Source organism: Niastella soli, from assembly GCF_017742245.1.
In the GTDB taxonomy this organism is placed as follows: domain Bacteria; phylum Bacteroidota; class Bacteroidia; order Chitinophagales; family Chitinophagaceae; genus Niastella; species Niastella soli.
Genome location: NZ_JAGHKO010000004.1, coordinates 1,268,771 through 1,326,441 on the forward strand (window position 1 = coordinate 1,268,771; position 57,671 = coordinate 1,326,441).

The window sequence follows — 57,671 nt, forward strand, 5'->3', positions numbered from 1 at the left end:
GCGGTAATCTCCTGGGGTATCAGATGCCTGCTCTCATTATTCCGCAAAGCCTGATGCAGTTCGCGGGCAATCGTGAGTATGGTCCTGTCTGAAGGGGCAATGCCTGGCTCAGGGGTATGGACCATCATATAACTCAACTGCTCGGGCCTGAAACCTGCTTCGCGGATATCTTCACAAACCAGGATAAACTCATACGTAGCACCAGCATTCAAAAAAGGATTACCAAACAGTAGTGAAAGATGAAGCAACCTGTTTACAGGCAATTTCAGGTATCTGGCCAGCGCCCCGTACCTGAAGATCGCCGAGATATTGCTTAAAGACAATACATCCGGCATTGCCAGATAGGACCTGATCTGCGAGATCTCACTGGCGGTCATCTGCAGGGCGGCCATAATACCTGGCAGATGCGCAGTAATGGTCGTTGTGGCAGCCAGGAAATTACCATTGACATCCGGTGCAAATACAGGATCAATGGCCAGAATGTTAGGGGTCAGAAATACTTTTTTATACAGGGATTGCTCACCATGGATAGAAATGTCGGCCCAAAACGCAAGCAGCCGTTCAATGGGTATTAACGTGTGCCCGGATAATTTCCTGATCCAGGAAAGCTGTTGAATGGTATTAGCTGTTATATCATACCGGGTGCTGTTTACAGGCGATAACCCTACAATGGCCATATCGGTTTGTGGTATCGTCCAGTTGAGCTTTCGCCATAACCTGATAAAGCGTTGCAGCGTATCATATTCAGGCGTGGTAAGAGGAGTGCCATCCAGGTGCTGCAATACTGCTTTACTTACATCATTTGCCTTTGCTACCTGATAAAGGTCGGCCCCCGGGCCACCCTGGTCATAATAATAGTCGTCGTTATTTCCGGGTGTTGTTCCGCCCAGTTCCAGCACGATCATCTTACCCACTTTTTCAAAGTCCTGTAATACCCAGTTACGCACAGCCGTTTTATCGGCCGGCAATTCAAAAGCATTCTGCAACAAGGTGATCACCTGCGCATATTTTACCGCCGGATCGGTTGCCGTACCAGCCAGTGACAACAGGTACCGGTAGCTGTACGGTATGCGGTTCATCATCGCCATCGAGGCTCCTACAGGCCGGGCTATATTTACGCTTTTAGTTTCAAGAATAGCGTACAGGTCTTTAAAAGAAATACCGGTGCGTGGTAAGAAACTGTTCTTTACCATCTTTAACCCTGATAACATCTCTGCCTCGGTATTGAAACCATAATATTTCCAAACAGGTTTTACGCCTATCAATGCCTGGTATTCGTCTGTGGTAAGTACCCTGCCCTTTTGGGCATCATAATATTCTTTCTTGTAAAAATCCTCTTTGGTTAAACAAATATGCTCTTCCTTGGAGATCAGGAGCATTTCAGCAAACTTCGCCCGGCTCATGGCATTGGCCTCATTTACCGGTTTTGATGGTACATCAAAAGCGTCCATGATGTCGTACCGGTTAGTGCCCATTTTTCGCAACAACATACGAATGGCATCGAGCGGCTGATTATACGGCAGGCTAAAGGGATAAACGGCATCGTTTACCGCTTTATATGCGTTATAATTTATGTGCTGCGGAACAGCCAGTAATTCTTCATTCGATTCATCGACCACATCAAAAACATCCAGCTGAACGTTGCCCTCTGCCTGGTAACCGGGCAAATGAACGATAAAGCTTTCCATGATCTCATTCACCAGATCGATGTATGGCAATGCGGTGTTGGCATTTTCACAGGTAAGCTGAAGATTGCCAATATCGGGACGGCGTTTCAACAATTCATTCAGCGGCGTTCCGTCGCCGGCTGTACGCAGATATTGCAACAGTTCAACGAGGTAGGCAGATGCACTATATACGGAACGGCATTCATCGCATTCACAAAGATCGGCATTCCCAAACAGCGCTTCCCAGTTCAACTGCAGATTGTTCTGTTCAGCCATCTCTTTTACCATGACGATGGCCTCTTCCCTGCCAGTTTTACCATCGATAGCGGCAACAGAAGTACCGGTTATGCTGTCCCGCAAGGCAGCCAGCATAAACTCATTGCGGGTATTGATATTGGCTGCCTGCTCATATACCTGCGCAGCCTCTTCTTTTCCGCCTAATTGTTCTGCATACTTTTGAATAAAATCTTCTTGGGACTGCGTCACTACTTTATGCGCCGAGGTAAGGTCGGATTCCATCATTTTAGGTAATAAGGCAGGGCTGTTGCTCATTGAACTGATCCGTTGAATATTTTTTAACGTACCCATTACGGCAGTACGCTGCATAGGATCAACCTTTGCCAGACTGGCTTTATTTTCCTTTGACGCCGCATATACCGAGGTGTTGCGGATATTGAAATCGGGGTGCCCTTCAAAAAACGATAAAACGCCCTGTTGAATAGCTTTATCCTTTATGGGCAATTCATTATTCTTTACCATGCGCGCAACTACGGCTGATGGTTCTTTGTGGTACAACTGCTTCTCAATATGGCTGGCGTACCAGGCTGCTTTTTCTTCCTGCGTTTCTCCGGGGACTTCTTCAGGCAGGGTATCGATTTGTAGGAGCGAATGAATTTTTTTTCGGTCATAAGAAAGGGCCATTTCACGAATGCTGCTCAGTTTCTTTTGCAGGGAAGTGACCAGTTTGTCGTTGTCATCGGTAATTTCAGCCAGCTGGTATACCAGTTCCATTTTCTTCAGCTCTTGATCTGAAATCCCTTTTTCCAGCAGGCTGGTGCGTGTTTGCGCCCAGTCGTTTTCATGCGCCGCATAAATATCTAAAAACACATCCTGCTTTTCTTTGGCAAGGGTATCCGATAATAGCTTACTTCTTTTATCCCTTTTTTTATGGGTGTTCATATTAAGGTTTGTTAATGATAATTAAATATTTGTTAGTTAAATAAATACAGTGGATTGTTATAAACTGAACAGGCAGTGGGAGGAATGAAATGTATAACGTTAGGCATAAGGTTAATTGGGGTTTAATACAACGAATGTACAGTTGCAAGGGAGCCCAAATTGTGGAAGCAACACGAAATGACATTTTTTGTAACCGAACTGTCCAAAAATGTGCACGTATTGTAGCGATGATTAATTGCCCGTTAGTGTTATAGAAAGGAGAAACGAAGGGGAAGTTGGTACTAATTACTTTTCTATTAATGCCTTATCTGATTATCTTGTCTTGATCAACACAAAAAAAGCGTCCCGGTTGAACCGGGACGCTTTATAAAACACTATATGATTATTGACTGATGCTAATTTTTACTTAACCTTGTTCACCTGAGTTTGTTCTACATAAGAGTGGCTTCTATTGATTGAATACACTTCTGTAGTGTTACCATTTTTAGATCTTACAATTACATTCAGCGCAGTATCACCAAAGTCTTCTGTTTTCAACATGAACTTCTTTGAAATACCAGCACCTTTAAATTTATTGGTGAACAGGATGTTACCATATTCATCGCGGAAGGTTACCGTATACTCATCTTCTACTTTGTTTGCCAGGTTCAATTCGAACACTGGTTGATTTTCCATGTTACCAATGAATTTCAATTCTGTCTTTGGATCGTCTTTGCCTTCATCATTTGCCATTGCAGGTGCAGTAAAGGCTAATGTTAAAGCAAGAGCAGCGATAGTCAGTTTTCCAAAGTTTTTCGAATCGATTTTCATAATTGTATGTTTTAAAGTTTGTTTCGTTGTTTGATGATGCAAACATACAGCGCGTTTTACCCCCCTGGAAATCAACTCAGGCTCGTTTTTAGGATGCTAAAACCCCATACAAAATGTTAAAACCCGCTATGGAAGCGGGTTTCACAAAAAATGGCACATGATGCCCAAGGTTTAAAATGGGTAAAAAGTTTTGAGAATATCAATTATGTCGGCAACATAACGAACGACTGTTATTATTTCCCTTCTACCCAATACCCGGTTTATCAATAAATTCAATTTCCATTATTTTCCGTTCAAAATCATTGGCCGGGATCAACGCCCGTGACTTGATCCGCGCTTTGTAAGTATAAATTGTGCTAACGCTGTAGTCCAGGACCTTGGCTATGGCTTCATTTTCTGTTATCCCCAGCCGCATAAGGGCGAATATTCTGACCGTAGCGTTCAACGTTTCGCCGGACTTTGGCCAGATCTGGTCTTCTTCGTTTAAGAGTGCATTAAAAGAGGTAATGAAATTAGGGAACATGGTTAAAAAAATACTGTCAAGCATTTTGTACAGGCTTCCTTTTTCTTTGTCGATATGAAGGTCCTTTAAAAGCTGTTGAACCTCATTATATTTTCCCAGCTTAATATAGTGTTGGATCTCGCGTTTTATGGTATCCAGCATTTCAATATATGAAGAACAGGTTTTAAAAAACAACCCGATCAATTCTTCCTTTATTTTGGAAGACTCCCAAAGCTTATCATTTACCCTTTCCAGCTCTTTGTTTTTTTCCCTAATCATCCCTTCGCTGGTTTTGATCCGTAATATTTGCTTCCGGTAAATAACCAGTAGAAAGAACAAGATGATAGCAACGATCAAAAAGGTCAGGAAGCCTATAAGCAGCTTATCTTTTTGATGTTGTTTTTCATCGACCAGTTTAGCCGAGATCAATGGCAACATGGATTCAATTTGTAAAGCCCGGTTCCTGGTGCCATAAAAAACGGCGTTGCGATCAGCTTCCTGCATAAAGGCAAAAGCATCGTTTGTTTGATTCATTTTAAACAGTTCCTGCCCTAATAAAAAAATGGCCAGTGTTTCTTTGGTGGAGGAGCGAATATCATTGATCGCACCAAGAATAATGAAAAACAGCCGGTCTTCACCAGTAAAAGCAAAACTGAGCCTGGTAGCAACCATCGCCAGGTTATGCGCTGGCATTGGGCGCCGGGTAATTAAATGATAGAAAAAATCAGGCGTTAAATTTTTGCGCTTCACTGAATCCGGAAGGAAGGCCATGTTGATGGTCTGTTCAAAATCGCCTGGCGGAGAAAGACTGTCGGCCAGTTTAAAATCTTTGTCAGCCTGCCTGTAGTAACCCGCTGAAAAAAAAGCATCGTTATCATATTCGCCAATACCACCGTTCAATCTTGCCCGTAACACAAGGAAATCAGATTTAAGGGCATTAGTTAACCCGGCAGTATCAATTTTTTGAATAACCTCAAAGGCTTCTTTATATAACCCGGAATTCAGCAGAATACTTCCTAGCATGATGGTACTCCTGATCAGGTCTTCCTTTTGCTGAAATCCTTTAGCAAGCGCGATCAGCTTTCTCGCATAAACAAAAGCTGAGTCGAATTTATAGGAACGGTACTCTTCAAAGAGCTTTGAGCAAAGATCAAATTGCTTATCAAAACCGGCACCATTTGCATTACGTAACGCCAATCGGAGTTCCCCCATCCTTTTTTCTTTCTCCTGATCGTACTGGCTTTGATCTTTCAACTCTGATCTCAACACCTTTAAAAGACTATCTGATCTCATGCTTTGCGAATACCCCATGGACCACGCCATCAATAAAAGCAACACAAATAATTTTTTATTCATATAGCGCCTCATAGCCATTAAATGTATGGTATTTAGCAGGTAGATCAGGCAGGAACAGGCCAGTTATCATTTAGATTTTTTGCTCCCAATCGATAATTAAATAACTGTAAATCAGATGAATATTTTTACAGGCTGCTTGATTTTCTTCGCGGAGGCGCCATTACAGCTCATTTCGTCTGATTAGTAATTTACTTTGAAGCGCCACTTAAAACCTCAGGCCGGAACCGGCCAGCAACGCCATTTCTTCGTTTATATCTATTAATCTGATTGCTTATGTCTAGAAAAAAATTGCAATTATTAAGTTGTTTCCTCTTGTTTTTTATCCTGGTTTATCCTGCTGTTTCTCAAAACAGGATACTAACCGGGAAAGTAATTGATTCCACCACCTCCACCCCTGTACCCGGCGTAACTGTCAGGGTTAGTGGTACTCAAGCGGGGACAAGTACCGATGTAAACGGCTCGTTTAAGGTAACCGTGCCAGCCACCGGCGGGACTCTTATTTTTTCTTCTGTCAACTATGCCATGCAAACAGTTCCTTTTACGGATGAAAGCGACCTGTTGATCCGTTTGGTGCCATCAGCGCAGGAACTCAAAGGTGTAGAGGTGGTGAGTGTGGGTTACGGCACCCTGAACAAAAAAGAAGTATCGAGTGCTATAACACATATAGGCGCCAGAGAGTTGAAAACTATTGCAGGCAACAATCCTTTAATGGCCTTACAGGGCAAGGTAGCCGGTCTAACCATTTCCAATACGGCCACGGCCGATCCTAACTCCTCACCGAGTATTCAGTTGCGCGGGGTATCGTCGCGCAGCGCCGGTCTGGGGCCACTATATGTTGTGAACGGCGTTCCAGGTGGAAATATCGACAATATCAATCAAAACGATATTGAATCTATTGACGTACTTAAAGGCGGCGCAGCCTCGGCCATTTATGGCACGCGTGGTAGTAATGGCGTTATTATTATAACTACCAAAAAAGGTACCGGTGAATCAAAACTGGTATACAACGGTTATGTTACAATGGATAAATTAACGATGGTACCCGATGTACTCACCGCCAGTGAGTTTCGTGAATACCGGGTCCATGCGAACCCACCCCATGGAATTGACTATGGAGCCAGTACCGATTGGGTGAAAGCAGTTACCCGCCCGGAAGCATATGCTCAAAAACACACCCTGCAGATCTCCGGCGGTAATGCGAATGATAACTATTTTGCCTCAGCCGACTACCGGAATGCGAACGGTATAGACCTGCGCGCCTACAAAAAGGAATATGGCGGCCGGGTGAACCTGAACCACACCTCCAAAAGCAATGTGTATTCCGTTTCCCTCGAAGTGGCGCCCCGGTACATGCATACCAGCAACTCCGACCAGGGGAACTTTAACAATGCCATTACGCTTAATCCCACCCAGCCTGTTTATGACAGCTCTGGCTATCACTATCTTAATACCGGCTTTTTTTCGAACAACCCGGTTGAAAATGCCCGGCTTATTAAAAGCGAGGCCGAGATAAAGGAGCTGGATATGCGAGGCGCCCTAAAAGTGAATCTCCTGAAAAACCTGTATTCCACCCTTACCATCTCAAACATCAAATCCTCCTACAAGAACCTGAATTTCCGCCCTTCAACCCTTACCACTATTGTACATGCGGGGCAAACAACCAAAACCAACTATGCCTCGCAGGAACAGATAGATAATGACCAGCGCAACCTTGAATGGACAGTTAATTATGCACTCAATTTCAGGCAAAACCACTTTAAGGTCCTGGGCGGCTATTCGTATAGCTATTTTAATTACCAGCAGTTCAACGCCAACAATTACGATTTTCCCTTTAATACGTTCTTATGGAACAACCTTGGTTCAGGTACCTGGAATGGCGGCGGACAGGGCAACGGTCAGGGAGCGGTGTCTTCCACCCAGAATGATTCCCGCCTGGCAGCTTTCTATGGCAGGATAAATTATGACTACGATAATAAATACATACTTACTGCTAGCCTCCGGCATGAAGGCTCTTCAAAATTCGGAACAGACAACAAATGGGGTAACTTCCCCGCATTGTCTGTTGCATGGCGCATTTCAGAGGAAGGCTTTTTTAAAGATAAACTTAGTTGGTTGAACGACCTGAAGCTGAGAGCCGATTACGGCATAACAGGTAACCAGGATTTTGACAGCTACAAGTCACTGCTTCTATATGGAGGTTACGGTTATTTCCCTTTCAATGGTACAACCTACCAGGTATATGGCCCCTCACAAAACATTAATCCCGACCTGAGTTGGGAAAAAGCAGTCAACTTTAATGCAGGCATTGATTTTGAGGTATTAAACAATCGCTTATCGGGTTCATTGAACTATTATGTACGCACCAACAAAGATCTGCTGGGTAATTATAATGTACCGCTTCCACCTAACCCGCAGTCACAAACGTTCACAAATGTAGGCACGATGAAGAACTCCGGTTTTGAGGTGCAACTAAACGCAGCCATCATACAGCGGAGATCATTTACTTACAATGTGTCGTTCACAACCGCTTATAACAATAACAAATTTGTTTCCTTTTCCAACAAGGTATACCAGGGCGCCCCTTACCAGGACCTGGCAGGCTTGCCTGCGCCCGGCAGCCCCGGCACCATCCAGCGTTTGCAGGAAGGGCACCGCATCGGCGATTTTTATATGTTACAATCGGCGGGCGTGGATAGAAATGGCGCGTTGCTCGTTTATAAAAAGGACGGAACAGTGGTACCAGCCAACCAATCGAATGCAGACGACAAACAATTTGTGGGTAATGGTCTTCCAAAATTTACCGGATCGCTTGGAAATATATTTAGCTATAAGAACTGGGACCTTAACATTTTTCTAAGGGGAAACTTTAGCTATAAGTTGTTCAACATGCAGGCTTTTTATATAGGTACGCCAGCAACACAAACGGATGCGAATACCCTACGATCGGCCTATGATCCGAAAAACAAGTATTCACAGCTTACCAATTCCGCTACCACCTCGCTTGCTTCTGATTATTTCCTTGAAACAGGTTCATTTGTTAAGATCGACAATGTAACGCTGGGTTATAGTTGTACGGTTAAGTCTAAATACCTGAATGCCGTGAGGATCTATGCGGCAACAAGCAATCTGCATACTTTTTCCCATTTCAAGGGCGGAGACCCCGACCTGTACCCGGTTAACGGCTTAACCCCCGGCGTACAGGGAAACCTGAACTTTTACCCCGCTACTATCCAGGTATTGGCAGGCGTGCAGATAACATTATAAACAATTAACCGGTCAGTAATGAAAAACTGTTATAAAAAATATATAGTATTTACCGCATTCACCATTGCGATGAGTGTCGGCGGCTGCACAAAATTAGATGAGCATGTTTATGATAAAGTGGATGTATCACAGTTCCTCACCAGACGCGACGATGTGATCAGGGACTTTTTACGGCCATTTGAACATGCCTATTGGAGCATCCAGGGAAATGATATTTTTGCAGCCAATGAAAATTGTACCGATGAATTAGGCACCTTTAACCGCCAGGGCGATTGGCAGGATGGCAACTATTACCAGCGTATGCACAATCACACCTGGACTATCCAGGATAATTTCACAAGCGGCGCCTGGACCGCTTTTTACCAGGGTATTGTATTAGCTACAAACTCCCTGCAGGACATGGAAAGTATAACGGACCCGGCTAAACTAAACGTTTCGCAAATTGAGCTGGCCGACTTTAAAGCCGAGCTCAGGACACTCAGGGCCTGGTTCTATTTAAGAGCATTTGACTTTTACCGGAACATTGAAATTATAACAGATGTAAAACATACCACTTCGGGCAATATGCAATCGCCTCCGCAGGAAACCTTTAACTATATAGAATCGGAACTGAAAGCTGCGATATCAGACCTGCCTAAACGCGAAACGCTGGGTGATAAGGGCATTGGCCGGTGGACACAGGCAGGAGCAGCCGCATTACTGGCTCGCCTGTATCTTAATGCAAAAGTTTATATTGGCCAGGAAAAGTTCACCGATTGTGCTACGGTCTGTCAGGATATCATAAATGGTAAATACGGTACTTATAAACTGGATACCCGCTGGGACGCGCCGTTTGACTATACCAATAATACGGTCAATTCAGAAACGATCTATGGCTTCCCATGCAGTCTTTCCCGTACGCACTGGCAATACGACGGCGGCATGTTCTTCTGGGCAATGACCTATGATGCCGCGCCACTGTATTGCGGCTTTACAGATTTTAATCAGGCCAACCCCAGGTATGCGCTTCAGCCTGGCAGAGATGTAGATAGTAATGAATACAGCTTTAAGCTGGGTAAGCCTTTTATAAAATTCCAGCATTATCCAGACGATTATCGCCTGAAACTGTACAAAAATCTGGGTGGTAGCAAACGGGAAGGCATGTTCCTGTTCGGTTACCTGCCCTACCAGCATGTGGTGAACGGGAATACAGTAACTGACACGGTCAGGGGCAATAAAGGCAATTACCCACTCTTCATTCGCGATCAGGTGGGCTGGTTCCTGGATGCAAAACCCGGACAGCGGATCTCAGATAAAGAATCCAACATGAACCATGCCGACCATAACTCAGGTATATTCTTCCTTAAATATCCTTTATATCCCACTCCCGATCCTAATCGTATTACATCTGCTTATGCAGAAGTACGTTTGTCTGAGATCTATTATTCGCTCGCGGAATGTAAATACCGGGCAGGAGACAAGCCTACTGCTGCCATGCTGCTGAACGCCGTACGCCAGCGCAATTATCCCGCGGGTTCCCCAAGCCTGTATGCTGCTGATGGCAGCAAGTTGAACGACCAGGAAATGCTGGATGAATGGGGACGCGAATTTTTTGGCGAGAACCGCCGTCGTACTGATCTCATCCGTTGGGGAGTATTTAACACTGGTATATGGTGGGATAAACAACCTGACGCCGATGAGCATACGGCCATATTCCCCATAGGCCGGAACATCATGGGTGCTAATCCGCAGTTTACCCAAAACCCCGGTTATTGATCTATTTATCACCTATTCTGCAACCCTGGCATATAAAAAAAGAGGGAAACTGTACTATTCCGTTTTCCTCTTTTTTTATACTGATCCACAATACATTGTTTACATACCTCGTTGTCACCTCTTAACGGCCTTTTTTTCTAACAATTATAGTATTACTTTGGCGACGGCGCAAGACTACGCTTCTAAAAAGGACAATTTTATAGAATGAAGAATATACTCCTAACCCTTTTTATTGCAATTTCAATCAACTCTTTCGGACAAGAGTGGACCGACCTTAAGGTGGATTCAGTGCTGACGCTAAAGCTGCCTGACAACTACCATATTTATGACACCCTTGGGATAAAGGTATTTACTGGTATACTCGAAAATGCAGTGGTCTCCGTTTCCATAGGCGAAAATGTTAAGACTGTTAAAGATGAAAAGTTGCTGTTGGTGTGGTACAACAGTTTCAAAGAGTCGAGTGTTAAAGCAAACCACGGGCAATTGATTAAAGACCAGATTATAGAAGCCGGTGGACTTAAAATGATTCGATTTTCGTTTCATATGGAAAAAGATGGAGAAAAGAAAGTCAAACACAGCATAGTTGCCGTTGTCAATAATAAATTTTATACTATTAGTTTTACCGAAGCAGAATCGCCGTCCGGGGAAATGGAAAAGACCCGGGAAAAGTTTTTCTCTTCCATGAAATTTCCTCCCGGCCTTGGGCTGAACAATCAACTTAGTGCAAAAGACCGAGATGAAATGGCCTACAACCAGGGAGAACTGCTTGGAAAAATTACTGTTGGGTTGCTAATAGGATTGGCGGTTTGGTTTTCAACAAGACGTAAGAAGAAAGATAGACCAACCTCTGCAGTAAGATGAAATACGCTTACGCATGATATAGCCAGCGGCGAAAAGAAAACTAAAGGCCACTTCAGATTCGCTTTTGAAGTGGCCTTGTTTTATAAAGCCATTACCTGCATTTAAAGATTGACCGTTGTTTTATTTCCGGGGCTACCTACTTTACCAAAAACGCATCCAATGCCCGGGTGGGCCGGCCATCCTCTCCCCAGGCGCTTAATGGGTATTTACTCCAGCTTCTTGCCCCTTCTGGTTCCCAATAAATAACACCAAGGCCTTTTTTACCAGGTACTGCTTTGACCTTCTTTTGCACAGCAACCAACATCTCATACGTGTTATCAGGCCTGGTATCCTCCCCTCCTATTTCCACTACCATAACTTCCTTACCATGGCGGGGTGTACTCAACCCTGACGATCGTTTTCTCCGCGCCTGGCGGCGAGAGTATGGCCATTACACTTGCTACCAACAATGCTTTTAGCAAAAAAGAATATGTAGTAAGACCTGTCTCAAAACCAGGTATTGACAATGCACAAATGATGTATCACTCAAAGGACCAAAAGATCTTTGAAGCTGCCGGAAAAACAGGGACCGGAACGGTTAGCATTACAAAACTGACAAACGATACCGTGACGGGCATATTTTCAGGTAAGTTTAAACAACAGGGGAAACCCGAAAATACGCTTGTAATAAAGGGCGGGCATTTTACTGCAACGTTGACTGGTGCTGAACCAGATAATAATTAATGTGCACGGGAACCGGACACAGCTGGTCGAACGAAAATTCTTTAAATCAGACATTTTTACCAACCCTGCCGAACAATCAACCAATTTCCAATGTTACTTCCTGGTTAATTTTGATCTAACATTCCTTTCATGCTATTATAAAAGGAATGGGGACAATTTATTACAGCAACTGCTATGATATTAAAACTTATTGGGAGTATAATATTAAATACACCTTGGTTATCCGTGTTCGTGCTTTCTTCATATAGATTAAATTATTTGTATGAAGAGCGCTAGTCCCGTTTACCTGCATTCAATTAAGGACATGAATGATCTTACCGGTCATACATGGCACATGGAAGGTTTGCGGGTTTTGATAAAAAAGCCTGAGCATGCCAAGCCGCCCTTTACTCATCCATTTCGTACTGATTCCTATTGGGTATTGCTGGTCATGGATGATTCTTTAACTATCCAATTGAACGGAGAAGAACATGTTGTAAAAGAAAATGATCTGTTGATCATTCCACCGCATATGGTGCGTCAGTCAGACGGAACCAATAATTGTAAAGCAGCCTGCGTGGCATTTACGCCAGACTTTCTGTTAGATTCAGGTCTTTCACAAAGACATATTGATCTATTTGAATTCCTTTTAAATAGTCGCAGCACGCATCTCCACCTGGATCCCGACGATGCGTCCCGGTTCATGACCCTGATCGCCCTGTTGCAGGAAAAGAACTTCTCCCGGGACCAACATCCATTTTCCGCCGAAGTAGTACGTCATTTCTTTAATGTGTTCCAGTTTGAACTGGCCGGGCTTTATCACAAATATTCAAATCAGAAAAAAACAGTACACGATCACAAAGAGGAGATCCTATGGAGGTTCCTTGGTTTGTTATCGAAACATATAAAAACAGAGCGCAGTTTACTGTTCTATGCTAACAGGTTGTACGTAACGCCAAAGTATCTCACACAAACGGTAAAGAAACTCACCGGCAAAACAGCAGGAAAATATATTGACGATCTGGTAATTGTAGAAGCCAAAAATTTATTGCGCGACCCATCTTTGAGCATTGCACAGGTAGCAGACCTGCTTTATTTCAGCGACCAGTTCTTCTTCAGCAAATTCTTTAAACGTTATACCGGAATTACCCCCTCTAACTATCGAAAAAGCGTTTAGATAGATTATTACGTTTTCCTTTTAGACATAGCCCATACCGGTTTATGCGGGCAGCTATGCATACATACTATCATTCATTATAGCAGCGCAATACAACCCTGATCTGCCTTTTGTTCAGAGGTGTAAAACATTTTTTAATTCAACAGGCGATAACACAGATAGAGGAATTTTAGACATATTCCGGAGACTTTCTGACATTGCGCTTATGTTGTTCTCGTTCCAACTTTGCACCCGTAGAATGGATCATATAAAGTTTGGAAAGTTATTTAATGCGAAATATACTACAGCAAAAGATTGCACTGTTCAAAGAGGCAGATCAGATCAAGGCACAAGGTCTATATCCTTATTTCCGCGTGATTGAATCAGGACAGGAAACGGAGGTAACGCTAAACGGCAAGCGAGTCTTAATGTTTGGCTCCAACTCCTACCTCGGTCTTACAAACCACCCAAGGATAGCAGCAGCAGCCAGCAAAGCTATTGACAAGTACGGCAGCGGTTGTGCAGGGTCCCGGTTTTTAAATGGCACCCTTGACTTACATATAGAACTGGAAAGAAGACTGGCAGCTTATACCGGCAAAGAAGACGCTATTCTTTTCAGTACAGGTTTCCAGGCTAACCTGGGCGTGCTCTCTGCACTGGCAGGCCGTGCAGATGTACTGCTGCTGGATGAGTATGACCATGCGTCGATCATTGATGGCAGCAGACTTTCGTTCTCCCGGGTGATCAAGTACCGACATAACGATATGCAGGACCTTCAAAACAAATTGAAGATGCTCCCTGCAACCGGGTTAAAGCTGATCGTTACTGACGGCATTTTCAGTATGGAAGGTGATATCGCCAACCTGCCTGCCATTACAGCCCTTGCAGACGAGTATGGTGCCGCCGTTATGGTAGACGATGCACATGCGTTAGGCGTCATTGGCGCGAATGGCGCCGGTACCGCCTCCCATTTCAACCTCACCAATGAAACCGACCTGATCATGGGCACTTTCAGCAAATCACTTGCTTCGCTGGGCGGTTTTGTGGCAGGCGACAGAGAGGTGATCGATTATCTGAAACACAAAGCCAGGGCGCTTATCTTCAGCGCCAGCATGACGCCCGCTTCAACCGCCAGTGTAATAGCAGCCCTGGATATTATTGAAGAAGAACCGCAACGCATAAACAAACTGTGGGATAACACCAATCATATGTTGTTGTTGCTGCAGGAACAGGGTTTCGATACCGGCGACACACAAAGTCCTATAATTCCGGTACGGATCGGTGACAATCATAAGACCTTTTTGTTTACCAAAGCCCTGCAGGACAAAGGCGTTTTTGTAAATCCCGTGGTATCTCCCGCCGTTCCATCAGAATCATCATTGATCAGACTTTCACTCATGGCCACGCATTCTTTCAGCCAGATTGAAGAAGCGGTAGAAAAAATGAAAGAAACAGCCCTGATGCTGGGCATTGAACTTAAACTGAAAAAAGAAAGCGCATGACCGGTATTGTATCCGTTTATACCCCGAAGCAGTTAAAAGCTTTCATTGATTTTCCTCATGATCTGTATGAAGGCGACAACAATTACGTACCAGAATTATTTATTGCACAGCGGGACCTTTTAACGCCGGGTAAACACCCCTTCCATGAACATTCGAAAGTGCAGTTATTCCTTTATTATAAGGATAATGTTATCAAAGGAAGGATCGCGGCCATCCTGAACAACAATCATAACCTTTTTAATAATACCACCGACGGGTTCTTTGGTTTTTTCGAGTGCATCAACGATCTGAAGGTAGCCTATATTTTATTTGAGACGGCAGAACAATGGTTGCGGGAACAGGGCGCCACTACGATCATTGGCCCGGTGAATCCATCAACGAATGAACCTTGTGGGATGCTGGTCGATGGGTTTAACGATCCACCGCTTGCCATGATGACGTATAATAAACCTTATTATATTTCTTTGATGGAGGCAGTAGCCCTTAAGAAAAAGGTAGACCTGCTGGCATATAACATTAACACAGCGGAAGTAGGCGACCGGCCATTATTGCTGCAAGAACGTTTGCTGAGCAGGCTGCAGCAGAAAAACATTACCATCCGGGCGGTTAGCAAGAAAGATCTGGCACATGAAGCCAGGAATGTACGCGAAGTATACAATGCCGCCTGGGACAAGAACCTGGGATTTGTACCTATGACAGATAAGGAGTTCAGCTACCTGGCCAATGACCTTAAGATGGTGCTGGACGAACAGCTTTGCCTGATAGCCGAACACAATGGCAAACAGATAGGATTTGCCCTGGCTATTCCAGATATTAACCAGGTCCTGATCAAAGTGCGGCGGGGAAGGCTGCTGCCTACCGGCATCTTCAAGTTGTTGTTCAATATGAAAAAGGTCAACCGTATTCGCGTGCTGGCGCTGGGCGTAAATAAAGAATACCGGAAACTGGGTATTGAAGCCTGCTTTTATGCGGCCATTATAAAACGTGCAGGCGAACGTAACATGAAGGGTGCGGAAGCATCCTGGATCCTGGAACACAATGAAATGATGAACAAAGGAATTGAAAGCATCAACGGAAAGCTGTACAAACGTTACCGTATATATGAAAAACCGTTATGAAAGAAAAGGTATTGATAACGGGCGCAAGCGGCTTCATAGGATTTCACCTCATTGAAGAATTGCTGCTCAGGAAACTGGATGTTTATGCCGCAGTCAGGCCAGGCAGTAACATAAAACACCTGAAAGAATTCAATATCAGGTTTTGCGAACTGGATTACACCAATGAGCAACTGCTGGCGAAACAATTAGCCGCCGGTGGCTTTAATTATATCATTCATGCGGCCGGCGCTACCCGGGCCCGCTCACAGCAAATGTATGATACGATCAATGCCTCCTATGCATTTAACCTGGCAAGCGCTGCTGTAGAAGCACTGGGAAGGGAACTAAAAAAGTTTGTCTTAGTGAGCAGCCTGGCTGCAGTGGGTCCGCTGGACAGCAGGCTTCGGTTGATCACTGAAGACACAACAGCAGCACCGGTAACAGCCTACGGAAGAAGTAAACTGCTTGCAGAGCAAAAATTAAAAACATTGTTATCGCTTCCGTTGATAATAATGCGCCCTACTGCTGTGTATGGTCCGCGCGAACGGGATATCTTTATTATGCTGCGATCCATCCATCGCGGTATAGAACCCTATATCGGCCGGGTTGTTGATCAACACCTAAGCTTCATATATGTGAAGGACCTGGCCGCAGTGACAATTAATTCGCTATTCTCCAACCTGTCTAATGAAACGTTCAACATATCCGATGGAGAGAGCTATGATCAATATGAGCTCGCCAATGTTGCCAAACAAATACTGAACAAAAAGACATTACGATTGCACTTGCCATACAGAATGGTCAAAGGGATGGCTTTTGCTATGGAAAAATGGAGTGGGTGGCGTGGAAAAACGCCGGTACTGAACAGGGAAAAGCTGCATGAACTCACAGCGATCAACTGGGAATGCAGTATTGAAAAAGCAAAAACACAGCTGTCTTTTTCTCCCCGGTATTCGTTGAAACAGGGGCTTTGGGAAACATTGCAATGGTATCGTTTAAACAAGTGGTTATAATTAATATAAGAAAAATTAAGGTTTTATGAAAGAACAAATGTTGCCGGCAGAAGGAAAACTAGGCATTCTGCTTCCGGGCCTGGGTGCTGTAGCCTCTACTATGATCGCAGGTGTTATTGCCAGCAGGAAGGGATTGGCTAAACCAATCGGATCGTATACCCAAACCGGTCATATTGAGCTGGCAGATGGAAAGGGAGATCGTTACCCCCTTATTAAGGATTTCGTACCGCTGGCGTCACTGGAAGATATAGTATTTGGCGGATGGGACATCTATGAAGACAATGTATTTCAGGCAGCCAGTCAGGCACGTGTGCTTGACCAGCATTTACTGAATGCCATCAGACCCGAGTTGGAAGTGATCAAACCCATGAAAGCTGTTTTTGACAGGAATTATGTTAGGAACCTGGATGGCACCTTCATTAAGCAAACCGCTACTAAATGGGATGCCGCCCAGGAACTGATCAGGGATATTGAAACGTTCAAAAAAGAAAACAACCTAAACCGGGTGGTGATCGTATGGACCGGCTCAACTGAAAAGTACCTCGAGCAATCGGCAGTACATGAAACCATCGCTTCTTTTGAAGCAGGGTTGAAAAATAATGATCCGGCAATTGCTCCCAGTATGGTGTATGCATATGCAGCCGTAAGTGCAGGTATTCCTTTTATCAACGGAGCTCCCAACCTCACCACCGATATTCCGGCCATTGTACAGCTGGCCCATAAAACAAAAACACCCATCGGCGGCAAGGATTTCAAAACAGGACAAACACTGATGAAAACCATCGTAGCGCCCGGCCTGGCAGCCCGCTCATTAGGAGTTACCGGCTGGTTCTCTACCAACATCCTGGGCAACCGCGATGGGCTGGTGCTGGATGATGAACAAAACTTCAAAACAAAAGAGGTGTCAAAGCTGGGCGTACTGGAAGATATCCTGCGACCCGATCTGCACCCTGATCTTTATGGGGAATTGTATCATAAGATCCGTATCAATTATTATCCGCCACATGGAGATAACAAGGAAAGCTGGGACAATATCGACATTTTCGGCTGGCTCAATTATCCCATGCAGATCAAGATCAATTTCCTTTGCCGCGATTCTATTCTGGCTGCCCCCATTGTACTGGACCTGGCGCTTTTTGCCGACCTGGCCCAACGTGCAGGCATGTACGGAGTACAGGACTGGTTGTCGTTTTATCTTAAATCGCCCCAAACGCAAGCGGGAGTACCAGCGGAGAACGATATATTCAAACAACTAAACACATTGAAAGAGGTGTTACGAGAAATGATGCAGGGTCAAACACAGGAGTTGCCGGCAGCAATAATCCGTACCAAAGCAACAGAGCAGTTGGTATGAGAACGATTGCCAGCATCATAGCGACTGCAGGCGGAATTGGCTTCCTTGTTAAGGGTGGAGGCACAGCCGCTGCAGTTGTTTTTTGTATAGCCTGGTATTTTTTCCCCATAGGCTATGTTTACCAGACTTTGTTGCTAATAGCAGTACTAATAGCCGGTATATGGAGCGCCACCAAAATGGAAACTATATGGGAACATGATAGCAGCAAGATCGTAATAGATGAAGTAGCAGGCATGATGATAACACTGGCCTTTTTACCACATAATGGCATCTATATCGTTACCGGCTGTGTACTCTTCCGCTTTTTTGATATAGTGAAACCATTGGGCATCAAACAGGCAGAATCGCTGCCCCGGGGTTTAGGTGTAATGGCTGACGATCTGCTGGCAGGCATTTATGGGCAGCTGATATTGCGGGCAATAGTGATGGGTAAATTGTTATAACGATGATCACTTTTCTGAAAGCCAATATAGCATCGCTGATAGCTTCGCTAAGTGATTTTATAATGACCGTACTACTGGTACAATGGGGTAAAACGGCCGTGGTAACAGCTGCAGCATCAGGTACTATAACAGGAGGCATTATTAATTTTTTGATAGGCAGGCATTGGGTTTTCAGGGCAGGAGATGAAAAAGCAGCAAGGCAACTATGGAAGTATGCGCTGGTATGGACCGGCAATTTGCTATTGAACACAGGTGGTGTATATGTATTGACCAGCCAGGCCGGTTTGCATTACACACTTTCAAAAGTAATGACATCCCTGCTGGTTGCTTTCCTGTACAATTATCCCCTGCAAAAGAATTTCGTGTTCAGCAATAATTGTTAGATGATGATTAGTTTGATGTTTAATAAGAGAAGTTTCACTTTACTCCTTTTTATCACCTGTTTTGTTTGCGCCCAGGCGCAAACGGTGATCAGGGGGTTTGTAAAAGATGCTCAAACGCATACCCCCCTGGCTTTTGTAAGCGTTTATTTCAAAGGCAGCAAAGGAGTAGTGAGCGGCGAGGACGGTAGTTACTCTATTTCCACCACTAACCCCAAAAACACCACGCTCGAGTTTTCTTTCAATGGCTATAAGATCCTGAGAAAAAAAATTGAGGCGGGCGTTACGCAGGAACTGGATGCAGACATGGAAGTGGCCGAAATGGCTTCTATTACGGTAAACTCCAGAAGACGAAGTAAATACAGCAACAAAAATAACCCGGCGGTAGACCTTATCAGAAAAGTGGTTGATAACCGGGACCGTAACCGGATGAAGGCTTTTGATTACGTACAATACCAGCAGTACGAGAAGATGGAATTGTCACTAACCAATAAGCCTGAAAAATTGATGAACAACAGACTGTTAAAGAATTACCGTTTCCTGGTGGAAAATCAGGATACCACCAAGATAGAAGGAAAGGCACTGGTACCGGTATACATTGAGGAAACTATTTCCAATAAGTTTTTCAGAAAGAGCCCTTCAAAAGAAAAAACATTTGTGCTGGCAAAGAAGAAGGTAAACCTGGGAGAGTTTGTAGACAACGATGGCATTACCCGCTACCTGAACAGCATGTATACGCCCATCGATATTTATGAGCCCAATCTGATGTTGCTCTCGAACCAGTTGCTCAGCCCTATTTCAGACCTCGCCCCTACCTTCTACCGGTTTTATGTGGGCGATACTGTTGAGCTGGATGGCATCAAACTGGTGAAGCTGACTTTTGCGCCCCGCAATCCCAACGACCTTTTGTTCAAGGGTTCCATGTACGTAACACTCGATGGCAACTACGCTGTTCAAAAGATCCAGATGGGCCTCGCCAAACATGCCAACATCAACTGGACAAGGGAGCTGCGTATTAAACAGGATTTTGAGCGCGGGGATGATGGCCGCTACCACGTGGTAAAGAGTAATATCCTGTCCGAATTTGCATTGTCAAAAAAAGCTTCCGGCGGACTGGTGGGCGAGCGAACAGTTTCTTATAAAAATTACATCATCAACCAACCCGCGCCCGATTCGGTATATGAAGGCAAACCGGAAGTGATCGTTGATGCGCCAACCTCAGGCGCCGATAGTTTTTGGACAGCCAACAGGCATACCGCCCTCTCTGCTACGGAAGAGAAAGCCTATACCAATATGGACAGCCTGAAAAACATGAAGTCGTACCGCCGGCTGATGGACTGGGCCACCTTTTTACTGGCAGGTTATAAGTCAGCCGGTCCGTTCGACATCGGGCCAGTGAATGCTTTTTATAGTTTCAATCCCGTAGAAGGGTTCAGATTACGATTGGGGGGCCGCACCACACCGAAGTTCAGCAAACGGCTTTATTTTGAAACGTATGCGGCTTATGGCTTTAAAGATGAGCGGTGGAAATATTTTGTATCCGGCGCTTATTCTTTCAATGGAAAATCGATCTATTCATTCCCGCTGAATTATTTACGGCTGAGTTATCAGCATGATACAAAAATACCGGGACAGGAACTGCAGTTTGTACAGGAAGATAATTTCCTGCTCTCGTTTAAACGGGGTAATAATAACAAGTGGCTGTACAACGATATCTTCACGGCCGAGTATGTCCGGGAATTTGGCAAGAATATCAGCTATACATTCGGTTTCAAAAACTGGAAACAACAACCTGCCGGCAGCATCATTTACCAAAAAACAGATGCTGCCGGTACGTTCAACATCCCAGCAATTACCACAACCGAATTGTCGGCAGAGATCCGCTGGGCACCCCATGAACAGTTTTACCAGGGAAAGGTGTATCGCATCCCTATCTATAATAAATATCCTATTTTCCGCCTTCGTTATATTTCCGGGATAAAAGGATTTGTGAACGGGGATTATAATTACCAACAGCTGACCCTTAATATTTTCAAACGGTTTTACTTCTCTCAATTCGGTTATGCAGATGTGGTAGCCGAGGGCGGCAATATGTTCGGCCAGGTCCCCTACCCTTTGCTTACTATTCACCGGGCCAACCAAACCTATGCCTACCAGCTTAATTCTTTCAACATGATGAACTTCATGGAATTTGTAAGCGATCACTATGCATCGGTAAGTACAGACTATTATTTCAACGGATTTATATTTAATAAACTGCCCCTCATCAAAAAGCTGAAGTTGCGTGAGGTGGCCGGCTTCAAAATGGTATATGGCGGCGTTCGCCAGGAAAACAACCCTGCCTATAATAAGGAAACGTTTTTATTCCCTACGGATGAAAACGGCCAGACCACCACTTTTTCGCTGGCTGGTAAACCCTATATGGAAGCCAGTGTAGGCATCAGCAATATCTTCAAATTACTTCGGGTAGACCTGATAAAACGTCTTACCTACCTTGACAATCCGGATGTGCCCAACTGGGGTATCCGTGCCAGGGCAAAGTTTGATTTTTGATTAAACTATTTTTTTTATGAGCCAGATAGCTATGCGTGACCGTTTGCAAAAAAATATTTACAGTGTAATAGATCCTGTTGTACATGGGTTGGTAAAAGCAGGCGTGACCCCGAATTTTATTACTACCACCGGGCTGTTGTTGAATATTGGAGTGGCTATAGTGTTTATTGTGGGCGCTGAAGAAGGCAACCGCGGCGATCTTTCTTATGTTGGCTGGGCGGGCGCCCTTATCCTCTTTGCCGGTTTGTTCGATATGCTCGACGGTCAGGTGGCGCGGATCGGAAATATGAGCTCCCGGTTTGGCGCTTTGTATGATTCCGTGCTGGACCGCTACAGTGAACTATTTATGTTCCTCGGCATTTGTTATTACCTGGTAGCCCACCATTATTTCCTAAGCTCTTTGTTTGCCTTTATCGCCCTTATCGGCTCTATGATGGTGAGTTACACCCGCGCCCGCAGTGAAGGACTCGGAATTCAAAACAAAGGCGGATTGATGCAGCGGCCGGAAAGAGTAGTATTGACCGCCGTATCGGCAATTGCCTGCGGTATTACCGCTTCGGTAATTGGGGGTGATTATAAACTGACAATTCCCGGGATCCCTTTCCATGTATTTGAAACAATGTCGGTTTTTACCATCCCTATTACGGTAATGGCTGTGTTAACGAATATTACCGCTATAAAAAGATTGATGGACGCAAAAAAAGCGCTTGACGATAAAGTATGATACGAAGCATTTTCCTGGCAGCGATGTGCAGCTTGTTGTTCTTATATGTGGCAGCACAGGAAGGATTTCCTGTGCCGGCAGGCAATATCAGCCAGTTGTTTTATTTACAGCGAACCTCCAATACCAATACGATCGTATATGAACTGAATTATAAAAAAGGGGTCCTGGACGAAAGTAATCCGGTTCATGTATTCTGGATCAGGTATGCTGAAAAAGGGCAAAGGGCCGAATTGAGCTGGATCCAGCGGGTGTTTGCTTACGGGGTGAAAATAAAGCTTATGCCCGATAGCAGTTACCGCGTAAGACTGGTTTCCTATGCAGGCTATTCCATGTTCCTGAAAAAAGGGACTGATAAGAAATACCGGCTGTATGCACCCATTAACGGGAAGCTGATGATCCTTAACCGCATTTTTGTAAAGATCACCGGTGGCTCTATGTGGTCGCCTGACATTGAATATTTCGAAGTGAGTGGCATAGACCCTGCCACCGGCAAGCCTGTTGCTGAGCGGAAGAAGGTACTGGCAAATGAAATAAAAGAATGATCGTTGTTTAATTTTTCTGCAATGAAAAAGTTATATATCTCTAATTCTACCGAATCGGTGCGGATGTTCAAAAGCAACTGGATGGAGGCTTTGTCGAAAGTGCATTTCTCCCTTCCGCTTTTTATTTATGTTCCCGTTATCGCCATCATGACCTGGCTGGCTTTTGACAGGAATATCTCAATAGAATACTTTTTTTTGTTACTGGCTGCAGGCGTGGTGATCTGGACAGTTACAGAATATATCTTGCACCGCTTTATATTTCATTTTGAACCATCTTCCGAATGGGGCAAACGGATCCATTTTATATTCCATGGCGTACACCATGATTACCCCAAAGATGCAAAACGGCTGGTGATGCCACCTTCTGCCAGCATACCAATTGCTATAGGGTTTTATTTTTTGTTCTCACTGGTATTTACAAACAAAACCCTCCTGTATCCTTTCTTTGCGGGTTTTGTTACGGGCTATCTGGTGTATGATATGATGCATTATGCCATGCACCATTATAATTTCAAAAGCCGCCTGATGAAGCGGATAAAGCAGCATCACATGCTACATCATTATGATGACCCTACCAAAGGATATGGTGTAAGCTCCTCCCTGTGGGATGTTATTTTCCAATCTGGTTTTCCTAAGAAGAAAAAGTAATATGATTAAATCCGCTCCTGCTGTTCCCTTTGCTCCCCGGACTGTTATGGTTACTACACTTATTTCCGTAGTATACCTGTTGTTATCTGTGTGGCTGGTAGGCTTCAAGACCGATCAGCTGGTATTGATCGCCATTTTTAACGGGCTGTATTATGCCTCGGGTACTACGCGGAAGTTTATAACCGGGTTTTCGATCTTCATCGTATACTGGATCATCTTTGATTACATGAAAGCCTTTCCCAATTATACTTTCAGGAATGTGCATATTGGCCAATTGTACCAGGCTGAAAAACAGTTGTTCGGTATAACAACTACTACTGGCGTGGTTACTCCCAATGAATATTTCCGGTTACATCACTCCATGGCGGGTGATCTTTTTAGCGGTCTTTTTTATTTGTGCTGGGTACCGGTACCCTTATTGTTTGCCTCTTATTTGTTTTTCAGGAACCGGCCTTTATTCCTGCGGTTTGCCCTTGCATTCTTTGTGGTGAATATGATCGGCTTTGTGGTGTATTATATCTATCCGGCCGCCCCGCCCTGGTACATACAGGAACATCAATTTAATTTTATCGCTTCCACGCCCGGCAATACGGCCGGTCTGAAGCGGTTCGATGAATTGGTGGGTACACCGGTCTTTCAATCCCTGTATGCAAAGGGATCGAATGTATTTGCAGCTATGCCATCCCTGCACTCCTCTTATCCGGTGATCGTATTGTTCTATGGGATAAAAGGCCGCTACCGGTATGCGGCTGTTATTTTTTCCGTGATCATGGCCGGCATCTGGTGTTCAGCAGTATATACCAGCCATCATTATGTACTGGATGTACTGGCGGGCATTTGTTGTGCACTTACAGGTATATTCCTGGTGGAGCGGGGTGTTTCCCAACCAGGACGGTTCTCCAGGTTCTTTGATTCTTATCTATCTAAAATTAATTAAGCGATTTGTATGAATGGTGCTTCTATCTTAAGGAAAAAACAAACGATCCTTACCGAACTGAGCAATGGGGATTTCGATGCATTTCTATATGATTGTGATGGTACCCTTGCTGATAACATGGAAGGACACAAGGCCTCCTACCGTGCCGCAGCACTCATGTATGGGTTTGAACTGGATGATACTATTATCGATGAACTGGCGGGTTGGCCTATTATACAGGTGGCTGAAGAGATCAGAAAAAAGTATGGCGCCAGTTTTAAACCGGAAGTTTTTGCGCAGCTGAAGAACATGCTATATGAAGATACTTTTATTCAGGATACAAAACCAATCGACTTTGTGGTAGCACATCTGAAAGCACATGTTGGCAAGGTGCATATTGGAGTAGTTTCCGGTGGCGGCCGGGTGTCGGTTTCCAGAACCCTTCAACAACTTGGTATTACCAAACACGTAGAGGTATTGGTCTGTGCCGGTGACACCTCCCGTGGCAAACCTTACCCCGATCCTTTTTTATATGCCGCAGAAAGTTTAGGGATTGCCCCCTCCAGGTGCCTCGTTTTTGAAGACGGGAATCCGGGCGTGCAAGCTGCCATAGCTGCTGGTATGCATTGGATCCGCATAGACCAGGTGTAATGGCAATGCAAATAATTGTAAATTGCGGAGGCAAGTCTTCACAGGCGGGCGAGAAAATGACACAAAAGAAACATAAAACATTTCTTTATAAGCATGCTCAATTGGTAGAAAACCTTTCTGCAGAACAATCTCCTGTTACCGGGTTTTCTATTGATGTGGACCGGTTGCTACAGGATATCGAAACTTTCAAATCCAGTTTCCGCTCCGATTTTATCAGCGTTATAATGATACAGGAAGGCAGCCTGGAGCTATCTATTAACTTGGAAACGGTATCCATAACAGCCGGTAGCCTGATCATCATAGCCCCGGGTGCTGCAAAAAAAATGCTGGCTGCCGAGAAAGATACCCGCATCTCAACCGTACATTTTACCCTGGATTTTCTGGCAGCGATCGGGATGTTAAAAGTCAAAACCGACCTGTTTGACTACATATCCCTGCAATATATACCGCACTGGATACTGGATACCGGTGACAAAGTACTTGTACACGCCCTCATGTATCAACTGTATGAAAAAAGCAAGTTCTTTAATGATCACCCCCATGGAAGGGAATTACTATACCATACCTTTTATATTTTCCTTTATGAAATAGCCGCGCTGAGTAAAAAAAATGCAACACCAGTAAGTGCGCACAGGGGCAGAAAGGAAAATCTCGTTGTCCGCTTCACCCAGTTAGTAAGGGAGCAATATAAGAGCCAGCGGACCCTGGAAAGCTATGCACGTGCATTGAATGTTACTGCCAAACATCTTAGTGAATCCGTAAAAGAGATCACCGGGAAAACCGCCGGCGAGATCATTGACGACTTTGTATTACTGGAAGCCAAGTTACTTCTGGGTAATCCTGAATTGAGTATTGCAGAAATAGCCAATGAGCTCCATTTCGGTGACCAATCCATTTTTGGAAAGTTTTTCAAGCGGCTTACAGGCTTATCACCCAAACAATATCGTCAAACACTTTAAACCATGCCGGCAAAATAAGTTTATATTCAGCTTATCTTTAAGGTAAGCCCGTATGAAATTTTACGCCTGTTTTCCGGAAGCGTTACCTGTAAGCCGTTGTCATCCCGTGAAAATGTAAGTTGTTGTGATGACCCCAACAGTGTAACACTTGAAATTTCCTTATTTATCCCGGCAGCACCCCTTTTCATACTTTTGATCGTTACCTGACCGTTCTCAGGCCACTCCATTACAATGGCATAGATATCGTTTTTCTTCTGAGTAAAGCGAATATCTGAGGAAGTGAAAAGAACACCTTTTCCCTCATTAAATCCCTGCCTTGATAATGGGGCTGCAGTTTCCATTTGAGGTCCTTCACCAAATACTACCCACGGTCTGGAGTCATAAATTGCCTCACTGTTAATTGCCATCCATTCACCGATCTCTTCTACAATAGCGTATTCCAGTTCATCTATTGACCCATTTCCCCTCACAGGAACACTTAATAATAAATTGCCGTTCTTACTTACCACGTCTGCAAGAATATGAATGACGGTCTTTGCACTTTTGTATCTCCGGTTTTCATAAACAGACCGGTTATAATGCCAGTTCCCAATACAGGTATCGGTTTGCCAGGGAAGTGGTTCAATATTGTTGCTTTGACCACGTTCAATGTCCCACACCATGCATTTGCGCTGTGTTTCATCCAATATTTTACCAAAAATAACCGCCTCCAGTTTGCCGTTCTTTTTTATGCTCCTGTTGTACATATGAGCCGCAATACGTAACCCTGCATCACTTATTGGCCATAACGGCAAAGCGGTGTCATCGAAATAAACCATGTCAGGGTTGTAAGCATTTATCAGGTCGACAGTCCTGTTAAAAAATTTCTCACAGTATGCCTTCGAGGGAACTGACACCCCATTTCCCCAGTTCCATTGTTTGTTGATCATTGACTCATCCAGGCTGTTTTCACTCAGCGCGTGCCGTTGTTCATATAATTCCTGCGGGTCCAGCCCCTCCCACCATAAGCCCTTTCCATCAGGCTTTGACAGCTTGCCATCGTAAGGTATTCCTGCAAACGATCCACTTTTATCGGCACGTTGTGCCGTTTCATACCAGCTCCAGGCATGCGCCGCATGAACGCTTACCCCGAAATAAAGGCCCTGACTCCGGGCAGCCTTTTCCCATCCGCCTATCAGGTCCTTTTGGGGTCCAATTTTAATAGCATTCCAGTTCTTCTGATACCGGCTGTTATACAGGTCGAAATTATCGTGGTGATTGGCCAGTGCCATGAAATATCTGGCGCCTGCCTTTTTGTAAAGCGCGAGTAGTTCCTCGGGGTTCCATTGGTCGGCCTTCCAGGTGGGGATTATATCCTTGAAGCCAAATTTTGAAGGATGTCCATATTTTTTAATATGCGCTTTATACTGGCCACTTCCTTCCACGTACATTTCACGCGCATACCAATCCCCTTCCTCAGGCGCACATTGAGGCCCCCAATGTGCCCAGATCCCAAATTTTGCATTCCTGAACCATTCAGGCGTTTTATAAGCCGACAGTGACTCCCAGGAAGCGGCAAAAGGGCCAGTCGACATTGTTTCACCAAAATGATCACTTAACAGGCCCGATGCTTGTATTTGATTCCTGAATGCAATACCCGGAACGCAAATTGACAGGTTCTTTAACAGTTCTCTTCTGTTCATGATGGCAGCAACGTTTTATTTATTTCCGCGAACTAATTTGCTTATTAAGACAAACTTAACCAAGATAGCCCTTTAAATAAATACCGGAAAAAGACATTCTTTTATACAAATCCGACTTTTTATATTTGGGATATGAGCAGGAGACTCCTGAAGAATTTCTTTTCATTGTTACATGTAAACCAGGTAAAACTTGATCGAAACTGGAACTTCAACAATGTCATAAGCCCTTATTACCGTTTATACTTCATCGATGAAGGCAAAGGCTACATCTCCAGTTCCCATGGAAATGTAACCCTTGAAAGTGGTTTCATGTATATAATACCGAGCTTCACCATATGCAATCTTCATTGTCCAAATTATCTGAGTCAGTATTTCATTCACTTTTTTGAGGAGTCTCCGGATGGCATTTCGTTATTCTACAATAAAAGAGTCCCGGAAAAAATAAGGGCGAACGAAATTGATATTGCACTCTTTAAAAGAATTCTTGAAATAAATCCGGGCAGGGGTATTTCCCGCTCTCAAAATCCAAAGGATTATGAAAAGAACGTTTTTTATCACGAATATGAGGAATTAAATAATAAGCAAAATCTTTCGGCCTATCTGGAAACACAGGGCATTCTATTACAGCTGCTTTCAAGGTTCCTTGAAACAGCAGGCCCTTTGGATGAAAGTGAGCATGCGATACCAATTAAGGTCCTCGACGCGATCGGTTATATACAGGTCAATCTCCATCAGGACCTAACTGTTGCACAACTTGCAAAAAGAGCCAATCAACACCAGGATTATTTCTCCCGGGTATTTTATCAATACACAGGAATAAGGCCGCTCGCCTACATTCACGAGAAAAGGATAGAACGGGCTCAGTATTTATTGACAACAACGAATATGTCCTACGAAGAAGTAGCTACAGCAGTGGGGTTTGACAACCTGCCGCATTTTTCAAAAGTATTTAAAAAAGTAACCAGCCTGACCCCTGGCCAATACAGACAACAACGCATCAGCTGATCAGACTATCGCCTTTTAAATGTATTTATAACAAAGCCGCCCCGACAAATATCGGAACGGCTTTGTTTATACATTCAGCTTATTTCAAAGTCAGGTCTTATTTGATAATATGCTTCGGCAGGTCAGCAACTTCCGCACAACAAACCTGGTCCATTACCTGCTGTAATTGAGTTTTCAGCATAGAGATCACATGATTACCGCCTTCGTTGCCCAGCGCAGCCACGCTGTACATGAACGAACGGCCCATAAAGGTAAAATCAGCGCCACTGGCCATTACTCTCGCCACATCAGGACCTGAACGCAGGCCACTGTCCATCATGATCTTTATTTTTCCTTTATACTTATCGATGATCGGGTTCATGGATTTAATAGCCGACTGACCGGCATCCAACTGCCTGCCGCCGTGATTAGAAACCACAATGCCATCTACGCCCAGCTTGATACACATTTCAGTATCAGCCTCGGTAGCAATGCCTTTCACAACAATTTTCCCTTTCCATTTATCCCGAATGGGGGCTATTTTATCAGCATTCAGCCTGCCCGCAAACGTGCGATTCATGAAAAGCCCCAGCTGTTTCATATTTAATCCTTTGGGCATATAGGGCTTCAGCGTGGCGAAATTAGGCGTACCGTATTTCAATGTTTTAAATGCCCATTCAGGCCGCGTCATGATCTGAAGAATATTTTTCAGGGTCATCCTGGGCGGCATGGCCAAACCATTGCGAATGTCTCTTGGTCTGAACCCAAACGAAGGCACATCGCTCAGCAACACCAGAACGGGGTATTGGGCAGCTTCCAAGCGCTTTAAAATATCGTCGCGAACATCATTTTCGGCAGGATGGTACAGCTGATACCAGGCCCGGCCTTCCGTTATCTGGCTGATGGTCTCAATATCGGCCGTGGTAACTGTGCTCAGTATAAAGGGAATATTATGCTCCATTGCGGCTTTGGCAAGGATTTGTGGCGAATTGGGCCAGATGAGCCCCTGTAACCCAACAGGCGCAATCCCAAAGGGGGCATCGTACACATGACCGAACAATTCGGTTTGCAGGCTCGATCCTTTGTGCTTGCTCAGATAATAAGGTGCTAGTTCCACCTCTCTGATCTCAGCCGTGTTTTTATGCAGATTTACATCTTCATTACAGCCTCCATCGAGGTATTCAAAGGCAAATTTTGGGATTTTTTTCCTGGCTTTCTCGCGCAGGTCTTCTATTGAAGGATAACTGGTGTTATACTTAACTGGAACTTGTTTACTCATTGACTGGTTAATTTCAAATGTGTAAAAGTAGTTCTTTTGTAGAACCGGGCATCCTGCACCATATGCAAGGTCATATGCAATGCTAACATCCCTTTATTTGGGAGTAAACGACTGTTAACCAAAAAACTATGGGAATTAGATCCCATTGGCATGCTGCTATATAACCAGCTGCGTTTCACTCAACTATCCGACCTCAATGCCCGGGCAAGCATGTCTTTTTTGTTGCGGGATATGGGCACCTGCATACCGTTTTGAAGGAGCAGAAACTGTCCATCGTCTTTTACCCAGCTTTTGATGAACTTTTTATTTACCAGGTGGGATTGATGACAGCGTAGAAAGCCATACTCTTTAAGTATTTCCTCGTATTCAAAGATGGGTCTGGAAACCAACAACTCTTCCCCATCGGTCATGAAAAATCTGCTATAGTTGTTGGATGCTTCGCACCGGATGATGTCCCGGGTGTAAACAAACCTGGTTTCTTTTAATACGGGTAAGGCGATCCGGTGTTCCTCTTTATGCTGCTGTCGTTGTAGTAGCTGCACCAGGTTTTCCAGCTGCAGTTCCTGGTTTTTGGATTGAAGTCTTGCGATAGCCTTGTCAACAGCCTGTTGCAATTCAGCAATGTTCACTGGTTTTAACAGATAGTCCAACGCGGCAAACTTTACCGCCTGGATGCCATACATATCGTAAGCAGTAATAAAGATCACTTCAAAATTATAGCGGTTTAATGAACGCAACAGGTCAAACCCACTTTCACCCGGCATTTGTATATCAAGAAAAACGAGCTGCGGTTGCAGTTGCAAGATCACCTGCCTTCCGGTTGGCGCGTCAAAAGCGGTACCAACAACGTTCACCTGCGGGCAATAGGCAGCAAGTAATGCAGATACATTGTCAACATTTTTTCGTTCATCATCAATAATAACAGCGCGTACAGTCATAGCAGCCAGTTAATAAAGTTAATTTTCACAAGAGTGCCAGGGACGTTGTCTTCAATAGCAAGCGCAAGTGACCTGTCGCTCATTGTTTGGTTGAGCAACGTTATCCGGTCCCGAGTCAGCTTCAGGCCGTACCCTGTTTTTGCTTTATCGGAAAAGCCTTTACCATTATCCGCAACGGAGGCTATGAGGTTGTTGTCCTCCCGCCTAAATGTCAAAGTGATCACTCCCCCATCCTGCATTCCCCCAACGCCATGCTTTACTGCATTTTCAACGATAGGCTGTAAAAGTAAAAAAGGCACTTCTGTTTCCCGGACATCAATATTTTCATCCGTGCTGATCGAATACAGGAACCCAAATCTTAATTGCTCCAGCTTTAGGTAATTGTCAATGGTGCTTATGTCCTCGGCAAGGGTAGTAAAGTTCTTGTCTTTGCCGGTAAGCGTATTGCGCATCAGGGTGCCAAATTCGGAAAGATACTGATTGGCAGCTTTGATCTCATTCGTATTTATAAGCCCCTGTATTGAGCTGAGCGAATTAAAGATAAAATGCGGGTTTAGTTGGGTATGGATGGCTTTTAGTTCAAGGGCAAGCTGTTGCTTTTTTGCCTCCGCTGCCCTGGTGCGCCGTTGTTGTTTTATCAACCGGTAAAACAAATAAATGGCCGAAATAAAAGCAACCAGTAAGAAGGCCGCCACCCCTTTAAAAAGCCCGGTTTGATACCAGGCCGGTTCTACTTCAAAAGGGTACCTGATAACGTTATGCCGTTGCGCGCTATAGCGGATAAACAGCTGGTAATCGCCATGGGAAAGCTCTTTAAGCCGGATAAAGCTGTTGTCTTTATCATTCGGCTGCCATTTAATTACCACTTTACCGTCCTTTAGCAACTGGTACTCGATCGCATATCTTTTAAACACTCCTGAACGCAGATAAAAGATCACGGAGCTTTCACCTGGTTGCAGGACCAGCTTTTTGGGCAGGCCGGTTTCCGGATCAAGCTGGTTACGGGCATATCTTGTTCGCCACTTAAGCAGCTCCCCGGAAGGCACTTCAGGTGTATAGGGATTATAAGATGTTTTCAGCAGGCTTAACAGATCTTCCAGGTCGCCGGGCGTATAGATCTGCAACAACTGAGGTTTGGTTTCCGCCCAGGCAACCGCTGACGAGGCCAGCAGTGAATCACTGCCTGTTCTTCTTAACTCCACAACAATACCGTTACCCCAGGTTGTTTTGTAACCGCCCAGGAAACCCAAATGCTTTTTAAAGTTATTCAGCTGAAAATCGTCATCCGTAAATTGCGTTATCGTTGTCCAGGGTGTAATCACCATTTTCCCGTTCAGCAGCACCCGGTACTCGTACAACCGTGCATTGGATGGGTGAATGCCCGGAGTAATGAAATAAACATTCGATGAATCGTACGTGAACAACTGCTGTGTTTTGGCAGAAAGCCGGGAGACAAAACCAAACAAAGATTGATTGCCCGACATGGAAAAAGGCAGGCCATACTGGTCTTCGTGGGAATAAATACCGTTATAAGGAATGGCGGTAACCAACACCGGCTTTGTATTTTCATCTTCCGGTGAGATATAAGTGGTTGAGTAATTCTCCCATGCGTTGTCTGTCAGCAGTGTTGAGCTCCTGGTCCATTTTATTTGCGCAACACCCTGCATAGCCATAACAGGCAGCAACAAACACAGTATAAAGGTCTTTACCATCCTTAGTTATTTTCAGGAACCTGCCAAAAATAAGCAGGGTTATTGGTATAATAATAAGTATAAGCGGTTTTAGTGTTTTTACTGGTCCAGGATGTTTTTACCGGCTGTTTAAAGTAGTCCAGCGGCAACAATTGAATATATTCAATACGCTTGCCTTCGGCAGTTGTTTCCATATTGAACGTACTATTTACAGGGCATTCGAGGCGGTACAGATTTTTGGCCATGTAATAAAAGAGATAGTGTTCTTTTGTTTCGCTTACTTTATGGTTCCAGTTGGCATCGGGACTTATAATAAGCGGTCTGTTATCAATGATCCTTTGCCTTACTTCTTCAATGCTTAACAGATCACCCTTTTCGTTCATAACATAAGTATCAAATGTAGGGTCTATCCACAACCATTTTTTTAGGGAAGGCGCATAGACCATATTAATCACATGGCAATCGTAATCTATGCCAAGGCTATCTTTTGGCAGACAGGTCACCAACCTTGATTTAAAACCGAGTGCGAGATAGCATTCATTTAACGTGGTGGCCAGTCCGCGGCAATTGAGCCCACGGTCCTCTTTCTTACAAACGGCAATCATACTGAGCGCGTTCTTTACCGCCGGATTTTCATGCTGGCCATCATGCGGAACAAGGTTGTGCAGCCAATGCATCAGGTTAAGCAGCTGCGATACATCGTTACCCTGCCCGGCAATGGAATCCAGGTTAAACGCTTTGCGCAATGCAACAAGATTGGAATCGTTTTTCAACAGGTAAGTAAAACGGGGTACAGGCCTTGTATCGGCAGTATTATACAACGCTGCCTGACGCAGGATATACGGATAATCACCAATTCTACGCAGCGGTGCAGCCAGTTGCCTGAATTTTTCCAGCGACCTGATGTTATTCAGGTCTTTATCAGCCATCATGTTCGAATAATTATAATACCCCGCCTGGATGGATTTGTCAAGATAGATAAGTGCTTGCGTCTGTCTGTTTTGCAGGCTATACACGCAGCACAGGTTATACAAGGCCACTGAAAGGCGGTTTGCATTGGCTTTTTTGGAGGTACTGTCCAGGTTATTGTAACGCAGGGTGAACGTGGTCAGCAACTGTTGATAGCGGGTAGTATCTTTATGATCATACGCGCTCCTGAAAAGGCTGTCATACTGGTTTCCAAATGCCGTAAATGAATCGGCGTTATTTGACTGGGCTTGCCCGTTAACGGTATAAAACAAAAGCAGGGCGGTTAAAATTCTTTTCACCATTTCGGTTAATTTTATTGTTTACAGGTGTAAACTTCCCTAATTAGGGAATGTGCCAGCTTAACCGATGTGAATTGGAATAGATCCGGTGTGAATTGGTAAAGTTCGGTTTAAGCTCCTTTACCGGCATTGGTAATCCTTGTTCGTTTAGCAGTCACGATCAATCCTGGCTTAATCAGTCCATAACGTCATTAGAAGCTATTCCAGCGCCCGTTTCACTTTTGACAACCATTTTACTTAACAAGGCACTCCGACTCGTCGGAGCGCCATTATGGAAAGTTCAGGTCAGATTCTCTCCAGATATACTACTACAAGCCATTTCCCAGGTCAGAATCCCATAAGAATCCCATCCGAATCCCATAAGAATGCCATAGGCTATGGCATTTTGATGCCATTCTGCTGGCAGTCTGTTGGGATATATAAGCTATATCAGCCCTATTTCTTCGGGTATGCACTGGGTCTGACCAGGGTTTTGTTCGGGATTTCTTTTGGTTTTCCCAGAGAAAAGCCGGTGTTCTCCTAAGAGAAACCCGAAGAAATCCCGAACAAAAGTGAGTTAGCACTCATTTAAACAAGTGTCGTTCAGTCAATTAGAGCGGCCCGAAAAGGAGACGCATATCATAACTAAATGCTAATCAATTTATATCATGGTTTCCTCACTCACAGTAACTGTTAAAACAACAACACATTTACCGGAGAATGACACCATAGCGGGCGAATGGAAGAGCCAGTATGCCAGTGACGCAGCCTGTTACAGTTCTGTATGAACTCACCAAACATGGTAAAAGCCTCCAGACAATAATCAAGGACCTTACTGACTGGGGGCTTCAACACCGAAAGGAAATTATCGGCAAATAGTTTTATTTATTACCAAGTTCTTCTGCCAGCCCGATGAGCAATCCTTCATGCCCGCGGATGTAGCAGAGCCGGTAAATATTTTCGTATTGAACCACTTCCCCAACGAGTGTAGCGCCCTGCCTGTAAAGCCTGGCGAGCGTTTCGTCAAGGTCCTCAACATTGAACATGATACGTAGATAACCGAGCGCATTGACAGGGGCAGTTCTGTGATCTGCAACCGTTGGCGGGGTAACAAATCTCGAGAGCTCAAGCCGGCTGTGGCCATCGGGGGTAACCATCATGGCAATCTCTACAGACTGATTACCCAGGCCCGTGACGCGTCCGGCCCATTCTCCTTCCACTGTGCCCCGCCCTTCCAATTTCAACCCTAATTCGGTGAAAAAAGTGATGGCACCATCAAGGGATTCTACAACGATGCCGACATTATGCATTGCCCGTAAATTATTTTTTGCCATAGTTTTTTCGTTTATATATCAAAAGTCATACTAAGATCTTCCCCTGTTACTTATTTGTGCGCGATACCCAGCCGGGCGCCTCATTCATTCCCTGGCGCAATAATAAATTCAATTGAGCGGTATGATGCTGAACATGTCGCATATTATAAAGCAAGATCTCTACAGCGCTGTAATCCCTTCTTTCATTGGTAAAGCGTTTGCCCTCGCCTGTTTCTGATAAATTCATGATCCGGTCAAACAATTTCTTCCGGCCATAGGCCAGGTAGTTCAACAACTCTTCCTTGCCGTACACGCGGTCGGGCAAGGCGCCGTTTGGATCGAATTCGGATAAGGTAAATGGGACGGGCGGCATAAAGCCATCCGGGTCCTCACTCACATAATAATCCAGATAGAACAAAGTATGATAGGCCATATACCAGAATTGGGTGTCGGAATTCCACAAATGATCTGCACAGACCACCATAGCGTTCTCAAGCATATCTATAGCTGCACCAAACTGGTACCATAGTATCGATCTTATATCTTCCTGCATAAGTAAGATGTCTGTTTTTTATACACAAAGTCGCAAATAAAATCAAACCCCATCAAATAACAATTAAACCTCATGCAACTTTGATGGTCAAAGGTCCACTTTTTAAGTAATCACCCTATAAAAAAACAAGTATGCTTTTAAAACGCTTGATCTATTTGTCCCTTATTAGTTGTCTTAGCGTACCCTCATTTTCCCAAACCGGCGCCGCCTGGTTAAAAGGCGGTGTAAATTTTGCCAATGTATCTTACAAAAGTAATGGTGAAGTAGATGATGCAAACATGCTGACTTCTTTTCACGTGGGCATTATGGGGGATATTACCATTGCAAAGGTATTAGCCATTCAACCCGGGATCTTTTTTACCGGCAAAGGGTCCAAAATTCAAAGTGGCAGCCCCAATGACCTAACCTATTACAAAGCGACTGCCAATCCTTTGTACATTGAGGTACCGGTTAATGCTGTAATAAAATTGCCCCTCGCTTCTGAATCAAACATCTTTTTTGGCGCCGGTCCGTATATAGCTATGGGTGTTGGTGGAAAAAGAAAAATTGAAGGTAAATATGTAAACGTGGCATACAGCAGCAAAGAGAAGATAGAATTTAGCAATGATGACCCATCTACGTTCAATAATGAAGAAGGTACCGGTTTGGGAGTAATGAGAAGATTTGATTATGGGTTCAATGGAACCGCCGGGTTTGAGCTTAATAGCGTATTAATAGCCGTGAATTATGGGTATGGACTGGCCAAGTTACAATCAGGATCCAATAGTACTGACGATAATAACAACAAACACCGGGTGTTAAGCCTGTCTGTTGGCTTTAAATTATAGTTTTAAAATATAATACCCGGAGCTTCCCCTACAGTTAGCGCCGGGTATTATATTTTTACGTTTGTTCACTACAGTTAATCCGGCTGATCTGCTGCAGCGCAATGAATGGACAAATTTGTTTGGCATAAAATGGTTAGATTTAAGTGTATTTTATTATTAATCACTTTAAACTTTTATTCTATGCAAAAGAAATTTCTTGTCCCCACGCTTCTTTTACTGCTAACAATTTTCAGCAGCTTTCATCCCCAGCCGGTACATTCTCCAACCAGGCTTACCCCCAGTGCACTGGACCTGTTTGTTCAGAACAATATCAATGCAGACATAACGCAGGTAGATTTTGTATCGCCTTTGCAAACAATCTCTTATTTTAATATACCGGCAGGCGGCGGGTTCGCTTCAGGATTTTTACAATTTGACGATCAGAATGTCATCACCGTTATCATGACCTTTAATGGCACCCCTTCACCAGGTGCAGTGGCCCGTTTTTACAATAATCAACATACGCTGGTGGGAACCATCCCTGTTGTAACAGGCGCTAACCGGTTTCGCCTGTATCCGCCGATAGCATCAGATGCTATACTTGTAATAGTTGATCCTAACTAATTATATACTTACTAAACAACAGCGGTTGTTCGAACCCAAAGAGCCTTCCGGTCGTTTGACGGGAAGGCTCTTTTAATTGGGTTGATATTTTGCGCAGTAAGGCTTGTTATCTTACTTTTTTCTTTACAGCTCCTTTGATCTGCTTTGCTTCCCGGGAGATCTTTATTGCGCTCAGGAGCTTTTTCCTCATGTCTGATAGTTTACTTAGCTGAGATACCGGATAGATTATTTGTACCCCGTAAGTATCTTCATTCAAAAAGAAGGCTTTGTATTCAAGGAAATAATCGATCCCATCATTGTTCTTTTTTGCTTTTAGGTAGCTGCCCAGATAATTTCTTTCTTTAAACAGCCCACTGTCAATTAATTGGCTTTTTGATGTATTTATAAATCCTTGTAACAGCTCACTGTATTTATTTCTCAGATCAGCACTATCTTTTGCTAATGGGGTTGTTTCTATAAGGTCAATTTTTGTGAAGAGGAAAACTACTGAATCATATACCGCTCTATAAACAGTAAAATTTTCCATTGGGCGAATGATCTCAAAATCGCCATCGGGAAGATGTAAGGTAACAATGTTATCAACGACATGCGGTTTCCAGGATGTTGTATCCTGAGAAAATACATTACTGGCTAATAAAACAAATACGAATAAAAAGCAAGATCTCATTTTCATGATGGGTCGGCATTTAAGGGTTATTAAAGACTGCTTGCTTTTGCTAAGTAACTAAAAATTTCCCTACTACCAATACGGCCCCACGACTAAGTAAAACTGGACACAACCAATTATTTTAGTTATCTTACAATTATGTCAAAATTTAAAGATGTAGTGGTAACACTATCCAAAAAGCATCCCGAAACCGGCGAAGTAGTGCCGGCCGGACATACCTATGTAATTGGCGTATTAGGCAATAAAAAGAAATGGTATGAAATTAATTCCGAGTCATTAAACAAATTGTCAAACGAAGATCTACAAAAGGAGCTGTTTAAATTATTGCATCCGCAAACACATCATTAAACGCATTTCTCCAACCGGTTAAATAAACCGAACCACCTCCCCCCGGAAGCGTATTCTAAAAGCTCCGGAAGCGCGTATATTGCCATCCAGTAGCCTTCTACTTTTTGTACCCCCTCAAAATAGTATCACTGTTAGCACCGAAATCACCATCTGGTGTGCCGGATCTTTATAAAAATCCTACACAGCCCCCTTAATAAACCAATTAGACCACTACGCTATATTCATTCGCGACGTAATTTAATTGTCTTAAATACCTGTCTTTTATAAGATAATAACGATTGCTATTATTTTCCGGTTCATCCAGGCTTGTTCTTCCCGACCAGGGAACAAGGAGGCTTGAAGATCATGTATTCATTAATTATTAAACTTTTTACTATGAAGTCACCTGCATTTTTAACACGAATCATAAGCATTATCCTGCTGTTTGCAGTTATGGTAAGCAATACCGGTTGCGAAAAAAAAGTGGAAACACCCAATGAAAATACCGAAGAATTGACCATTGCCACGCCCAACCCGGAGGCCACCCTTACCTGGTACCTGGTAAGGGTCTCTAACCCAACGGCCGACCAAACAGATGCCTATAACCGCATTACGGCAGCAATGAATGCCGCAATTACCATGTACAACCAACAAACCACTTATTGCAGCGGTAACCTTAGGGTAGAATATAATACCAGTGTTGCTACTGCCGACGGAAATGTAAATGGCACCATTCGGTTTGGCGCCAATCGTTCATATATGACCCAGTGTACTGCCATGCATGAAATATCGCATACACAAGGTGTTGGTACAACCACCCGCTGGACGCAACTGGTTGTAAACGGTAAATATACAGGCGCCTACGGACTGGCTATGCTTAGAAGTTTTGTAGGCGAAAGCCCTACCGCCACCTTAAGTGCAGATGGGCATTCTTTCTGGCCATATGGATTAAATTACAATAGCGAATGGACAACAGTTAACGGTCAACGAAACGCGCGTCTTGTAGGAGCCTTTCAACGCGACGGCGTGTAAGTAAACAAATCAAGCCTCCAAACACAAAACCATCCCAACCCTGTTGGGGTGGTTTTGTATAATTATATTCTCTATGAATAAGTATATGCTTCTTCTGGCTGGATCTGTTCTTCTACTTACCTGTTGCAATGGCTTTAAGCAAGGCCCCGCAGACATGCGGTACCTCATTCATCGTGACCAGCCTGGCAAAACGATACAAACAGGCGACTTTCTCTCTGTTCACTTTATCCACCGCACACAGGAAGGTGTTTTGCTGGCCAGTTCTTATGAAACAGGGCACCCCCTGTTTTTTGAACAGCAAAAGCCCTTTTTCAGGGGTGATATTTTTACCGGATTGGCGTTTTTGAGTGAGGGCGACAGCGCTACATTCCTGCTTAATTTTGATTCCATGCAAATCATCCTGAACGTTCCCAAACCTCCGCACGCTAAAGGAAAGTATCTTTCATTTACGGTTAAAGTTGAAAAGGTCATTCCCCGGCTTAACATGCCCGATAGCTTGTTTCAACAGAAAGTCAACGAGTTTCTATCAAACAATTCAGCGTCCGACCGGTTACAGGAACCCGGAAAAATAAGTCGGTATATTACGGCTAATAAACTCAAACCTGCGGTAACATCTTCCGGACTGCAATACGTAATTATAAAAAATGGCGATGGATCACCAGCCAGGCCCGGTGATACCGTGCAATTTGACTATACCGGCAGGTATATTACCGGAAAAGTGTTTGATACAAGTATTGAGGATACGGCCAGGCAAACTGGTATATTTACTGAACAGCGCAGTTACATACCAGATAGCGCGGTAGCCGGTTCACCTAAAACCATCCCGGCCATTGATGAAGCCCTTTTACTATTTCCCTCAGGCACCCATGCTTTACTTATTATTCCGTCGCGGTTGGCCTATGGAGAAACGGGTAATTCACTATTTCCGCCCTTTACGCCATTAATTTTTAACCTGGAGGTGAAAACGATCAGCAAACGTGGACATAGCACGAAGACCAAGTAAGTTGTTTTCGTATCTTGGAAACTCTTAGATTTCCAAACATTGTAATTAATACGCAGGCTATGAAACACATTATTTACCTGCTGTTGACTTTACTTCCTATTAACCTGTTAGCACAGGATAAGATAATTGACTATATCGTAAATGACCCGCAGCGAATTCACTTTTACTATAAGAATGAGAAAGGCGTAAAATTTAATACCATACAAAGCCTGAAAGAATGGCTACAATCTAAAAAACAGCATCTCCTTTTTGCTACTAACGGCGGCATGTTTACGCCGGAGTATACTCCCGTCGGCCTTTACATTGAAAATTTCAAGATGATTAAAGGCGTAAACCATGTAAAAGGGGGCGGCAACTTCGGTTTAAAACCAAACGGCATCTTCTTTTTAACGGCTAACAATGAGGCAAAGATCTGTAAAACGGAAGATTTTAAGGATAATGGGAAGGTGAAATATGCGACCCAGTCTGGACCAATGCTTGTGATAGCTAATGAAATACATCCGGCTTTTAATAAGAACTCTTCCAATCTTAATATCAGAAGTGGTGTAGGCATATTGCCTAATGGAAGCGTGTTATTTGCTATATCCAATGAAGCAGTAACCTTGTACGAATTTGCGATGTATTTTAAGCAAAAGGGCTGCCGGAATGCATTATACCTTGATGGCGCCATTTCTGAAATGTACTGCCCCGATAAGGGTTTGAATCAAATAGGCGGTTCGTTTGGCGTTATGATCGGGCTCACAGAGAAATAATAAAGCAGGAAATAGCTCTATTGTTGGGAAACCCGCCGTTACCCAATTTATGATTTATGGATTGCTTCGTTTTTCTACCTCCAGTTCTTAAACTTCACTACAACTCCTGCTTTAATTTCCAGGATGTTCAAATTTGAATTATACACCTGCGCTACTTTGTGCTCATGAATATCCTGAGTACTTACATTAATAAATTTCACCAACATGGGTTTCCCCCCTTCCTGAGTGAAATCCTGTTCATCTTTCAAATGTTTGGTATTGATATAATCAAGATCACCGCCGCGGATGGTGTTTATGCTGATATCGAACATGACCTGCCCATTTTTTTTATGTTTTGAAAATATAGACGGGTTAATTAGAAAACCGGCACCTGCGCCCCAATACAATGTATTATCATTGATCAATCTTTTCTTGTCGAGTGGATGACAACCGTCAGGATCATCAGGATCCTCGATAGAGATATTGCTATTAAAATTATACGAACCCGCTTTGGCATTGATATAAGGTACAATCAGAGATCTATTTTCATCCAAAAACTGATATCTTGCCTGCAGGTTCGCATTAAACACGCTGCTGCTGTAGTTAACCGGTACAACGGTTGGAGTATTGGCGTCGAAGTAAAAGGTTTGATCAATCTTTTCATACGCATAGATGCCACAACCCAGTTCCAATCCCACAGACAGGTTTTTTAAATGACCAGGAAATGAATACAGTCCCCCTATATGAAAACTATGGATTGCCTGAATATTTTTAGCCATTTGTTGTTGCGGTATACCCAGGCTATAATCACCTATAAGTTTAAAAGACTGACTGTTAGCAGAGAAATTCAATAAACAACTGATGAAGAGTATAGAAATGATTTTCATAACAGTAGTTTTTGGCTGACAGAAATAGTACAATCTCCTAATAAAGTTAAGCCACTCCCCTACCAGAATGAAATATTCTATGTTAAATCCCGCCGGAACAGGAAATTTGAAATGTATCTGTCAGCACCGAGGGTGTTTCACCCGGCCTGATCTCATGCGGAATTGAAAAATATTCTCCGGTTAATTTAACTGCTTTACCGGCTTTTTCAAGGGAGATCTTTAAAAAGCCATGTCTGTTGTCACAGAACTGTTCAAGCCGCACCTGCTCGGTTAAAGTGCTGTCCGCAGCAAAATTTGTATCCCCTTCCATAACCAGACTATGCAAATCATCGTACCCACCTGCGCCTGCAACAATAAACCGAACAATTGAACCATTGGCATAATGCCGGCTAAAACGCTGGTAATTGTGCACATGTCCGCTGAAAACGATATCAGGATGTACGCCTGATTCCGTAAAAGCACTTTCAAGAAATTCAATCATGTAAGAACTTGCCCCATGGTTGGAATCCGCAGAATAAGGGGCATGATGCACACAGACAATCAAAGCTTTTCCCGGCCCCTGCAACCGGGCATTTTTAAGCTCGCGAATAAACCACTCCCGCTGTTGCTCAGTAATTGTTCCAAATTTTGTGATATTGCCATATAAGCCGATCATGTTTGCAAGAGGCGTTTCCAGCGTCCAATAAACATTCGGCTGTATCATGCTTTTTCTGTCTACATCACCGCTGAAAGGAACAGGTCGGGATTCAACGTCGCAGAAGACCTTCATGAAGGCGTCAAGGCTTTTATAAGGCGTTCCAGCCGGATTAATATCTCCATCGTGGTTGCCTGGGATGGCAAACACCGGCCCTGGATAATCACGATACGGTGCAAAAAACTGCGGATAATAATTCGCCGCTTCGCCAAAGGTGTATACCACATCACCCAGATGGTATAAGAACTGTGGTTTGTCTTCCAAATCATGCACTTCCTGGTATTGCTTCCTCATTTCACCGGCGACAATACGCTGAAAATTTCCGCCATACAAACTGCCCGTATCACCCACCATGTGAAATACCATTTTTTCAGCACTTATGGCAGGTATCACGGTATGCAGATCCAGATGAAAAGGGTATTTGCCTGGAGGTTCAGGCAGGGGCTGAAATTTGTAGGAATCGTCCGGCTGATTTTTTTTGAAAACCGGATATGTAACTTTTCTTTGTGAAGCCATCGGTAAAGTTAACCAATAACCATTAAGAGCAGGTTAATTTATGCTAAAGATATTATGCGGCTTTATTTAATACCCTTGTAAAAAGCTTACTTTAGCAGCCTTTATAAACCTACCGGCCCTGACGGTTATTAATACCATTTATTCAACAGTTTCCTGTTTGCTAATGAAAAATTATTTATTGTTTGTACTCCTGTTTGCACAAATTTCTCATTCATACGCACAACAATGGCACTTACCTGATGATAGTCCTGTTTCGGATACGATTATGGTTTGTTTTCAATCCATTTGTTGAAATGTGATGATCCCACCGGAATTCAACCGAATCCAAAATAAACACAAAAAAAGGCTCACATTGCTGTGAACCTTTTGTGAACCGGACCTGCAAAGATGATCTTTTTCGGATAATTTTGAAACTGCTCCACCCCTATTCTTACCAGTCGCAAAACGACGCTATAATTGAAAGAGCAGCTATGGGATTTCTCTGGTATGGAGCTGGGTTTGCTCCCGACTTTGTTCGGACTTTGTTCGGGTTTCCCCTGTGTACACCCGAACATTCCCAGGGAGAGTCCGAACAAACTCCGAACATTACCCACAGTAATACCGGCACAATACCGGCGCCATCCCAAATAATATCCGGTTTTCCCTATAACAAGGCAAGACACTTATAGACACTTATAGACCATTGTAGACATAAATGGGAAACATAACCACTTATAGACAGGGATAGCCATGCCTGTTATTGCTGACCCAAAAAACAGTTTTACCTTTGTATGATATTGCATCTGCTTCTGCGCAAAGCAGCTGTAGTACTCTTACAGTTCTTTGACATAGTTTAATGATGGAAATTCGGGTATGCAACGCCTGTAATTCGTTCATAGAATTTCCGTTAGCATCAACTAATAATAACACGCTACAACTTTAAAAATAAAACTGTATATCCTGCTCAGGATTGGTTTTAGAGTCTCATTATTGGTTAAACTGCTTTTACCTTGCGAATTAGCTGTTGCAGTGTAATGGCAGCTTCTTCATTCTTCATTTTACTATTATATCCAATAAGTTGATAGCGGATAATACCGTTACGGTCGATAATGAATTTAGTGGGAATACCGATCATGCCATATGCAGTATAATATTTGCTCTGCATTCCATCCGGCCCCATTTCATCAAATAATACATTAAAATCATAGTGGTGCGACCTAAGATCCTCCTGAACAAGCTCCCTGTAATTGGAGGCTTTTTCACGGGTGTCAATAAAAAGAAAAACAACACTTGTATCGCCCGCATAATCCTTAATCACATTGTTCACAGAAGGAAAGTCGAGATGGCAGGGCTGACACCAGGTAGACCAGAACATAAGCACCACTACTTTACCCTTATAATCTGACAAGGAAGCGACCTTGCCGTTCATATCTTTCATTTTGAACAATGGCGCTTGTACGGTAAGCATGGAATCGGCGGGTTTGCGTTCTTGTCCCTGGGCGCGAACACCGGCAATGGCGACCACCATTAAAAAAATCAATAAGAAGGAGCGGAAAAGCATAACATTTAATTTGCTCACAAAGCTAACTGTCTGTAAATGATTGAAAGTTAATACCCATGGCTTTAGTGTTAAATACTGTTAACAGCCCGATAAAAAATAATTGTAACATCTACCTTTGCAGCCTCCATGAGAAAAAGACTAAAATTCACGTTCTTTATAGCCTTCCTTACTGTAGCAATGGTTATACTTTTCCAGGTTACCTGGGTCTACAATAGTTATAAAGCAAGTGAACGTAATTTTATAACCAGTGCCCGATTTGCATTGCGGAGAGCCATTACCAGCTACCAATTGCAGCAGAACGAACTACCCACTTCGCTTCAGTATAAAGAACCCACGCTAACCTTTTTTCAAAGTACCATTCCCAACCGCGATTCTATTGCATTGGATACTCCCAAGGTCATAAAAAGGTTTAACGCAAAATTTACAACCGTTAAAGTGGATGAGGAGAATAAAGATGCGCTCTTGGAGATCCTGGGCCGGCTGCTATCTCAGCAAATGCATACACCGCTCAACCCCGATTCTCTAAACCTGTTTTTTAAAAAAGAACTACTGAAAGAAAATATTCGCGTTCCCTTTCGGTTGATCGTATCAACCAATGCAAAGGTTGCGACGGACCATGCCATCTCCGTACCTGTTAATTTTTACAGATCTCCGGTGATAGTACAGGCCATTCCTAAAAACCAGTCACTCGCGCTCTGGCGGCAAAATATCATTCCGGCCAGCGTTTCACTGTTGCTTATATTGTTATCGGCCGGCAGTCTTTTAATTATGGGCAAAATGATCATCCGGCAAATGCGGTTGAACAAATTCAAAAACGATTTCATCAACAATATCACGCATGAGTTAAGGACGCCCATCACCATTCTAAAATCATCTGTAGATGCGTTGGAAACCTTTGGCGCGGCGGCTGATCCGGAAAAATTAACCAGGTATCTCAAAACAAATGGGGTCATTTTAAATAAAATGGACCAGGATATAGATCGCATCCTGGAGATCAGCAAATACGAACAGGGTGTTATCCGAGCCCAGCTGAAACGGGTTGATGTAGCTCAATTGGCCCGCGAAGTAAGCAACCGGTTTAACCTGACCTTGCCCGATGCGGTCCTCATCAATTATAATTTGTCGCAACCAATGGTCAACACTGACCCATTTATCCTGGACTCCGTATTCAGCAACCTTATCGACAATGCCATTAAATATTCCAACCATCCTGTTCATATCGAGATCAATTTCCAGCCTATCATAAACGGCTGGCAGCTACAGGTAGCCGACAAGGGCAAAGGCATAGCCAGCTTTCACCTGCCGTTTATCTTTGATAAATTTTACCGCGTACAAACCAGTGATGTACATGAAGTAAAAGGATATGGACTGGGCTTAAGCTTCGTTAAGGAACTGGCTTTAATATTGGATGGTGAAATTTCTGTGGCTAGTAAACCAGATCAGGGAACAACATTTACAATCCGGTTTTATGACAAATAAGATCACTGTCCTATTAGTGGAAGACGAACCTACATTGGCGGCAATCATTAAAGAATCGCTGGAAACCCGTGAGTTCCTAGTTTCCATTGCGATTAATGGGGTTGATGGATGGGAGCAATTCAAAAAGTATAAACCTGATGTATGTATCGTTGACGTTATGTTACCCAGAAAAGACGGCTTTTCGCTGGTCTCGGAAATTCGTCTGATTGATGAGAAAATGCCGATAATTTTTCTTACTGCCCGAAGAGAAACCGAAGACGTTATACGCGGACTGGAAATTGGTGCAGATGACTACATGAAGAAACCCTTTTCTTTGGAAGAGTTGGTACTGCGCTTAAAGGCCGTGGTGCGCCGGAGCGAATTATTCACCTCTAAATATAGCTTAGAAAAGCCCCAAAAAGTGGGTTGCTATCTGCTCAATTATAAAAAGCTTACCCTGCAGCGGGATAACAACAACATTCGACTCTCACAAAGAGAAGCCGACCTGTTGCAATTGCTGATTGCTGCAAAAAATAAATTGTTAGACAGAAAGACGGCACTTATTAAGCTATGGGGTGAAGATGATCCTTTTGCAGCAAGAAGTATGGATGTTTATATTACGCGCTTAAGAAAATACTTTATTGATGATAGCTCTATTGAAATAATTAACGTAAGAGGTAAAGGGTATAGCCTTAAGGAATATTCATAGCAGTCAACTTTTCATGCTGGTAAGCCCGGGCATTTGCATAAAAAAAGGCGTCAATGTATGACGCCTCACTAAACGAAGTTGTGAACCGGATTGGAATTTCTTCAAACCAGTTGAGGGAAGATCTAAAGAAATTATATAAATTAAGCTGATGATTTTTAACAGGATGCTCCTTTAAGTGCAATAGACAACCCCGAATTCCTTTGGATTACTTGCAGGTACACATAAATATACCTCATCTATAAGAGATTGGGTTCCTGACAGACCCGCTTCTTACTGCTGCTGATGAAATCGTAAAGCCAGTGACACGGGTACCCTGTCTTCCAGCAACTCGTTTTTCACAAGTCCAAATATACTTCCTGACTGATAAGTGATGCCCCATTTCGTACGGTCTATTGTGAGCGACGCTGTAGCAACAATATTCTCCCCATTCCTGACGATGGTGGCCGGAAAATGGATCTCTTGTGTAATGGCCCGTAAGGTCAATTGCCCGGTAATATAATAAGAAGAATCGCTGGAGACTTTAATCGCTTTGATTAATTGAAACGTACCCTTAGGATACTTCTTCACATCAAAGAAGTCAGGGTCTTTCAGATGCGATACCAGTCCGTTATCGCTGCTCGTGTCTTTTCTGTCAGTAACCGTAATTGTATTCATATCCAGTTCAAAATAGCCTCCTGCAATAGTGCCATTGCCGTCGAAAGCCAGGGTGCCCGCCAGGGGTTTGATATAGCCTTGGTGTCCCTTTCCTCCCATAACATGCATGCCTTTCCAATTGACAAAACTTTCTGGTATAACAAGGGAATAACCCACTACATTTCCCACCGGGGTGGACGGTGCCGGCGATGTAATAGCAAGTGTAGGGGCAGCGATAGCCGCCGCTGAACGATCCCGACAGGCGACTGCACCGGTAAAGCACAAGGGGACGTAGACGAACAATAAAATTGATCGCATATAAGATGTTGATTTATGTGATGATAAAAGCGAAAAAAAGAAACCCGGGTTGTTGATACAAACCTACAGTATGCGTCCGCAGGAGTGGTAAAAGCGGGGTAAAAACTTTGTAAACGAATGTAAAATCTGACTTGCGCTACCGGGGCTCGCAGGGAATGCTGTAATTTTAAGTATGAGCTGGAAATCCCTGCTGGCAATAGGCATCTCCTTTATAGTCATCGTTTCCTGGGCCGCCATTCATGGCCGGGCTGCCCTACCCGCTACAGATAAGGCGACTGAAAAACTGGTGATCCGGCAGATCGGTCACCAATTGCTGTTACAGGCCGGCGATTCCTCCTCCCGCGTCCTCCCTGTGGAAGAGCGGGCGAACAAGGAATACCTGATCCGGTTTGCGGCCCCCTTTACCTTTTTGCCCGATACTTTGGTGGCTACTGTGCGCCGGTTAATAGCGGCCAACAGTCTGCCCTCCAGTTACCTCGTGGAAGTGATCCATTGCGCTCCATCGGCCGAAGTGATCTACGGATTCCAGATACATAAAGACAAAGCCCGCAATGTAATACCCTGCCTGGGTCGCCAGCAGGAAAAAGCCTGTTACAATATCCGGATCAGGTTTACAGAAACCAAGGCCGCCGGCATGGACCCGTTTGCAAGCGGTCTGCTTGCAGGTAGCCTGGTGGCTATTCTGATAAGTTTACTATTCCGCGCCCTTTATTTAAGAAAAGGAAGAACTGCCGACAAAGCAGTCAATATGCCAGCTCTGGATAACTCAACCGGGATAACGATGGAGATTACAGGGCTGCAAAATATTCAACCAGATCTACCACCGTCAGCAATTAAACGGGAAGTCCCGGCACCATCCGGTATTGCGATTGGTAACCTACTTTTCTTGCCGGAAAGTCAGCAATTGATAGCTGGCACCTCTATCATTCCACTCACAGCTAAAGAAGCCAAACTGTTGCACGTATTTGCCAACGCCCAGCAGAAGGTGATAGATCGTGATCAGTTGTTGAAAGAAGTGTGGGAAGATGAAGGCGTCATTGTTGGCCGGAGCCTGGATATGTTCGTCTCGAAATTGCGGAAAAAGTTGCAAGCGGACCCAAGCGTAAGCATCCTGAATGTGCACGGCAAAGGATATAAACTGGTTATTGGTCAAATGACGTGCTGAGTGTGGAAGAATGTTTTTAAACGAGCCGGCGCCTTACCGAAATATACGCACAAAAAAAGAGGCTACCTTTCGATAACCTCTTTTCAAACCTATCGCAGGGGGAGCTACCGGGTTCCTCTGTACAATTCATATTCCAGTAGGCGGCAGTCAATAATACTGGTATAAAATTCTATACGTCGTGTTGCTTTCAGACCAATCTTCTTGGCTAATTCAAGATTGCCGGTAAATACATAACCAAAGTAACCACCACATTTTTGTTTCATAAAGTCACCAATACGACTGTATGTTTTTTCCAGTTCAGCTATTTCTCCCAACCGCTCTCCGTATTCTGGATTCACGTAAAAGATACCCGGCACGTTCGGTGGCACTTCTGTAGCAGCAAAATCACAAACGGCAAATTCTATCAAGTTGGCCACACCGGCGGCCACTGCATTCTTACGGGCATTCTCAATGGCTTTGGCGCTGTAATCGGTAGCGATGATACGAAGACCTGGTATTTCTTTGATCTGCTCTTCCAATCGGGCATCCTCCTGCAGGTATACCTGCTCATCATAACCCTGCAGGTGCATAAAAGCATAGTTGGTCCTGAACAATCCGGGTCTGCGATTGGTTGCGATCATGGCAGCTTCGATAGCAATAGTACCCGAACCACACATCGGGTTCACGAAGGGACTCACCCTGTCCCAACGAGAAGCATAAATAGTAGCAGCCGCCAGTGATTCCAGCATCGGCGCCTGACCAGGTATTTTGCGGTATCCATGACGGGCCAGAGAATCACCCGAGGTATCAATAAAGACTTCGGCGTGTTCTTCTCTCCAAAATAAATGGATCACAGCACCCGTTAATGCAGAACCGGTGGGAGGACGTGTACCTCTTTTTTCGCGTAGTCTGTCGATGACGGCATCCTTCACGCGCAAGTTAGCGTACATACTGTTATTGATACTGTCGTTGCTCACATTACTAGTAATGGAAAAGTAAATACCATCAGGTAAGATATCTTCCCAGGGATAGTGGAGAAGATTATTATATACATCATCAGCATTGCGAGCCTTAAAGGATTGGAGACTATACAACACCTGGCTGGCGCAACGAAGGTTCAGATTGAGCCGGATACATTCATTCACCGTTGCTTTTAATTTTACGCCCGTAACAAAAGTTTCTATCGGGTCAAAGCCAAGCTCTTTCACTTCCTGTTCCAGATAAAGCATAGTTCGCTTATGACAGGTGATGGTAACCAGCCCTGGGGTAGTATAGATATTCATGCCGCACGAAAGTAAAACTTCAAGTTGGTTGTAGCAAAACGGAAGGGATAACAACAGCCGGCAACAGATTTATGAGATCGATAAAATTGAGATAAAAAAAGAGGCCACCAGTTTTGATAGCCTCTCTTTTATTTCTGTGAACCCGTTTGGACGAATCTCGAACTCATTTTGGATGGAGTTTGAAGTCCTTTACAAGTTAAGGGAATTGATAACCAAAGCTTTGCAAACTCTTTAAATGCCTTTCAATTATCTCCAAAGTTTAAAGTAAGGCCAATATTGAGGCGGTGTCTACCGGCGTAATTATTAAAATCCCTGCAGATTAATATCGTCACTTTCCAGAATCTCTACTTTTTTCCCCATCTTTTTCTGGATGATGCCAAAATGATGCTGGTCTTCAGGACATATCAGCGAAACAGCCTTGCCCGAAAGCCCTGCCCTGCCGGTACGGCCGATGCGGTGAATATAATCTTTGGGAGAACGTGGCAACTCGTAGTTAATGACTATAGGCAATTGCCGGATATCAATACCCCGCGAAGCAAGATCAGACGCTACCAGTACCCGCAGCTTGCCTGCTTTAAAGCGTTGCAGCGTTTCAAGACGGGCAGTCTGGCTCAAGTGCCCGTGCAAAGAAGCTGCCTGTATCCCATTTTTGATAAGTTTGCCTACAAGGTTATCTGCCGTTCTTACGGCAGAGGTAAACACCAGCACCTGCTTCATATCTTCATGCTTGATCAGGTAGCGTAAAAGCGGGCCCTTACGAGCTGCGGTTACATGATAGGCAAGTTGTTCGATCAGTTCAATGCGCTGCTCTTCTTCTACCACTTCAATCGTTACCGGCTGGTGCAGCAGGTGACGCTGCATATCTTTAATATCATCACTGGCAGTGGCAGAGAACAACAGGTTCTGGCGTTTGGCCGGTAACAGCTGAAACACCTTATCCATCTCCTCTTTAAAGCCCAGGTTGAGCATTTGATCGGCCTCATCCAGCACCAGTATATCTACTTGTGACAAGTGCACAGCTTTATGGTCTATCAGATCAAGCAACCGGCCCGGGGTAGCTATTAATATTTCGATGCCATGCAAGGTCATCATTTGCGGGTTGATGGAAACACCACCATACACCGCCATTGTTTTTATTTTATTCGGCAGTTGAGCGCAGAAGATTTTACAAACATCATTTACCTGTATTGCCAGCTCACGGGTGGGCACCATGACCAGTACGCGCACGTGTCTGTCTTTCTTTTCTACCCGGCGTTGGCACAATTCCAGTATAGGCAATACATAACCGGCAGTTTTGCCAGAGCCGGTTTTAGAGATGCCGAGTATATCCTTTCCCTGTAAGATAGCAGGAATGGCCTGCTGCTGCACAGGCGTAGGCTGTGTAAATGACTGCCCGCCTATCGCCTTTAATAACGGTGCAGATAAACCCAATGCGGAAAATGCCATCTTCTTTTTTGCGCAAAGCTATAGTAAATAACACGGTTTTATGGTCTTGTAAAGCAAGTGAAGAAAATCGACTAATTGAACGGCGGGAAATGGCGGAAGAAACGCTACATTATACCATTTTACAAATTGCCCATTAAAATAAAAAGCAGGTCTTTCGACCTGCTTTAAACGATGTGAACCCGGATTGGACTCGAATTTACTTATATAAATCAATGAATTTCAAATAAATAAGTGTTCTTAAACTAGTCAATAGCCGGGCGTTTGCACCAGCTTATAGTTCTGTGCAAGGGCGGCCTGCGGAACAGGGTGCAGGTATTGTTTCATTTTGAATGCATGTGGATGATTCAACCCTACCGGCGTATATGTCCAAACACCACTGTTGTTACCCGGTAAAGTATTTTCGATCTTCATTCCATGTAAATCAACAGTCAATACCTGGTCTGCAATTTTCCAACGGATGAGATCCTGGAAGCGTTTGTTTTCAAAGCAAAGTTCCACTCTTCTTTCCTGGCGAATGGCATCACGCATCTGGTTTTGGCTTAATAATGGAGGTAAAGCAGGCAGGTTTACACGCGCTCTGATCGCATTCATGGCATTATATACAGAAGCATCCGGGCCAACAGCCTCATTTTGCGCTTCAGCATAACCTAACAGCACTTCTGCATACCGGAAATAAATATAGTTGGCTCCGCTCAATCCGGTAGAAGGGCGATTCTTTGGATTTAACTTCTTCCTGAAATAATATCCTGTATTGCTTACATCCGTGCTCGCAAAATCTATTTGATTCAATGAGGGTCTTACTTTATCGATGCGGGTGTAAATGGTATCCTGTGCAGGCATCCAATCCAGTTTATAAGGCGCCCCATCATACACGATCCATTTATAAAACCTGCTTTCACGGCCCACATAAGGTTTTTGAGGATCATACCCGGATGCCGGGTCTGTTATGGATTTACCATTGGCCATGAAGAACTGATCTACCAGTTCCTGTGTGGGGTTATAGTTACCCCAGGTATAGTAGGACCCGAGGATATATACAGGCCCGCCATATTGTTCGTAATTAGACCCCTTGGCATTGGGCACATACTGCCTGTCCCAAATCACTTCTGTATTATATTCGTTGTCCTCATACCAAAGGGTAGAATCGTCAGAAAAAAGATTGTACTGTTTACCAGCTCCCCCCCAATCATCCATGAATTTTTTAAATGAAGCAGCAGCTGTTGCCCAACGGGCGGGATCTACATTGCCAAATCCGGCTATCTTATTAGGATCAGGGCCTCCCGGATACATGGCGGAATTGAATGTAGGGCTTGCAGCCACTAACTGCAAATAAGCCTTTAACATCAATGCGGCACCCAGTGTAGCCCTGCCTGCGTCTGGGTTACCCTTGTTATACTTAACAGCAAGGTATTTATTGGCAAGTATTGTATCCACTGATTTTACTATAAAGTCAAGTGTTTCCGCATAGGTGCTTCTTTTTACATATAAAGAGCCTGTGTCTGTTCGCACCTGTGGATCCAAAATAATAGGCACCCCGCCCCAATGCAGGAAAAGAATGCTGTAGTGAAAAGCCCTGTTGAACCGGGCTTCATCGATGCGTTTATTGAACCAGTCTGGCGTGTAATTGTTTTTATGAGTAGTTACCTGTTGAATAAACGTATTGCACTTTCTAATAGAAGTATACAGGGCCGGCCAGTTATACCTGCTTATGGTTTGAACGCCGGTAGCGCCACCGCCAAAAAGTGTATAATTAGCTGAAGCCGGATCGAGGTTCCCATCTTTATACTTCCATGAATTATAATAAAAACCGGCATCATTGTCATCGGTAAAATTGTCCAGGTTTTCCGGCTGGGAATACATGTCAGGCAACTGATCGTACACATCATTTAAAAAAATATCAGCATAGGATTCAGATTGCCATTGTGTTTTATCGTCAAAGCTTGTTTTCACCTCGTTGTCCAGGTTTTTGTCGCAGGAAAACAAACCCAGCCATGCCATTGTTATGCACCCGTATATAATGTATGTTTTTACTGGTTTCATCTTTTTGTTTTTTGATTTTAGAAACTGGTAGTAAAGCCAACCAGGAATGTTTTCTGAAGGGGATAACCCTGTTCACCGGTTGTTTCGGGATCAGTAAATTTCAGTTTCGCGAACGTCAGGATATTCTGGCCGGTTACATAGATCCGCAGGTTTTTCATTTTAACCCTGGAGCTCAGCTTTGATGGAACGGTATAACCCAATGACGCCGTTTTTAATCGCAAATACGAACTGTTTATAAGCCAGAAATCTGAAGTCTGTCCGTTGTTATTCGTAGGGGCAGAATAAGCCCTTGGATATTTTGCGTTCTGATGGTCAGGCGTCCACCTATTGTTGTAATATTCGTAAGAAGAATTACTGTTATTGTTAAAGTGAGCAACTGTCATAAAGCCATAGATATTAAAGCTTGACATGCCCGAGCCCTGGAATAACAAAGAAAGATCAAATCCCTTCCAGCTGGCGGCTGCATTAATACCGTAAATAATACCGGGTGTTTGCGGCCTCCCGATTACTTTCTCATCGTACAAATCGATCTTGCCGTCGGGCACGCCACCGGGGCCACCCAGATCTGCATACTTAATATCACCAGGACGCAACGTGCCAAATTGAGTGATGTTATAGCCATCTGCTGCAGTTATAAAGCCATCCCCATTTTTATCGTCGGCAGTGGTAAACAAACCAAGCGACTGATAACCGAACACCGTATTATACGGGCGGCCGGTTCTGCTGCGTCTTGGATCGCTCCTGGTTACATCCGTTTCATACAACTGTATTACTTTGTTCCTTGCATACGTAAAGTTTCCGTCAATGGAAAGCTGCAAGCCATTACTTAACCTCCTGGTAGTTCCAATGGATAATTCAATACCATGATTATCCATGATCCCTGCATTTTCCTGGGCAAGCGGAATTCCGTATTCCTGTGGTATAGCGGTGTTGGGCGATAATAACATCCCTGTTCTTCTTTCAGAAAAATAATCGGCCTCCATGCGTAAAAGACCGTTCCACAGCGTTGCTTCAAGGGCAACATCTGCTTTTTTACTTATTTCCCAGGTAATGTTCGGGTTATTTTCTATTTGCGCGAAAGAGCCCTGAACCAGGGCGCCATCACCAAAGGCGTAAGCATTTCCTCTAAGGGGGTAAAGATTCAGGTACTGGAACCCGGTACTGGTAAGATTTCCGGATTTGCCCCATGATCCTCTGACTTTGAGGAAATTTACAAAGCTCACCGGCTTAAAGAAATTTTCATTGGAAATTATCCAACCCAGGGAAAATGCGGGAAGATATACCCATCTTTTACCGGGGGCAAAATAATAGTGCCCGTCATATCTGCCTGAGGCTTCGAACAGGAATCGCCTGTCATAAGCATAATTGGCCCGGTACACATAACCAACCTGGCTACCCGTACCGGATCCCCCGGCAATCTCAAAGTCGTTTTTATTCGAGCTGCCCATTGTCAGTTCATCGATATTCACCGCGAAATTGTTTATTCTCGATCTGAAATCAGCCTGCTTGTTATTTCTTTTTTCTGCCACCAACAAACCGGTAACCTCATGTTTGCCAAACGTATGTTGATAATTGAGGTAACCCTGGAAAGTGATGGTATTGTTTTGCCAGTATTGCTGGTTCAACCAGGCATAAGTGGTGGCACTGCTTTCCTGGGTAGAAAAAGCAGGCGTATAAGTATAGGGAGTTGTACTAACGTTTTGCGTCCAATAAATAAACGGCTTGTGCCATTGTTTCTGCACATAATTATAGGGATCATAACTAAATGCCCCCTTTACACTGAGTCCTGGTATAAACGGAAGCTTTTGCTCCACCGTAATGGTGCTCAGCATATTGTTTGTGTTTTGACGAAAATAACCAACAGAGTTGGTTACGCCGAGTGGCGCATTGCCCGAACTTTCGCCCCATAAACCATTGGTAAACCGGAGCGGAGCAACAGGCAGGAACTTATAAACGCCCCTGAACAACTGGTCTGTGCTTCCATCCACATCAGACGTTTTCTGAACAGCGCCATTTAAGGAGAAAGAGGCAGTAGTGGTGGGTGTTATGTTTACATCTAAATTTACATTGTAATTGTACCGCTCATATCCCGACCTGTCAAACATCCCTTCCTGTTTAAAGTAACTGAGGCCGGCATAATATTTTACGATCTGGCTTCCGCCACGTACCTGGAAATTACCCTGGTAAACCGGTGCATGTTTTCTTACCACATCATTCAATGCGTCGGAGACAGGATATTGGTCAGGATCTTTCGCATGATTCTGAAGATAGGAATCGATAAAGGCCTGGCTGTATGTGGGGCTTGTTCCTGTGGGGTTCTCCGTTACGTAGGCTTCAAGTTTAAGCTTCATGTAATCTATTGCACTGAGCATCTTGGGCAAATAAGTGGGTTGCTGATCACCATAGTAGCCCCCAAAACTTAAAACAGGCGCGCCCGTAGTGCCTCTCTTTGTTGTAATAAGGATCACCCCATTGGCACCGCCTAATCCATAGGGGGCCACAGCAGCGGCATCTTTTAAGACCGATACACTTTCAATGTTATTAGGATCTACTTCATTGATATTATTCCGGATGATGCCATCCACCACTATTAATGGGGTGGTATTGTAAGTTACATTATTCACCGTTGTGCCGGTGGTGGCAATTCCCCTGACATAGATAGTAGCATTATCCGCACCGGGCCGGCCACCATTGGCACGAGTCATTACACCTGTGGCCCTGCCGGCCAGGGTATTTGAAATGTTGGCAGCAGGTACTGCTTTCAACTGTTCCCCTTTAACGGTTGCTACCGCGGAAGTAGTCAATTGCTTTTTTTGTGTACCATACCCTATTACGATCACATCTTCCAGTGAAGTACCACCAGGGATCAGCGTTACAACAATGTCAGCAGTTCCGGGTTTTACAACCACCTCTTTGGACTGGAAACCAATATAGGAGATCACCAGTACGGCCGAATCTTCCTGGATGGTAATACTAAAACGCCCGTCTGCGTTAGTAGTGGCGGCATTTGAGTGCTCCTTTTGCAAAACAGACGCGCCGGCAAGTCCATTACCTTTGTTATCAACAACTTTTCCATTTACAACAAAAGCTGTATAAGTTATTGAGCGGTCTTCGTTTAAAGGAGTTTTTGCATATAACGTTATCTCGCTTGTTACAATAGCAAGAAAAAAACAAATTTTTATAAGGCAAACAATTAGTTTCATACAATAAGTTATTTTGGTGAAACACCTGTCGGTTTAAATTGTATTCATAGTGGTATGTACCGTTATGGTCATGTCATTGAATGTGTTGTATTTTTCATTGGCAATGTTTTGATTAATAATGATTGAATCTACTTTGGAGTAAGATCAGCGTATTTGAATACCATCATACCGGGATCATAATTATTGAATTTGACCTGTGCAGATACAGTTGATGGCGGGAGAATGGAAATACCCTGTGTAATTCGAATGGGGTAATTATACGGGTAACCCCGTTGGCTGGTAAATTTTCTCATGGATGGCAGCAGTTAGGTTAGATTATTAAAAACTTCACCTATTATAGCATTGTAAGGCAATCAGCTGATGCTAACAGTTGCAATAATGTCTGTTACCCAGCAGGTATATAAATTTACAAAAAGCCGACTGGCTGGTTGATGAGACATTTGTCGGATTTATGGCGAAAAATGTTCGGACTTATTCGTTTGTTGGTAATAGGGGTATAAATTATATGCTACAAATTCTTATGTATGAAATAATAAACCTTTGGTACTATCTGGTACAGGCATCAACGGTATATACGAGATGACTGACTTTTGATTGGAATAGTAAAGAATATATAATTTATCACATATGAATACTGATCTATATCTTGCCACTGAAAAATTTGTAGTGTAATAAATCCACGGTATATTGACAATGTATTAAAACTGCTACTATACCAATAGTAGCAGTTTTTGTTTTATAAGACTTTTATGAGTGCTATTATTTCATTAATGCATTACTGTTCAAAGCTTACCCAGTCTATTTCGATCTGACTGTTATTCATTGCTGTAACAACCAGATTCTGCATACCCGGTTTGAATTCCAGTTTGGATGTTTTTACCAACTGCCA

51 protein-coding genes (2 of these 51 running past the window's edge) are annotated in these 57,671 nt (G+C 43.8%); 29 read left to right on the top strand and 22 right to left on the bottom strand.

Going from position 1 to position 57,671, the window contains the following annotated elements:
* The 3 genes from J7I42_RS19815 to J7I42_RS19825 all read right to left on the bottom strand — a co-directional run.
* Positions 1 to 2,846, bottom strand: the 5' portion of a protein-coding gene (locus tag J7I42_RS19815) for a Tc toxin subunit A-related protein (RefSeq protein ID WP_209140588.1). Its footprint begins 5,848 nt before the window's first position; 2,846 of the gene's 8,694 nt are visible here — the first part of the coding sequence; it begins with the start codon at positions 2,844 to 2,846; its stop codon lies beyond the left edge, outside the window.
* A 402-nt stretch (positions 2,847 to 3,248) separates the two neighbouring features.
* Positions 3,249 to 3,656: a hypothetical protein gene (locus tag J7I42_RS19820; RefSeq protein ID WP_209140589.1), complete on the bottom strand. Its 408-nt coding sequence runs from the start codon at positions 3,654 to 3,656 to the stop codon at positions 3,249 to 3,251.
* A gap of 244 nt (positions 3,657 to 3,900) precedes the next feature.
* Entirely contained in the window at positions 3,901 to 5,514 is a 1,614-nt protein-coding gene (locus J7I42_RS19825; RefSeq protein ID WP_209140590.1) for a DUF6377 domain-containing protein, read from the bottom strand.
* 273 nt (positions 5,515 to 5,787) lie between these two features.
* Here J7I42_RS19825 and J7I42_RS19830 point away from each other — a divergent pair, with 273 nt between their 5' ends.
* The 3 genes from J7I42_RS19830 (at position 5,788) to J7I42_RS19840 (ending at position 11,394) form a co-directional block, all read left to right on the top strand.
* Positions 5,788 to 8,778, top strand: a complete 2,991-nt coding sequence (locus tag J7I42_RS19830) for a SusC/RagA family TonB-linked outer membrane protein (protein ID WP_209140591.1) — start codon at positions 5,788 to 5,790, stop codon at positions 8,776 to 8,778.
* 18 nt (positions 8,779 to 8,796) lie between these two features.
* Positions 8,797 to 10,533, top strand: a complete 1,737-nt coding sequence (locus J7I42_RS19835; RefSeq protein WP_209140592.1) for a RagB/SusD family nutrient uptake outer membrane protein — start codon at positions 8,797 to 8,799, stop codon at positions 10,531 to 10,533.
* Positions 10,534 to 10,737: 204 nt separating this feature from the next.
* Positions 10,738 to 11,394: a hypothetical protein gene (locus tag J7I42_RS19840; RefSeq protein ID WP_209140593.1), complete on the top strand. Its 657-nt coding sequence runs from the start codon at positions 10,738 to 10,740 to the stop codon at positions 11,392 to 11,394.
* Between the two features lie 136 nt (positions 11,395 to 11,530).
* Here J7I42_RS19840 and J7I42_RS19845 read toward each other — a convergent pair whose 3' ends face one another.
* A complete protein-coding gene (locus J7I42_RS19845; protein ID WP_209140594.1) occupies positions 11,531 to 11,779 on the bottom strand; it encodes a glycosyl hydrolase 53 family protein in 249 nt (82 codons plus the stop codon).
* Here J7I42_RS19845 and J7I42_RS19850 point away from each other — a divergent pair.
* The 15 genes from J7I42_RS19850 (at position 11,770) to J7I42_RS19920 (ending at position 26,034) form a co-directional block, all read left to right on the top strand.
* Positions 11,770 to 12,117, top strand: coding sequence for a hypothetical protein (locus J7I42_RS19850; protein ID WP_209140595.1), 348 nt, complete (start codon positions 11,770 to 11,772; stop codon positions 12,115 to 12,117). The genes J7I42_RS19845 and J7I42_RS19850 overlap by 10 nt on opposite strands.
* 262 nt (positions 12,118 to 12,379) lie before the next feature.
* Positions 12,380 to 13,273: an AraC family transcriptional regulator gene (locus tag J7I42_RS19855; protein WP_209140596.1), complete on the top strand. Its 894-nt coding sequence runs from the start codon at positions 12,380 to 12,382 to the stop codon at positions 13,271 to 13,273.
* Between the two features lie 269 nt (positions 13,274 to 13,542).
* Complete coding sequence (gene spt / locus J7I42_RS19860; protein ID WP_209140597.1) at positions 13,543 to 14,754, top strand: serine palmitoyltransferase; 1,212 nt, start codon at positions 13,543 to 13,545, stop codon at positions 14,752 to 14,754.
* Positions 14,751 to 15,872 carry a GNAT family N-acetyltransferase gene (locus tag J7I42_RS19865; protein ID WP_209140598.1) on the top strand — a complete coding sequence of 374 codons (1,122 nt, stop codon included), beginning with the start codon at positions 14,751 to 14,753 and terminating at the stop codon, positions 15,870 to 15,872. The genes spt and J7I42_RS19865 overlap by 4 nt, the downstream gene beginning before the upstream one ends.
* Positions 15,869 to 16,864 carry an NAD-dependent epimerase/dehydratase family protein gene (locus J7I42_RS19870; RefSeq protein ID WP_209140599.1) on the top strand — a complete coding sequence of 332 codons (996 nt, stop codon included), beginning with the start codon at positions 15,869 to 15,871 and terminating at the stop codon, positions 16,862 to 16,864. Before J7I42_RS19865 ends, J7I42_RS19870 begins: the two co-directional genes overlap by 4 nt.
* A 25-nt stretch (positions 16,865 to 16,889) precedes the next feature.
* Complete coding sequence (locus J7I42_RS19875; RefSeq protein ID WP_209140600.1) at positions 16,890 to 18,218, top strand: inositol-3-phosphate synthase; 1,329 nt, start codon at positions 16,890 to 16,892, stop codon at positions 18,216 to 18,218.
* Entirely contained in the window at positions 18,215 to 18,661 is a 447-nt protein-coding gene (locus J7I42_RS19880; protein WP_209140601.1) for a phosphatidylglycerophosphatase A family protein, read from the top strand. Before J7I42_RS19875 ends, J7I42_RS19880 begins: the two co-directional genes overlap by 4 nt.
* Positions 18,662 to 18,663: 2 nt before the next feature.
* A complete protein-coding gene (locus J7I42_RS19885; protein ID WP_209140602.1) occupies positions 18,664 to 19,044 on the top strand; it encodes a GtrA family protein in 381 nt (126 codons plus the stop codon).
* Positions 19,045 to 21,594 (top strand): DUF5686 and carboxypeptidase-like regulatory domain-containing protein, encoded by a 2,550-nt coding sequence (locus J7I42_RS19890; protein ID WP_209140603.1) that lies wholly within the window; start codon positions 19,045 to 19,047, stop codon positions 21,592 to 21,594.
* Positions 21,595 to 21,610: 16 nt separating this feature from the next.
* Positions 21,611 to 22,318: a CDP-alcohol phosphatidyltransferase family protein gene (locus tag J7I42_RS19895; protein WP_209140604.1), complete on the top strand. Its 708-nt coding sequence runs from the start codon at positions 21,611 to 21,613 to the stop codon at positions 22,316 to 22,318.
* Positions 22,315 to 22,860, top strand: a complete 546-nt coding sequence (locus J7I42_RS19900; protein WP_209140605.1) for a DUF4833 domain-containing protein — start codon at positions 22,315 to 22,317, stop codon at positions 22,858 to 22,860. The genes J7I42_RS19895 and J7I42_RS19900 overlap by 4 nt, the downstream gene beginning before the upstream one ends.
* A gap of 21 nt (positions 22,861 to 22,881) precedes the next feature.
* Positions 22,882 to 23,508 carry a sterol desaturase family protein gene (locus J7I42_RS19905; protein ID WP_209140606.1) on the top strand — a complete coding sequence of 209 codons (627 nt, stop codon included), beginning with the start codon at positions 22,882 to 22,884 and terminating at the stop codon, positions 23,506 to 23,508.
* Position 23,509: 1 nt separating this feature from the next.
* Complete coding sequence (locus J7I42_RS19910; protein ID WP_209140607.1) at positions 23,510 to 24,445, top strand: phosphatase PAP2 family protein; 936 nt, start codon at positions 23,510 to 23,512, stop codon at positions 24,443 to 24,445.
* A 9-nt stretch (positions 24,446 to 24,454) separates the two neighbouring features.
* Entirely contained in the window at positions 24,455 to 25,075 is a 621-nt protein-coding gene (locus J7I42_RS19915; RefSeq protein ID WP_209140608.1) for an HAD family hydrolase, read from the top strand.
* Positions 25,075 to 26,034 (top strand): helix-turn-helix domain-containing protein, encoded by a 960-nt coding sequence (locus tag J7I42_RS19920; RefSeq protein ID WP_209140609.1) that lies wholly within the window; start codon positions 25,075 to 25,077, stop codon positions 26,032 to 26,034. The genes J7I42_RS19915 and J7I42_RS19920 overlap by 1 nt, the downstream gene beginning before the upstream one ends.
* Before the next feature lie 26 nt (positions 26,035 to 26,060).
* Here the strand turns inward: J7I42_RS19920 and J7I42_RS19925 are convergent, their stop codons facing one another.
* Positions 26,061 to 27,716: an alpha-L-fucosidase gene (locus tag J7I42_RS19925; protein WP_209140610.1), complete on the bottom strand. Its 1,656-nt coding sequence runs from the start codon at positions 27,714 to 27,716 to the stop codon at positions 26,061 to 26,063.
* 132 nt (positions 27,717 to 27,848) lie between these two features.
* Between J7I42_RS19925 and J7I42_RS19930 the strand changes: the two genes are divergently transcribed.
* On the top strand, positions 27,849 to 28,721 hold the full coding sequence (locus J7I42_RS19930; protein WP_209140611.1) for a helix-turn-helix domain-containing protein: 873 nt from the start codon (positions 27,849 to 27,851) through the stop codon (positions 28,719 to 28,721).
* A 97-nt stretch (positions 28,722 to 28,818) separates the two neighbouring features.
* On the opposite strand, the gene J7I42_RS19935 is transcribed toward J7I42_RS19930, so the two are convergent.
* From J7I42_RS19935 to J7I42_RS19950, 4 genes are all read right to left on the bottom strand, one after another.
* The gene (locus J7I42_RS19935; RefSeq protein ID WP_209140612.1) at positions 28,819 to 29,979 is read right to left on the bottom strand and encodes an alpha-hydroxy acid oxidase; all 1,161 of its coding nucleotides are present in this window, start codon (positions 29,977 to 29,979) and stop codon (positions 28,819 to 28,821) included.
* A 179-nt stretch (positions 29,980 to 30,158) separates the two neighbouring features.
* The gene (locus J7I42_RS19940) at positions 30,159 to 30,917 is read right to left on the bottom strand and encodes a LytR/AlgR family response regulator transcription factor (RefSeq protein WP_209140613.1); all 759 of its coding nucleotides are present in this window, start codon (positions 30,915 to 30,917) and stop codon (positions 30,159 to 30,161) included.
* Positions 30,914 to 32,629, bottom strand: a complete 1,716-nt coding sequence (locus tag J7I42_RS19945; protein ID WP_209140614.1) for a sensor histidine kinase — start codon at positions 32,627 to 32,629, stop codon at positions 30,914 to 30,916. The genes J7I42_RS19940 and J7I42_RS19945 overlap by 4 nt, the downstream gene beginning before the upstream one ends.
* 2 nt (positions 32,630 to 32,631) lie before the next feature.
* Complete coding sequence (locus J7I42_RS19950) at positions 32,632 to 33,879, bottom strand: transglutaminase domain-containing protein (protein ID WP_209140615.1); 1,248 nt, start codon at positions 33,877 to 33,879, stop codon at positions 32,632 to 32,634.
* A gap of 729 nt (positions 33,880 to 34,608) precedes the next feature.
* Here J7I42_RS19950 and J7I42_RS19955 point away from each other — a divergent pair.
* A complete protein-coding gene (locus J7I42_RS19955; RefSeq protein WP_209140616.1) occupies positions 34,609 to 34,734 on the top strand; it encodes a winged helix-turn-helix transcriptional regulator in 126 nt (41 codons plus the stop codon).
* Between the two features lie 2 nt (positions 34,735 to 34,736).
* On the opposite strand, the gene J7I42_RS19960 is transcribed toward J7I42_RS19955, so the two are convergent.
* Complete coding sequence (locus tag J7I42_RS19960) at positions 34,737 to 35,189, bottom strand: VOC family protein (RefSeq protein WP_209140617.1); 453 nt, start codon at positions 35,187 to 35,189, stop codon at positions 34,737 to 34,739.
* A gap of 46 nt (positions 35,190 to 35,235) precedes the next feature.
* The gene (locus J7I42_RS19965; RefSeq protein ID WP_209140618.1) at positions 35,236 to 35,721 is read right to left on the bottom strand and encodes a DinB family protein; all 486 of its coding nucleotides are present in this window, start codon (positions 35,719 to 35,721) and stop codon (positions 35,236 to 35,238) included.
* Between the two features lie 131 nt (positions 35,722 to 35,852).
* Here J7I42_RS19965 and J7I42_RS19970 point away from each other — a divergent pair, with 131 nt between their 5' ends.
* The gene (locus tag J7I42_RS19970) at positions 35,853 to 36,548 is read left to right on the top strand and encodes an outer membrane beta-barrel protein (RefSeq protein WP_209140619.1); all 696 of its coding nucleotides are present in this window, start codon (positions 35,853 to 35,855) and stop codon (positions 36,546 to 36,548) included.
* Between the two features lie 180 nt (positions 36,549 to 36,728).
* Complete coding sequence (locus tag J7I42_RS19975) at positions 36,729 to 37,151, top strand: hypothetical protein (protein WP_209140620.1); 423 nt, start codon at positions 36,729 to 36,731, stop codon at positions 37,149 to 37,151.
* Between the two features lie 106 nt (positions 37,152 to 37,257).
* On the opposite strand, the gene J7I42_RS19980 is transcribed toward J7I42_RS19975, so the two are convergent.
* Positions 37,258 to 37,824, bottom strand: coding sequence for a hypothetical protein (locus tag J7I42_RS19980; protein ID WP_209140621.1), 567 nt, complete (start codon positions 37,822 to 37,824; stop codon positions 37,258 to 37,260).
* Between the two features lie 132 nt (positions 37,825 to 37,956).
* Here J7I42_RS19980 and J7I42_RS19985 point away from each other — a divergent pair, with 132 nt between their 5' ends.
* From J7I42_RS19985 to J7I42_RS20000, 4 genes are all read left to right on the top strand, one after another.
* A complete protein-coding gene (locus J7I42_RS19985) occupies positions 37,957 to 38,166 on the top strand; it encodes a hypothetical protein (protein WP_209140622.1) in 210 nt (69 codons plus the stop codon).
* Between the two features lie 375 nt (positions 38,167 to 38,541).
* Entirely contained in the window at positions 38,542 to 39,177 is a 636-nt protein-coding gene (locus J7I42_RS19990; protein ID WP_209140623.1) for a hypothetical protein, read from the top strand.
* Between the two features lie 73 nt (positions 39,178 to 39,250).
* Positions 39,251 to 40,180, top strand: coding sequence for an FKBP-type peptidyl-prolyl cis-trans isomerase (locus J7I42_RS19995; RefSeq protein WP_209140624.1), 930 nt, complete (start codon positions 39,251 to 39,253; stop codon positions 40,178 to 40,180).
* 59 nt (positions 40,181 to 40,239) lie between these two features.
* Positions 40,240 to 40,932, top strand: a complete 693-nt coding sequence (locus J7I42_RS20000) for a phosphodiester glycosidase family protein (RefSeq protein WP_209140625.1) — start codon at positions 40,240 to 40,242, stop codon at positions 40,930 to 40,932.
* Positions 40,933 to 41,006: 74 nt separating this feature from the next.
* Here J7I42_RS20000 and J7I42_RS20005 read toward each other — a convergent pair whose 3' ends face one another.
* The 3 genes from J7I42_RS20005 to J7I42_RS20015 form a co-directional block, all read right to left on the bottom strand.
* A complete protein-coding gene (locus J7I42_RS20005) occupies positions 41,007 to 41,798 on the bottom strand; it encodes a hypothetical protein (protein ID WP_209140626.1) in 792 nt (263 codons plus the stop codon).
* A gap of 82 nt (positions 41,799 to 41,880) precedes the next feature.
* The gene (locus tag J7I42_RS20010) at positions 41,881 to 43,008 is read right to left on the bottom strand and encodes a metallophosphoesterase family protein (RefSeq protein WP_209140627.1); all 1,128 of its coding nucleotides are present in this window, start codon (positions 43,006 to 43,008) and stop codon (positions 41,881 to 41,883) included.
* A 973-nt stretch (positions 43,009 to 43,981) separates the two neighbouring features.
* Entirely contained in the window at positions 43,982 to 44,548 is a 567-nt protein-coding gene (locus tag J7I42_RS20015) for a TlpA family protein disulfide reductase (protein WP_209140628.1), read from the bottom strand.
* Between the two features lie 126 nt (positions 44,549 to 44,674).
* Between J7I42_RS20015 and J7I42_RS20020 the strand changes: the two genes are divergently transcribed.
* Together J7I42_RS20020 and J7I42_RS20025 are read left to right on the top strand one after the other, a co-directional pair.
* Positions 44,675 to 46,027 carry a sensor histidine kinase gene (locus J7I42_RS20020; RefSeq protein WP_209140629.1) on the top strand — a complete coding sequence of 451 codons (1,353 nt, stop codon included), beginning with the start codon at positions 44,675 to 44,677 and terminating at the stop codon, positions 46,025 to 46,027.
* The gene (locus J7I42_RS20025; RefSeq protein ID WP_209140630.1) at positions 46,017 to 46,715 is read left to right on the top strand and encodes a response regulator transcription factor; all 699 of its coding nucleotides are present in this window, start codon (positions 46,017 to 46,019) and stop codon (positions 46,713 to 46,715) included. The genes J7I42_RS20020 and J7I42_RS20025 overlap by 11 nt, the downstream gene beginning before the upstream one ends.
* Positions 46,716 to 46,985: 270 nt before the next feature.
* Here the strand turns inward: J7I42_RS20025 and J7I42_RS20030 are convergent, their stop codons facing one another.
* On the bottom strand, positions 46,986 to 47,666 hold the full coding sequence (locus J7I42_RS20030; protein WP_209140631.1) for a YceI family protein: 681 nt from the start codon (positions 47,664 to 47,666) through the stop codon (positions 46,986 to 46,988).
* 172 nt (positions 47,667 to 47,838) lie between these two features.
* Here J7I42_RS20030 and J7I42_RS20035 point away from each other — a divergent pair, with 172 nt between their 5' ends.
* Positions 47,839 to 48,831: a winged helix-turn-helix domain-containing protein gene (locus tag J7I42_RS20035; protein WP_209140632.1), complete on the top strand. Its 993-nt coding sequence runs from the start codon at positions 47,839 to 47,841 to the stop codon at positions 48,829 to 48,831.
* A 104-nt stretch (positions 48,832 to 48,935) separates the two neighbouring features.
* On the opposite strand, the gene J7I42_RS20040 is transcribed toward J7I42_RS20035, so the two are convergent.
* The 6 genes from J7I42_RS20040 to J7I42_RS20065 all read right to left on the bottom strand — a co-directional run.
* Positions 48,936 to 50,093, bottom strand: coding sequence for a THUMP domain-containing class I SAM-dependent RNA methyltransferase (locus tag J7I42_RS20040; RefSeq protein WP_209140633.1), 1,158 nt, complete (start codon positions 50,091 to 50,093; stop codon positions 48,936 to 48,938).
* A 303-nt stretch (positions 50,094 to 50,396) separates the two neighbouring features.
* A complete protein-coding gene (locus J7I42_RS20045; RefSeq protein WP_209140634.1) occupies positions 50,397 to 51,539 on the bottom strand; it encodes a DEAD/DEAH box helicase in 1,143 nt (380 codons plus the stop codon).
* A gap of 246 nt (positions 51,540 to 51,785) precedes the next feature.
* Entirely contained in the window at positions 51,786 to 53,579 is a 1,794-nt protein-coding gene (locus tag J7I42_RS20050; RefSeq protein WP_209140635.1) for a RagB/SusD family nutrient uptake outer membrane protein, read from the bottom strand.
* A 17-nt stretch (positions 53,580 to 53,596) separates the two neighbouring features.
* The gene (locus J7I42_RS20055) at positions 53,597 to 56,782 is read right to left on the bottom strand and encodes a SusC/RagA family TonB-linked outer membrane protein (protein WP_209140636.1); all 3,186 of its coding nucleotides are present in this window, start codon (positions 56,780 to 56,782) and stop codon (positions 53,597 to 53,599) included.
* A gap of 128 nt (positions 56,783 to 56,910) precedes the next feature.
* Positions 56,911 to 57,075 carry a hypothetical protein gene (locus J7I42_RS20060; RefSeq protein WP_209140637.1) on the bottom strand — a complete coding sequence of 55 codons (165 nt, stop codon included), beginning with the start codon at positions 57,073 to 57,075 and terminating at the stop codon, positions 56,911 to 56,913.
* Between the two features lie 482 nt (positions 57,076 to 57,557).
* Positions 57,558 to 57,671 carry the 3' end of a family 43 glycosylhydrolase gene (locus J7I42_RS20065; protein WP_209140638.1) on the bottom strand. The gene runs 1,236 nt beyond the window's last position, so only the last 114 of its 1,350 coding nucleotides appear in the window; its start codon lies beyond the right edge, outside the window — the gene reads right to left on this strand; it ends in the stop codon at positions 57,558 to 57,560.

Bases quoted from the DNA above. Each gene is read 5' to 3' on its own strand.
- J7I42_RS20000 (WP_209140625.1), top strand. From the start codon at position 40,240: ATGAAACACATTATTTACCTGCTGTTGACTTTACTTCCTATTAACCTG.
- J7I42_RS19890 (WP_209140603.1), top strand. From the start codon at position 19,045: ATGATGATTAGTTTGATGTTTAATAAGAGAAGTTTCACTTTACTCCTT.
- J7I42_RS19930 (WP_209140611.1), top strand. From the start codon at position 27,849: ATGAGCAGGAGACTCCTGAAGAATTTCTTTTCATTGTTACATGTAAAC.
- J7I42_RS20035 (WP_209140632.1), top strand. From the start codon at position 47,839: ATGAGCTGGAAATCCCTGCTGGCAATAGGCATCTCCTTTATAGTCATC.
- J7I42_RS20045 (WP_209140634.1), bottom strand. From the start codon at position 51,539: ATGGCATTTTCCGCATTGGGTTTATCTGCACCGTTATTAAAGGCGATA.
- J7I42_RS19840 (WP_209140593.1), top strand. From the start codon at position 10,738: ATGAAGAATATACTCCTAACCCTTTTTATTGCAATTTCAATCAACTCT.
- J7I42_RS19915 (WP_209140608.1), top strand. From the start codon at position 24,455: ATGAATGGTGCTTCTATCTTAAGGAAAAAACAAACGATCCTTACCGAA.
- J7I42_RS19935 (WP_209140612.1), bottom strand. From the start codon at position 29,979: ATGAGTAAACAAGTTCCAGTTAAGTATAACACCAGTTATCCTTCAATA.
- J7I42_RS19965 (WP_209140618.1), bottom strand. From the start codon at position 35,721: ATGCAGGAAGATATAAGATCGATACTATGGTACCAGTTTGGTGCAGCT.
- J7I42_RS19945 (WP_209140614.1), bottom strand. From the start codon at position 32,629: ATGGTAAAGACCTTTATACTGTGTTTGTTGCTGCCTGTTATGGCTATG.
- J7I42_RS19960 (WP_209140617.1), bottom strand. From the start codon at position 35,189: ATGGCAAAAAATAATTTACGGGCAATGCATAATGTCGGCATCGTTGTA.
- J7I42_RS19990 (WP_209140623.1), top strand. From the start codon at position 38,542: ATGAAGTCACCTGCATTTTTAACACGAATCATAAGCATTATCCTGCTG.
- J7I42_RS19905 (WP_209140606.1), top strand. From the start codon at position 22,882: ATGAAAAAGTTATATATCTCTAATTCTACCGAATCGGTGCGGATGTTC.
- J7I42_RS20010 (WP_209140627.1), bottom strand. From the start codon at position 43,008: ATGGCTTCACAAAGAAAAGTTACATATCCGGTTTTCAAAAAAAATCAG.
- J7I42_RS20055 (WP_209140636.1), bottom strand. From the start codon at position 56,782: ATGAAACTAATTGTTTGCCTTATAAAAATTTGTTTTTTTCTTGCTATT.
- J7I42_RS19975 (WP_209140620.1), top strand. From the start codon at position 36,729: ATGCAAAAGAAATTTCTTGTCCCCACGCTTCTTTTACTGCTAACAATT.
- J7I42_RS19885 (WP_209140602.1), top strand. From the start codon at position 18,664: ATGATCACTTTTCTGAAAGCCAATATAGCATCGCTGATAGCTTCGCTA.
- J7I42_RS19995 (WP_209140624.1), top strand. From the start codon at position 39,251: ATGAATAAGTATATGCTTCTTCTGGCTGGATCTGTTCTTCTACTTACC.
- J7I42_RS19895 (WP_209140604.1), top strand. From the start codon at position 21,611: ATGAGCCAGATAGCTATGCGTGACCGTTTGCAAAAAAATATTTACAGT.
- J7I42_RS19870 (WP_209140599.1), top strand. From the start codon at position 15,869: ATGAAAGAAAAGGTATTGATAACGGGCGCAAGCGGCTTCATAGGATTT.
- J7I42_RS20025 (WP_209140630.1), top strand. From the start codon at position 46,017: ATGACAAATAAGATCACTGTCCTATTAGTGGAAGACGAACCTACATTG.
- J7I42_RS20040 (WP_209140633.1), bottom strand. From the start codon at position 50,093: ATGAATATCTATACTACCCCAGGGCTGGTTACCATCACCTGTCATAAG.
- J7I42_RS20020 (WP_209140629.1), top strand. From the start codon at position 44,675: ATGAGAAAAAGACTAAAATTCACGTTCTTTATAGCCTTCCTTACTGTA.
- J7I42_RS20015 (WP_209140628.1), bottom strand. From the start codon at position 44,548: ATGCTTTTCCGCTCCTTCTTATTGATTTTTTTAATGGTGGTCGCCATT.
- J7I42_RS19825 (WP_209140590.1), bottom strand. From the start codon at position 5,514: ATGAATAAAAAATTATTTGTGTTGCTTTTATTGATGGCGTGGTCCATG.
- J7I42_RS19865 (WP_209140598.1), top strand. From the start codon at position 14,751: ATGACCGGTATTGTATCCGTTTATACCCCGAAGCAGTTAAAAGCTTTC.
- J7I42_RS19940 (WP_209140613.1), bottom strand. From the start codon at position 30,917: ATGACTGTACGCGCTGTTATTATTGATGATGAACGAAAAAATGTTGAC.
- J7I42_RS19875 (WP_209140600.1), top strand. From the start codon at position 16,890: ATGAAAGAACAAATGTTGCCGGCAGAAGGAAAACTAGGCATTCTGCTT.
- J7I42_RS19820 (WP_209140589.1), bottom strand. From the start codon at position 3,656: ATGAAAATCGATTCGAAAAACTTTGGAAAACTGACTATCGCTGCTCTT.
- J7I42_RS20005 (WP_209140626.1), bottom strand. From the start codon at position 41,798: ATGAAAATCATTTCTATACTCTTCATCAGTTGTTTATTGAATTTCTCT.
- J7I42_RS19925 (WP_209140610.1), bottom strand. From the start codon at position 27,716: ATGAACAGAAGAGAACTGTTAAAGAACCTGTCAATTTGCGTTCCGGGT.
- J7I42_RS19985 (WP_209140622.1), top strand. From the start codon at position 37,957: ATGTCAAAATTTAAAGATGTAGTGGTAACACTATCCAAAAAGCATCCC.
- J7I42_RS19910 (WP_209140607.1), top strand. From the start codon at position 23,510: ATGATTAAATCCGCTCCTGCTGTTCCCTTTGCTCCCCGGACTGTTATG.
- spt (WP_209140597.1), top strand. From the start codon at position 13,543: ATGCGAAATATACTACAGCAAAAGATTGCACTGTTCAAAGAGGCAGAT.
- J7I42_RS19880 (WP_209140601.1), top strand. From the start codon at position 18,215: ATGAGAACGATTGCCAGCATCATAGCGACTGCAGGCGGAATTGGCTTC.
- J7I42_RS19900 (WP_209140605.1), top strand. From the start codon at position 22,315: ATGATACGAAGCATTTTCCTGGCAGCGATGTGCAGCTTGTTGTTCTTA.
- J7I42_RS19920 (WP_209140609.1), top strand. From the start codon at position 25,075: ATGGCAATGCAAATAATTGTAAATTGCGGAGGCAAGTCTTCACAGGCG.
- J7I42_RS19830 (WP_209140591.1), top strand. From the start codon at position 5,788: ATGTCTAGAAAAAAATTGCAATTATTAAGTTGTTTCCTCTTGTTTTTT.
- J7I42_RS19970 (WP_209140619.1), top strand. From the start codon at position 35,853: ATGCTTTTAAAACGCTTGATCTATTTGTCCCTTATTAGTTGTCTTAGC.
- J7I42_RS19950 (WP_209140615.1), bottom strand. From the start codon at position 33,879: ATGGTGAAAAGAATTTTAACCGCCCTGCTTTTGTTTTATACCGTTAAC.
- J7I42_RS19980 (WP_209140621.1), bottom strand. From the start codon at position 37,824: ATGAAAATGAGATCTTGCTTTTTATTCGTATTTGTTTTATTAGCCAGT.
- J7I42_RS20050 (WP_209140635.1), bottom strand. From the start codon at position 53,579: ATGAAACCAGTAAAAACATACATTATATACGGGTGCATAACAATGGCA.
- J7I42_RS20060 (WP_209140637.1), bottom strand. From the start codon at position 57,075: ATGAGAAAATTTACCAGCCAACGGGGTTACCCGTATAATTACCCCATT.
- J7I42_RS19955 (WP_209140616.1), top strand. From the start codon at position 34,609: ATGCCAGTGACGCAGCCTGTTACAGTTCTGTATGAACTCACCAAACAT.
- J7I42_RS20030 (WP_209140631.1), bottom strand. From the start codon at position 47,666: ATGCGATCAATTTTATTGTTCGTCTACGTCCCCTTGTGCTTTACCGGT.
- J7I42_RS19835 (WP_209140592.1), top strand. From the start codon at position 8,797: ATGAAAAACTGTTATAAAAAATATATAGTATTTACCGCATTCACCATT.
- J7I42_RS19855 (WP_209140596.1), top strand. From the start codon at position 12,380: ATGAAGAGCGCTAGTCCCGTTTACCTGCATTCAATTAAGGACATGAAT.